Source organism: Chlamydia pecorum E58 (assembly GCF_000204135.1).
GTDB classification, from domain to species: domain Bacteria; phylum Chlamydiota; class Chlamydiia; order Chlamydiales; family Chlamydiaceae; genus Chlamydia; species Chlamydia pecorum.
In genome coordinates this window covers 57,672-115,342 of sequence record NC_015408.1, presented here as the reverse complement: position 1 = coordinate 115,342, position 57,671 = coordinate 57,672, and the positions used below count along the sequence as shown (strand labels likewise).

The following is a 57,671-nucleotide window of genomic DNA, read 5'->3' as shown; positions in this document are numbered from 1 at the left end:
TATAAGTTTAAAGTCCAAGGTTTAACCTCACTGCAGTTAGATCCCAAAAAGGGGAATTTATTTTTAGCAAACCATGTTGCAGAGATTGATCCTGTAATTTTGGAGTACTTTCTTTGGCCCAAATGCCACCTTCGGCCCATCGCTGTAGAATATTTATTCTGTAGCCCTATGGTGCGGTGGTTACTCAAATCTGTGCGAGCGGTGCCCATACCTCAAGTTGTCCCTGGAAAATCTAGTAAGGAAACTGTCAAACAGTTAAACGAATTGTATGATTACGTTACAGCCTGTATTGATCATGGAGAGAGTTTTCTACTTTACCCCTCAGGGAGACTGTCAAGAAATGGTCAAGAAGAAATCGGTAATCAGTATTCTGCCCATGTGTTATTGCAAAGAGTCAAGAGTTGCAATGTATTTTTAGTGAGGATCTCTGGTTTGTGGGGGAGTGTATTTTCTCGTTACAAGCGAAATTCAACTCCACAGTTGGGGCATGCATGTAAAAAGGCCTTTTTCTTCTTACTACGTCGAGCGTTCTTTTTTATGCCCAAGCGTTTGGTTAAAATTACTGTGCAACAATTTGATACCCAGATGCTTCAGAGCTTCACAGATAGGCGAGATCTCAATGCATTTCTTGCTTCTTGGTTTAACCAGGAGGACGAGATTCTCCCAGTAGAAGTGCCCTATACATAATATGAGAATCACGGGTATGCAAGAACGATGGAATACACAAAACAGAAATCGTGATTTGTGGTTGCGTCCAGGAGATTCTGTCTTGGAGGTTTTCCTAACGCTATGTGCTCAGTTAACTACACATACGGCATGTTTTGATGAGTTCCTTGGGGCACTGTCTTATACGGAAATGCATCAAGCTGTTATTGCTCTTGCGATCAAAATTTCCCAATATCCTGAGCAGTGTGTGGGGATTATGATGCCCTCATCTATAGGAGCATACATTGCATATTTCGCTGTGCTTTTATCAGGGAAAACTCCTGTGATGATTAATTGGAGTCAGGGGTTAAGAGAGATTCGTATTTGTGCAGAGATCACGAATGTGCAAAGGGTGCTTACCTCTGTACGGTTAATGGAGCACTTAAACCAAACCCATGGGATTTTGGATTATCCCTTTGATCTTGTGTATATTGAGGAGATGAGAAAAAAAATCTCTTGGTGGGAGAAGATCCGGATCAAGATGTATACTAAGCTTTCCCCGGCAAGATTAATGTGGGTATTTGGCGTTAAGGGGATGAGAAAACACGATATTGCAGTGATTTTGTTTACCTCAGGGACAGAGCAGTTTCCTAAGGGAGTCCCTCTTTCTCATGAGAACTTGATAGAAAACCAAAAAGCTTGTTTGAAGTTTTTCAACCCTAATGAGAAAGATGTCATGATGTCTTTCTTGCCTCCTTTCCATGCCTATGGATTTAACTCCTGTAGTCTCTTCCCCTTGCTTATAGGCCTCCCCATTGTATTTGCTTCGAACCCCTTAAATCCAAAAAAATCTGTAGAGTTGATAGATTCTATGGGGGTAACGTTGATGGGCTCCACGCCAATATTTTTTGACTACATTTTGAAAACAGCAAAAAAACAAGAAACTTCCTTAAGTTCTTTGCGCCTGGTTGTCTTGGGTGGAGATACATTGAAAGATAGCCTTCGAGTGGAAACACAACTGCAACATCCCCATATAACCTTGCATCAGGGCTATGGGGCGACAGAATGTTCTCCAGTCATTACGATTACTACAGAAACAAGTCCTAAGGTACAGGCATGTGTGGGGAAACAGATAGAGGGCATGGATATTTTGATTATCTCTAAGGAAACCCACGTGCCAGTTTCTTCAGGAGAGTCTGGGATGGTTGCTGTGCGAGGATCTTCGGTCTTTTCAGGATATTTGCAGGGAGATCCCCATCAAGGCTTTATTCTTCTTGGAGGGGAATATTGGTATTTGACTGGGGATATTGGTTATATAGGGGCTTCAGGAGATTTATTTCTTTTGGGGAGATTAAGCCGGTTTGTTAAGATTGGCGGGGAAATGGTGAGTTTGGAAGCTTTGGAGTGTATTTTGCGTGAAAGTTTGCCTGGAGCACTCATGCAAGAGCAAATTACCTTGGCAGTTTGTGAAGTCCCTGAAGATAAGGTCAAGCTTTGTCTGTTTACAACATTTCCTACGACTCTGCATGAAGTTAATGATGTGTTAAAAAACGCAGAAACAAGTAACATAGTAAAGATTTCTTACGTACATCAAGTTGAAAAGATTCCCTTGCTTGGTGTGGGTAAACCAGATTACGCGTCTTTACATGCTCTAGCAATCTCATTATTTGGGTAATTTTATTTAGGTTTTAAAGCAATCCTCATAAGAAGTTTAGAAGGAACACTTTGGTCGTAAAAGGTATAGATTTTATCTCTAATGATTTTTTAGGTTTTGCACGTTCTTCTAGGCTAAGCCAAGAGGTCTATCGTCGTTATCACGAAATGTCTAGCCAATCTCAACAGGAATGGTTAGGAGCTGGAGGATCTCGGCTTATGGTAGGAACCTCTTCTATAATGCAGAGATTAGAAGAGAAGATAGCAGCATATCACGGAGTTCAAGATGCGTTTGTAGTGCATAGTGGGTACATGGCGAATCTTGGGCTGTGTTATCATGTGGCCTCAGATCACGATGTGCTCCTCTGGGACGAGTATGTCCATATGTCTGTAAAGTATAGTCTATGCGCAGCAAAGGGGACTTGCCAAGCCTTCCGTCATAATGATGTGAACCACTTGGAAACTCTTTTAAGGCATTATCGTAATTGTACTTCTGGGAGAATTTTTGTTTTTGTTTGTTCCGTATATTCTTTTACCGGAACTCTCGCTCCCCTTAAAGAGATTCTCCCCCTTGTAGAGAAGTATAATGCGCGGCTAGTTGTTGATGAAGCACATGCCATAGGGATCTTCGGGAAAGGGGGCCGGGGGTTATGCTATGATTTGGGATATGAGAATATCTATGCATCGTTAGTGACCTTCGGAAAAGCTTTAGGAGGAATGGGAGCGGCGATACTTACCTCTACAGAGGTAAAAGAAGATCTTCTACACAACTCTCCTCCGTTAAGGTACTCTACAGGATTAGCACCTAGTGTTTTAGTTGCAATAGATGTTGCTTACGACTTTCTCTCTCCCTTAGGAGATGTTGCTCGGCAGCAGTTGGGTATTGTGCAGCAGCATTTTTTCCAGCGCTATCCTGATCATACTATGGGTTGTGTGCAGCCTATATATGTAGAGACATCTGTATTTGATTCTATGGTGGCTGCACTGCAGGAGCAAGACATTCATGTAGGAGTAGTGTCGTTTATGGGTACGGAGCCTTTCATACGTGTGAACCTGCATGCATATAATTCTATTGAAGAGGTAGATGCTCTTATAGATGCCCTAGAGCCCTATTTAGAAAAACGTTGTTGTGGGATCCACGTCAATCATGAACTTCACTTTTGGGGAGAGCTTAGCTAAAATTAACGCTTCCTGAAGCTTTTTATTTACGGGAAGAACGTGCGTGCTTTTAATGAGAAATTGGTAGCGGAAGGTGTCTTTGATTTTAAAGTGCCCACAAGGAGAGATTTGCATAAGATGAGCAATATCTTGAAGTCTTTCTTCTAGAAGAACATGTACCCGTTTTGTCTCTTGCCAGGTAAGCTGTGGGCAGTTCCCCATAAAAATACAGCGGATAAGCCGAATGAAAGGAGGATAATTGCATACCTTTCTTCCGGGAAGTTCCTGCTGGTAAAAAGAGGGGAAATCCTGGTTCATAGCGCAGCGGATTGTAGCGTTATCTGGGAGGAAGGTTTGAATAAGGATCTCCCCGGGGAGATAGCTGCGTCCGGATCTCCCTGCAACCTGTGTGATGAGTTGAAATACTTGTTCTGAAGCTCGGAAATCGGGGATGTATAGGCCTGAGTCTCCGTTTAAGACAATTGCAAGAGTTACAGAGGGAAAGTGCATACCTTTAGCGATCATTTGTGTCCCAATAAGGACGTCAGCTTTCCCTGTTGCAAATTGTTTCAGGAGGGTTTCATGACTTCCCTTAAACTTTGTCGTATCTGAATCTATGCGTATTGTGCGAATCTGCGGGAAGAATTGGTATAGGACTCTCTCAATTTTTTCTGTTCCCGAACCGCGATATTGTAAAGTCATAACTCCCTTGCACTTAGGGCAGGAGTGGGGTGGGCTCTTAGGGGAAGAATTGCAAAGATGACATAGAAGAACGTTAGCATACTTATGAAAGGTAAGGATCATGTCACAATGTGTGCATTTTAACGTGTGCTTACACGAGACGCAGGAGACGTTGGTATGGTAACCTCGACGATTGAAAAAGATAAGAGTTTGCTCTCCTAGGGCTAAGCGGTGATCAATTTTTTGTAACGCTGCTTGAGAAAACAAACTTTTGGTTTTTTCTTTCTCCAAGTTCATGTCTATTAGAGAGATTTTGGCAGGATGCGCTGCTGCAGCTTTTGAAGATAGTATTGAGAGAGTATACTTCCCAGAAAGTGCGTTTGTATAACTTTCTAAACTTGGCGTGGCACTGCCGAGAACCACAGTAGCATTGCAGAGCTTCCCTCGCATCACAGCCACATCTCGAGCATGGTAGCAGGGGGAACTTTCATTTTGTTTATAGGCTGGGTCATGCTCTTCATCTACAATGATGAGCCCAAGATTTTTTATAGGACAGAACAATGCAGATCGTGGTCCGATAATGATGTGAATGGAGCCCTCAGCAGCTTCTCTCCATACTTTGTTTTTGTCACTATCGCTAAGTTTATGATGAAGAATGCCAACTTCTTGATGGAAAAGGGCCTTGAATAGGGTTTCTGTCTGTATAGTGAGGGAAATTTCTGGGACTAAAAGGATAGCACTTTTCCCTAAAGCACGAGCTTCACGAATTGCTCGGATATAAACCTCTGTCTTTCCACTTCCTGTAATGCCATAGAGCAAATGCGTGCAAAACCGCGAAGTTTTTATAGAAGAGGTAATTTTAGAAAGGGCGTCCTGTTGCTCCGGATGAAGAGGTTTGGGCTCAGGAGGGAAAAAGAACAGATCTTTTTCCTGAATAGTGAGTGTAGAAGCATTGACAATTTCCAAGACACCCTGTTTCCTCAAAGAATTTATAGGAGACTGGGAAACTTTTGCTTGTTCCATAAGGGAAGATAGCCCTGGAGGAGAAGAACTATTTAACAACACTTTAAGGACAGCAGCTTGAGCTTGATGGTTCTTCTGAAGTTGCTGTAGGAGTTCTCGTATTTTGGCTTTACTTTTTTTTAAAACTACGCGGTAGTGCTGCTTAGGTTGGACGATTGTAGAAGCAATTGGGGGGAGAAATAAACGCAAGGTTTTTCCTAAAGGGGAGAAGTAGTATTGGTTCATCCAAAATAACAGCTCTAGAAGATCCTTTGAGAGCTTTATTTCTGAATTAATAACTCCTAGAATAGGAAGGATGCGTTTACAGCATGTAGTGGTTTTGACATGATGGACAATTCCGATCTTTTTTACCCCACGCAAAGAAACAGTTACACCAGTTCCTTCGGTAACATGTTCAAGGTGCGAAGGGATGCCATAATCAAGAACTTTATTAATGTTGGAACTTACAATGACTTCTGCGTATAGGCGAAAGGTTGCTGGTTCAGTATAGCCCATAGGTCACGTTTCAACTGTGTATCTTTTTCATACTGTAGACAAGAGTAAAGAGGGATAAAGGTACAGCCATTTTGTGTGAAGGATTTGTGATATTGTGCACAGGGAATCTTATAGCGAATCACATTTAAAGGGGCCAGACCTAAAACAAGACTTTTGCTGTTTGAGAAAATATTTGTCTGAGAGGTAAGGAGAGATAAACGCGTAGGGAAAAGTTGCTGCGTAAGGATTTTTGCAAGCCGATTAAAAAATAACACTTCTTCATCTTGCTCTTCATCTACAAATATGGCACAGGGAGGATGTTGTGGTTGTACAAGTTGATTGTTTTTTAATGAAGGGTAATGCTCTTTAAGAATGTCTTCTCTAGATAGATCTGGATGCAAGGGAACGCATTCCCAGGAGACAGAACGTAGCTTTTTAGGGGAGGGAATTTGAAGTGCAACCGGAGCAGGAAGAGCTTTAGGAGCTTCAGGTAGAGTTTTTTTGGCTGCCAGAGATTTTTTTAAGGATTGTGGTTTTGTTGGGACTAAATGTAGAGAAAGGTAATCAGCAAGTTTAGGATGAGGACATTCAAAGTAGCGATCAAGAATATGACTAAGCTTAAGAAGAAAAGATGAAGAGAAGGACATATTCATAGCTACTGCAGTGTTTTCTACCTTTACTATAAGGGTCTCATGTTTTTTTGCTCCATGAACATCGTACGTATGAGAAGAGATTTTTATTTTTGTTATTTTTAAATTAAGTTAGTATCAGTGTTTCAATAATAAATATATGTAATTAATTTATAATTAAAATATTACATATGTGCTTTTAAAGGATGGGTTAAAATGAAATATTTATTGCGGATGAATATTGTGAGAATGTTTTGGGTTTTGGTATTGCCATGTGTCTTCTTACAAAGTTCTCAAGCGATATCTGCGGAATCAAAGCATTATTTTTGTTCAAAAGATAATCAGTACTGTTTTAATTGGGAGTCCTATAAGGATGCCAAACATCAGTCTCAATTGGATGGGAAGCCTATATGTTTGTATTTTACAGGATCTGACTGGTGTGTTTGGTGCGAGAAGATGGAAGAAGAGATTCTTTCAAGTAGTGCTTTTGTTAATTTTGCTACCAAGCATCTTCATATGGTTAAAATAGATTTTCCTAAATCACCAAATCAGAAACACCTAGAACCAAATCGATATGAATTGAAGAAAAGTTACGACGTATTAGGATTCCCTACAATGGTGTTTATTAATGCAGATGGGGAAGAGCTTGCAAGATCAGGATTTGAATATGGTGGTGGGGAAGCTTTCGTAAAAAAACTCAAAGCTGCTCTGGGAATACATTCTTAAAGTCTTTTAAGATTTAGAGTACCCATGTTCATATTTTTTTAAAGAGGAATTTATTCCTCTTTTTTTTTGTTTCTGAGAAAATGGTTCAGGGTTCCTTAAATGGCATGTTTTTTGTGAGAGGAAAGGTAATGTCTGCAAAAGTAGAATGTGATCGTGAAGATTTTTTATTGAGAAGCCAAAAACTTCAGGAAATTCGTGAGTTAGGGATAGAGCCCTACCCTTATGAATTTTCGAATCGTTCTAGCGTAGAATCTCTTTTGCAAGAATTTTCAGATAAGCCCTTAGGAGACAGTGAAGCTGCTATGAATAAGACCACGCCTCGGGTGAAATTCGCAGGGCGTTTGGTGTTGTTTCGCTCTATGGGAAAAAATGCTTTTGGACAACTCCTTGATCACAGTCAGAAAATCCAGGTGATGTTTAATCGAGACTTTACCCATGTTGCAGGACTCTCCAAGGATGCTGGGATCTCTTCTATCAAATTTATAGAAAAAAAACTTGACCTAGGAGACATTTTAGGGATCGAAGGGTTTTTATTCTTTACTCATTCTGGAGAGCTTACCGTTCTTGTAGAAACAGTAACGCTACTATGCAAATCTTTAATTTCCTTGCCGGATAAGCATGCAGGCTTAAGTGATAAGGAAGTCCGTTATCGCAAGCGTTGGTTAGATTTAATTTGTTCTCAGGAAGTGAGCAATGTCTTCGTGCAGCGTAGTCGGATTATCAAGCTGATTCGTGAGTATATGGATTCTCAGGGGTATCTGGAGGTAGAGACTCCGATTTTACAAAGTATTTACGGAGGAGCAGAAGCTCGCCCTTTTACTACGGAGTTAGAAGCCTTACATACAGAAATGTTCTTAAGAATTTCCTTAGAGATTGCGTTAAAGAAAATTCTTGTTGGAGGCGCCCCAAAGATTTATGAGATTGGTAAGGTCTTTAGAAATGAGGGGATCGATAGAACACATAATCCTGAGTTTACTATGATTGAGGCGTATACGGCGTATATGGATTATCATGGGGTGATGGAATTCGTAGAGAATCTTGTAGAGTATGTAGTGCGCTCCTTAAATCATGGAAGTACAGTTATTACATACTCACATTGGAAAGAAGGCCCGCAGCAAGTAGATTTTAAGGCTCCTTGGAAACGCATGACAATGAAGGAGAGCATAAAGGAGTACGGAGGGGTAGATGTTGATCTTTATGGGGATGCTGAGCTTAGAGAAATCGTAAGAACCAAGACATCCCTTCCTGAAGAATCTTTTATTAAAGCAAGCAGAGGAGCTCTGGTGGCCTTATTATTTGATGAGTTAGTATCGGAGAATTTAATTGCTCCGCATCATATTACTGACCACCCCATTGAAACGACGCCTTTGTGTAAGTCCTTGCGTTCCGGAGATCCTACTTATGTTGAGCGCTTTGAAAGCTTCTGTTTAGGAAAAGAGCTCTGTAATGCCTATTCTGAACTTAACGATCCTATCGTGCAGAGGAAGTTATTAGAGGAGCAGCAATTAAGAAAGGAGCAAAATCCTGAGAGTGAGTGCCACCCTATTGATGAGGAGTTTTTGGAAGCTCTGTGTCAGGGAATGCCTCCTTCTGGAGGATTTGGGATCGGAATAGATCGCTTAGTGATGATTTTAACAGACAGCGCATCGATTCGTGACGTTCTATACTTCCCAGTGATGCGAAGACTTTCTTAGAGGGGTTTAACTTTAGGCCCAGATTTACTATCCTCCACGACAAAGCCTAAAGCGAGAATCTCATTGCGCAGGAAATCTGCCTCTTTCCAAGATTTGGAAGTTCTTGCTTTTTCGCGCTTCATAACGAGTTCCCAAACTCTATCAGGGATAGAGATAGAAGCTGAAATAGGGAGGACTTTAAGCACCTGATTGAGGTGTTTAAGGAGAGCCAAAATATGCTCAGCATCTGCTTTTGAGAAGCTCCCTGCATCTATAAGGCTATGGGTTTCATGGACAAAATCAAAAAGAGATGCAAGACCTACAGCAATATTGAGGTCATTTGTGAGTGCATCTGTAAAGTTAGTAAGGAGTGTCTTTGCAACGGTGCGAGTAGCCTCTGAAGGCTGTTCTCCATCAGGATAAGGTTCTTGAAGTCGAGATATAAAATCTCTGAGTCTTTTTAAGGCTTGGCGGCAGGAGAGCAACCCTTCTTCAGTAAAATTGAGTTGTGTGCGGTAATGACTTTGTAGGAGCATATAACGGAGTTCTTCTCCTGAAAAACCTCTATGTGTAAGATCCCGAAGGGTAAGGAAATTCCCTAAGCTTTTAGACATCTTCTTCCCATCCACAAGGAGATGTTCAGAATGGAGCCAGTAGCGAGCAAAAGGCTTCCCTGAAAGGGTCTCAGATTGTGCAATTTCATTCTCATGATGCGGAAAGATATTATCTACCCCACCAGCATGGATATCTATAGATTCTCCAAGAAGCTCCATAGCCATGATGGAGCATTCCAAATGCCACCCTGGGCGGCCTTTTCCAAAAGGACTTTCCCAATAGATTTTCCCATCCCTTTCAGAGTTGTAAGCTTTCCATAAAACAAAATCACATAAGTTTTCTTTGTCGTACTCGTCAGAAGTGTTCTGTGTACAACACTGTAAATCTTGAAGATGAAGGTGGGATAGCTTCCCATAGCTTGAGAAGCGCGAGATAGAAAAGTACACAGATGCATCATGACCAATATACGCAGCCCCCTGATCTAGAAGCTTTTCAATTGCCTGAATCATCTGAGGAATATAGTGCGTAGCGCGAGGGTAGGCATCTGCCCTGGAGATATGCAGAGTTTCTAAATCCTCGAAGAATGCTTGGATATAGGGCTGAGTATATTCCTGAAGAGAAATCCCTTGTTTACATGCCCCTGCTAGAGTTTTGTCATCTACATCAGTAATATTCATCACATGCGTAACAGAATAGCCCAAAAAGATTAGAGTTCTTTTTAAAAGATCCTCAAAAATATACGTCCTAAAGTTGCCAATATGGGCAAAATCATACACCGTCGGGCCACATGTATACAGCTTGACAGGACTAGCATAAGGAGAAAACGCCTCTTTCTGGCGAGAAGCTGTATTGTAAAGATAGAGAGGTTTCTGATGGAAAAGCTCGGGCACGATATTACTCCATAAAGATATTTATTCGATTGAAAAAACCACTTATAGCACTCTCAAAAAAAGGAGAACATAGCACAACATCGTTTGTGGTTCTATGCTTTTTCTTTTAGATGATCTTTAGAAAGCTTTTCTAGTTAGGTTTATTCTAAGAAATGAACGTAATATAACTTTTTTTAAAAGTATCATATTTAGCTAGGAATAAGCATAGTATTTTTTTTAGTTACTGGCTGAGAACAGCATTTTAAGTAGTATTTTTTATTTTGTTTTAATAAAAAAAAGACTATACAACAGGAGTTGTGAGAGCGGCGCTCTGGCGGCGTATCTGACTAAGCCTAGGCAAGACGCGATAGGCATGAGGAGAAAGAGAGGTAATCTGTGATCCTACAAAGTATAAGAAGATGTTCATTAAGACAGCTCAAAGTTTTAGCAGCTCTTTTTTTAGGCGCAAGTGCTCCAGCACTTGATGCGGCAATACACCAAGATTCATCTAATAAGCTTGTTTGGTATTCGGACTATCAGCAGGCACTGCAAAAAAGTCGTGAGACATCTCTCCCTATGATGATTTTCTTTGCGGGGTCAGATTGGAACGCTCTTTCCATGAAAATTCGTAAGGAAGTGTTAAGCTCCTCAGATTTTATAAAAAAGGTCATGGGGAAATTTATTTTCTTAGAGGCTGACTATCCAAAGCATTCTCTTCAAGATGAGAACATTTTTCAGCAGAACCTTATGTTAAAAGCTCTCTTTAAGGTTGAAGAGTTGCCCAGTATTGTCCTGGTCTCTCCTGAAGAGAGAGAGATCCGTAAGCTCCGTTCCTTCGGAAGCGAAACAGGCGCCAATTTAGGGAGCTGTCTCTGTCACATCGTAGAGAGTGATTCTCTGTTAAGAAATGCTGAACCTATTATGGCGAGCCTTCCTATGTCTGAGCTGCAGCATTTATACTGTCTTGCAGAAGAGCTCTCTAGGGAAGAATTCCTTGCTCAGGCTTTAGAAATCGGAGTGCGTAACGACGATTACTTCTTCCTCTCAGAAAAATTCCGCCTACTTGTAGAAAGCGGAAAAATGGATACCGAAGAGTGTCAGAGGATTAAGAAACATCTTCTTAGCAAAGATAGCAAAAATGAAAAACATACCCATTTCACTGTAGCGCTTATTGAATTTCAAGAGCTCGCAAAGAGATCTAGAGAAGGCGTACGTCAAGATGCTAGCCAAGTAATTGCTCCCTTAGAATCCTATCTATCCCAATTTAGACATCAAGATAAGGAAAGTGTTTGGCGCATCGAGATGATGATAGCACAATTTTATCTAGAGTCAGATCAGTGGTGCAATGCCCTACAACATGCTGAAGTGGCTTTTGATGCGGCTCCTAAAGAGGCCCGCTCACACATTTCTCGTTCCTTGGAGTATATTCGTCACCAATCGTAGCTTTGCTTCTTTTGCCTTTATCAAGACTTTCTGGAATGCATTTTAAAAAGTCTTGATAAAGGCAAGAAAATATAGGCTGCTGTTTGTGATTTCTAGGTAACACAACCACCTGACAAGAGGGAAGATTTGCTCGCACTTGACGAAACACTTCTCGAACTACCCGCTTAAAGTAATTCCTTTTATGAGCTTTTCCATATTTCTTGGAAACTGTAATTCCCAACTTGCAACCCATAGGGTACCGAGAGGGTAAAACATAAAAAACTACTTGAGAGCCCTGGCAATAAACTCCAGAACGCATGATAAAAGAAAACTGCTTTCTCTTAAGTACGCGAGCCTTCTTGGGAAAAGTTTGAGAATACACAAAAAATTATAAATCGATTAATACGTGCCTACCGTGACGACGACGGCGATTTAACAACTTTCTTCCATTTCTCGTAGCCATTCGTGCACGAAATCCGATAGAATTACGGCGCTTTCTTTTGCTAGGTTGATAAGTTCGCTTCACAATGCCTTCCTTGATTTTTAAGTCCAGACCCTCTTTTTCATAGATAGGACGAACCCTGCAAAAGTTTAAAAGATTTGCTGAAAAAGATCAATGGCAGAAGTGACTGAGATGTTTTAATTTAGAAAATCTCTCTGAATGTAGTCTAGTATTGCAAAAAAGGCCCTGAGAGATTAAATTTGTGGCTTCTGGGAGAAGCTTGTTTAAAAAAAGATTCCCTCTAGAGAGAAAAGAAAGGTTTTCATGAAAGTTAGTTCATCTATAAAAGCAGATCCTTCGAAAGGAGATAAGTTGGTTCGTCGTAAGGGACGTCTTTATGTTATTAACAAAAAAGATCCTAATCGTAAACAACGTCAGGCAGGACCTGCGCGCAAGAAATAATTTGAAATTTAGGTAAAGAACGTATGGCGAAAAAGTCATCAGTTGCTAGGGAAGCAAAGCGTCGTCGGTTAGTCAAAGTAAATTTTGATAGGCGTAGAGAGCTCCGAAACATTGTCAAAAGCTTAGTTGTTAGCGAAGAAGAAAAGGAAGCTGCTCGTATTGCCTTGAATAAGATGCGACGTGATGCTTCGCCTTCTCGCTTACATAACAGATGTCAGCTCACTGGAAGGCCAAGAAGTTATTTAAGAAAATTTGCGATTTCTAGGATTTGTTTTAGACAAATGGCTTCTATGGGAGAGATTCCTGGAGTCGTCAAAGCTAGTTGGTAACAAAACTCAGGCCCTTAATTTCTTTGCTAAAAAGTGTTGAAATTTCTTTACATAAGAATTTTCAACGCTTCTTTTAGTTCTTCGACGTTCTTTACTTTTTCCCAATTCTCCATTCCTTTTTTCCATACCCAAATTTCTTCTGGAGAAGTCTTGTCCTTTGCATGGCGTTCTTTATCTCTAAGAAAGTTTAATAAGTCTTCCAAGGTTATAGGACCGACATTTTGTCTCTCTTTATTGAGATAAAACCACTTTTCTGTGTCTTTGGGGCTTTGTGTAAGGTCTGTGGCGCTATTTTCAGAAGGTAAGGTCTGTGTTTTAGTTGGGGGCTCTTCATTTGCTATGAACCCGGAGTCGCTTTCTGCAGGATTCTCAGGAAGCTTTGGCAGGATCGCTAAGAAAATTAACCCAATAATGCCAAAAAACATCCCAGAAAAAAACCATCCAATAGGACTACGGTTTTTTTTCGTTGCTATGTATGCAGAGAAACCTCCTAGGAGTAGATAAAATAAGAAAAATGAGATTGGGAGCATTGAAGGTAGCATATTAACCGCTGGACTATTAAACTATCGCTAGCGCTTATTATTTTCCAAGAGATGCATTTCTCGCTATAGAAATAGGGCGAAAAGGAGAGAGAAGTATGGATAAGCAAAATTTAAAATTAGACGTTAAAGAAATTGAGTTTCCAGAGACTGTATTTAGCCGAGATATAGAAACTCGAGTCATTCAAGTGATAATTTTACATTGTTTAGCTAAAATTAGCGGAGTTTCCCTTTTAGGAGGAAACTTAATCGATACCCTATTTGGTCGTGATATTGAGCGAATGAAAGGCATCTATGTTGAACAAGACTCTAAAAATCACTTAGTGAAAGTTCGCGTAGAAGTTAATGTAGATTACGGTGTTTCTATTCCTGAGAAAACAGAGGAAATTCAAGGGTGCATTGTTTCTGAAATTTCCGAGTTTACGGGTCTTCATGTTGCTGCGGTCCATGTGATTATAAAAGGCCTTACCCAGCCTAAAGATCGCGTAGAAGAAGAAGAGACTGAAGAGATTGATGTTAGTGAATTACCTTCTCCTGAAGAATTTATTGCAGAGTCTAAAGATACAGAATAGCCAAGAGTTTTTAGTGTGATTGTTTAGCGAGTAAACGCTGAACATCTTTTTGAGTTAACCCAGGAATTGTTTCGAGCTCTTCCTGGGATGCTTTCATGACATTTTTCCAGCTTTTAAAGTGCTTTAAGAGTCTTTCGTATTTTACCTTTCCTATTCCGGGAATTTTTTCTTGAGTAAATAGTTCTTTGTTGCGTTTTTTCCTGTGCGTATGAATCGCAAAGCGATGAGCCTCATCACGAAGAAGTTGGAAAAATTGCAAGACTTTTGCTGTAGGTAGGAGCTGAACACCCTTAGGGAAGGTGTCCGTGTAGATCTTTTCTCTAGTTAGTGAAGCACTATGGTTGCTTGCCTCTTTAGCTAATGATACTATTTCGATTCCTGTCAAGTTTAGCGTTTCCAGGATCTTTTTTGCACAGATATAGTGGGAGCGTCCCCCATCAATTACGATCATATTCGGCAGGGGAGAGGTTAAGGAGCTAAATCGTCTCAATAAGACTTCTTCTAGGGCTCTGAGGTCATTTTTTGCCACGCTAGGGGTAAGAGAAAACGTACGATAATGTTGGGGAACTAAGCGATCATTTTCAAAAACTATATATACTCCGATTGCATGTGTTCCTTGGAGATGGGAGTTGTCATAGCATTCTATACGATAAGGACACTCTTTGATATTTAACATGGTTTTCATCTCCTCATAAGGAAGATGAACGGATTGCGAAGAGGTTTTGGCAAACTCTTCGGCGTTGTGTTTTGCAAGCATAACGAGTTCCCTACGATATCCAGTTTTAGGCGCACGTATATGAGGAGGGGAGCCCTTATGAAGTAAAGAACCAAGTTGTGGCGTGAGCGGTAAAGGAGAGAGAATCTCTTGAGGAAGACGCGTTTGGTCTGTGTAAAATTGTAAAATAAATGAAGTTAATACATCCTGATCTTCTTGAGCATTTTCAAAAAAGGTGTAATGTTTCGCCCCTAGGAGTTTCCCAGAGCGCACTGTAAGGATCGTAAGGACTGTCTGTTGCTGATTTCTATAAAGGCCTATAGCATCAATATTGTGCATATGGAATTTTTCTACATTTTGTTTTGTCATGGCCTGTTTGATTAGCGTCAGTGTGCGATAATATGCCGCAGCTTGTTCAAACTTTAACTGTTTTGAAGCTGTTTGTATGGCGCTCTCTAACTGGGAGATCACTTCGTCCATTTTCCCTTTCAGGAATAAAATTGCTTTTTCTAGAACAGCTTGGTATTCCTCATGGGAACAGAGGTTTACGCAAGGAGCAAGACAGCGTTTCATTTCATAGAGAACACAGGGACGCTTTCTTATAGCAAATTCTTTGTCAGAGCATGTTCTTAGGGGAAACCATAGCCCTAAGACATCTAAGAGAGCTCGACATGCCTCACTACTAACGTAAGGACCAAAGATAAGATGCTGTTTAGTGGAATGTACAGATCTACAACGAATCGCTTCTATTTTTGGCCAAGGATGCTGTAAGGAGATCGCTAGACAAAAAAAAGTTTTGTCGTCTTTGAGCAACACGTTGTATTTTGGGTGGTATTTCTTAATTAAATTATTCTCTAAAAGTAAAGCCTCAGTCTCGTTAGAAACTGTAATAGTTTCTAAAAAGGCTGTTTTTTGCATTAAGAAAGGGATACGCTCTCGCACATCGCCTTTTTTATGGAAATACATAGCGATGCGATTTCTAAGATTCTTCGCTTTCCCCACATAGAGCACCTTCCCTTGGGAATCTTTCATAAGGTAGACCCCAGGAGTTTTGGGGATAAGATCAAGGGAAAAATCTTCTATACGCATATATTTAGAACAACATAAGCTGCTGGTCTTTTTCTTGTGCTTTACGCGATATAGAATCGGGACCTTCCAGCTGTCGTAAAATTTGTTGAGCCCTAGAGATTACACATAAAGGAAACCCTGAAAGCCTTGCAACATGAATTCCGAAGCTTTTCTGTGAATACCCCTTGAGAATCTCATACAAGAAAATCGGTTGCCCGGAACTTTCCTTTACTCCAGCATGGAAATTCTCTACATGAGGGCTCTGCTCCTCAAGCTGGGCCAGCTCTTTATAGTGCGTAGCAAACAGAGCTTTTGCTTTACGTCCTTCCGTAAACAGGAGATACTCTACAACAGCTTGAGCTATGGCTAAGCCATCATATGTACTGGTGCCTCTGCCAATCTCATCCAAAATTACCAACGAGCGATTTGTCGCGTTATGCAAAATATTTGCGGTTTCTGTCATTTCCACCATGAAGGTAGACATTCCCTTAGCAAGGTTATCCCCAGCTCCTATCCTTGTGAAGATTTTGTCCACAATGCCAATATGTGCCGCTTTTGCAGGAATAAATGATCCCATTTGTGCCATGATAACAAGAAGAGCAATCTGGCGGATATAGGTAGATTTCCCCGCCATATTTGGACCTGTAAGTAAGATCACTCGAGTTTTTGAGCTATGCATCTCTATATCATTAGGGATAAACCTGCCGGTATCTAGTAAGGTTTGCGCTACAGGATGGCACCCCCGACAGATAGATAGAATTTCACTATTGTCTACAAGAGGACGGCAATAGCCATGGGTATCCGCAAGCTCCGCAAGGGATAGAATATAGTCTACATCTGCGATAGCCTGCGCTAATGCAGAAAGTGCTGCACGCTGTTGTAGAATCTGAGAGCAAAACTCTTTAAAGAGTTGGGTTTCTAGAGCTTGAAGCTTGTCCGAGAGATTGAACATGGTATCTTGGAACTGCTGTAACTCTTCTGTAGTGAATCTTTCTGCATGTAGACGGGACTGACGCCGGATAAAACTTGAGGACAACTGTGGAGCAAACTCACTACTTACTTCAATGTAGTATCCCAAAGCATGGGAAAAACAGACTTTGAGTTTTTTGATCCCCGTGTTCTGGCGGATCTTCTCTTGATATTGCAAAAGCCAATCCTGAGAGTGCTCTTGAGTATAGTGTAGGCGTTTTAACTCTGCATGGAAGTCTCGGGAGAATATATTTCCTTCAGAGAGTCTTAAGGGGAGATCCTCATTTAAGGCTTGAGAGAGCCTTTGGGTTAATGTGGATAACTCTGGAGTTAAGAAAAACCTATCTTTAAAAAATGCTGGCAAGGCGAAGGAAGATAACTGTGAACAAACGGAAGCACTCGCCGAGAGGGAATCTCGAAGCATGCCGAGATCCTTGGGACCTGCAAGCCCCGTAGCAAATTTTGTCATGAGGCGTTCTATATCCCGAATTTGACTTAAATAGGACCTTAAAGACTTTCTTAATTTAGTCTTTGGTAAGAAAAATTCTACAGCATCTTGGCGCAGCAAGATATCTTGGAGATTGTAGAAAGGACTAATGAGGATTTGATGTAGCAATCTTCCTCCCATAGGAGTACACGTTTTGTCCATAATGTGAAGGAGAGAGCTTCTTCCCATAGGGTCATTTAAAGGCGTCAATAACTCTAAGTTGGCTTGGGACGTCGTATCAAGTAATAATCTTTGTTGTTGCCCATGCATTCTTGGGATATCGATGTGGTTAATAGGTAAAAGAAGCTTATCTTGGATATAGGAAAGCAGCCCTCCAGCAGCATTTATAGAGGGCAAGAGTCCTTTCAATCCAAAGCCATCTAGGGAAGCCACGTGAAAATGAGAGGTAAGTTTTTGCGAAGCAAATTGATGCTCAAAGGCCCAATCTGGATACACTGATGAGGTGAACTTCAGATGTTGTTGTAGTTGCTGTATAATAGGAGTTTGCTTTTTATAGAATTTGTCATAGCTTAAGATTTCTTTAGGAGCTAAGCGGCAAATTTCATCAATAAGTTCTTTAGGGTTGTCGTACTCTCCAAGAAGAAAAGAACCTATAGAAAGATCAAGACAGGCAAAGCCAAAAAGTGAACCTACACGGCTGACCGCGAGGATGTAGTTGTTGGTCTTTTCGTAAAGTAGGGATGAGGATAACAATGTCCCTGGAGTAATGAACCTTTGGATATCTCGAGATAATGGCGCTCCTCGAGTTTCTTTGTTTTTGGCATCTTCAAGTTGCTCTGCAATGGCGACTTTAAATCCTTGGCTAATTAATCGATCTACATAGCTCTCTACAGAGGCAACAGGAATGCCACTCATAGGGATGCCTTGACGTTGTGTTAGGGTAAGACCTAAATTTTGTGAAAGGAATGAAGCATCATCGTAAAAAGCTTCATAGAAATCTCCCATGCGAAATAGGAGTATGGATTCTCCTGCCTTCTCTTTGCAACGATGCCACTGTTCCATCATGGGGGTAGGTTTTTTTGTTGTCATGATCTATTTGGAAAATTCTTTATTGTTTGGGTGTGAATAGCAGGATTGTATGCTATCTTGAGTTCTCATCGTTCTCTAGCGTTTAAAAATTTATTAGGCGTGAAATAGGCCTTTGAGTGCTTGCAGAAGTTGTACTGATTATCTCTGAAAGCTTACAATATTTGTTCTTCTGGATCAAGCGGTGACTAGGGATTTCTAGGGATTCTCTTTCTAAAATACCAAAGTGGCGTTTCCTTCCTTTAAAAACTCGGAGTATGGCATAACCAAAATGCACAAGAGAGATTTATGTATACAGAGCAAAGCTTAGAGAATCTCAGGCATGCTATAGATATTGTTGATGTTCTTTCTGAGCATGTCCACCTAAAGCGTAGCGGAGCAACTTACAAAGCATGTTGTCCCTTTCATACAGAAAAAACTCCTTCGTTTATTGTTAACCCTACGGGGGCTTATTACCATTGCTTTGGTTGCGGAGCCCATGGTGATGCCATCAGTTTTTTGATGCAATACTTGGGCTATTCATTTACTGAAGCTGTATTGGTTTTAGCAAAGAGATTCCATGTAGAGCTTGAAGTTGCTTCTAAGGAAGCAAGAGTTTCCAGTTCTTCAGGAGCAAAGGAAGAATTACGAAGGATTAATTATGAAGTAGAAAAATTTTTTCGTTACTGTTTGTTTCATCTTCCTGAAGGCCTACAGGCATTACGGTATTTATATCAACGTGGGATCTCACCAGATGTGATCGATCGTTTTCATTTAGGCTATGCTCCTGAGCAGCAGGTGTTTCTTCAGGGAATGCAAGATAAACACATCACACAAAAACAACTGCAAGAATCAGGTTTTTTTGGAGGCAACTGGTTTTTATTTTCTCGTAGAATTATTTTCCCCATACACGATGCTTTAGGGCATACCTTAGGGTTTTCCTCTAGGAAATTTTTAGAAGGCATGCAGGGAAGCAAGTATGTAAATACTCCCGAAACCCTACTATTTAAAAAATCCCGGATTCTTTATGGGCTACACTGTTCTCGGCGGAGAATTACTAAGGAAAAACGCGTCATTCTAGTAGAGGGGCAAGCAGATTGTTTGCAGATGATTGATTCAGGATTTAACTGCACTTTAGCTGTACAGGGAACGGCATTTACTGAAGATCATGTAAAAGAACTAGAGAAACTCGGGATTTTAAAAGTTTTTCTACTGTTTGATAACGATGCAGCAGGAAACAAAGCTGCCCTGCGTGTAGGTGATCTCTGTCAGGTTGCAGGTATGGCAGTTTCCGTTGCTAGGCTTCCTGATGGGGAAGATCCTGATACTTTTCTTATGCTTCGGGGACACTCTGCTTTGATTGAATTATTAGAGAAGAGTGAAAATTATCTTGCGTTTTTAATTGGGGAGAAAATTAAAGCCTATCCGAACTTCTCTCCCCAGGAAAAAGCTTTAGTTGTAGAAGAGATCGTAAGACAGATTAAGCGCTGGGGGAACCCTGTTCTTGTCTATGAGCATCTGAAGCAACTGGCCTCTTTGATGACCATTCCAGAAGATATGGTCTTTGCTTTAGCGCAACCTCAGGTGAAGGCTGGGACCTTTTCCCCTTCAGCACCACCATCTTCTTCAAAAACACAAATAATCCCAAGAATTCACTCTGATGTGATCATAGAGACAGATGTTTTGCGGTGTATGTTATTTTGTAAAGCCGAGGATCTTTATATCCCCTATACAGCACAGTATTACTTTTCCCCTAGTGATTTCAAGCATCCAGAATGTAAGAGACTCTTTGCTTTTCTAATCTCATATTATGAGACACAGAAGAAAAATGCCTCCTTAGAAGAAGCTCTTGCAGAACTTTCAGATCCTAAGATTATCGACTTATTAACGAAGCGGCGTATAAATACAGAGATTCTTAGTACAATCTTCCTAAACGCTCTAAGGAAACTATCAGATAGATTGTGGAGAGACAAAAACCTTTCTTCGGTGAAATCTATGGCCTTAGCTTCAGGAGAAAAACTTTCTGTTTTGGAGAATTATGTGCAGATTTGTAAAGATAAAGAAAAAATAGATCTCCTCTATCCTGACTCTGAAACCTCTTTGCAATAACTTAACTTTTATTAAAATTCTTATTAATTTTCTCAAGAATTGAATAATTAATAAAATTATTATAAAATACTTCTTGATTTTAGTTTTTAAGGATAGCTTTTATGAGGTTTTTAAAGTTTTTTGCGACTTTAGTAGTTTTGGCACTATGCTGTGGAAGCATGTTAAGTTCTCCTTCCCGCTCCCATGGATTTTTAGTCTCCGAAGTTATGGGAGTTTCAGCTTTAAAAACGCTGGCTCTATCTGAAAAAACACACACTGTTATTGAGGCTCTAGGGTACGGTTTCGGAGCTCCTTCTTTAGTGCATGGGTGGCAGGCTCAACAATGGCTGGAATTGGAGTATCTCCTTGCTCGCAACGATATTATTTAAATATCGTCTCTCAGATCTTCTTAAGAGAAGGCTGTAAGAACAATCGTCTCTTAGGTCTCTAGATTATCAAAGGTAGTAGAATTTTTTTGTCTTAATGGTTCTCACACCTTTCTAGTTCTATAAATAAAACTTTTTATACCAGCTTTAACTTTATCATTCGTTTTTTGAGAAATATAAAAACGAAAGTATCTTTTAAAGATTATCTTAGGTTATCCTTTACCGGTTTTTATAGAGGTTAAGGAGTTTTTATTATGCGTGCTATAAGGTGTATCTTTTTTGCATTGCTATTGATCTTTCCCAGTATGTCTCAAGCGAATGAGGTGTCTTCAGTCTCTTTAATAGAGAAGGATGCTTCAGTAAAAGCAACTCAGTTTTATCATAAGTATCAGGAGGGCTTGGAAGAAGCCAAATGTTTAGGGAAAGAGTTGATCTTCGTATTTCTAAGCGAAGGGGATGATCAAGAGAGGGTCGTGTATTGGTACGAGGTAGCAAGCTCTCTATATAATTTCTTCAAAGATGTGGCGACTATTGTGGTGATGATTCCAGAAAATAATGAGTCACTCAGTGAAGTTGTGAAAAACATTAAAGATTTTAAAAGCCTTTTTCCTGAAGTAGCCTTTCCTCCTTCGTGTTTAGTTAGTATAGAACTTCTGGAGAATGGTGAAGCAAGCGTTGTGGATATTCTTTCTTTAGAGGATTCTTGATAATTTCTTCTCTATCTCTTAGGTTTCCTTAAGGAAACCTAAAGGGTTCTTAGCACAGTTTTTTCTTTTAAAATTTTTGTGGCACATGCTTATGAGAATATTCTTATCATAACAATGCAGCTTTAGAAAGCCGTCTGTTAGAGATATACATTATAGTATAATAAACAAAGAATCCTTTTAGGAAGCTTTGACTACACGTGCAAAGCTTCCCATTGGTACCCTGAAAATTTCTCAAGGGCCTGTACAAGTAAGGAAATCCTAAAGCTCCTTAAAGTTTCGTCATCACAGGCTACATGCACCTCATTTAAGAAGTTCTGAATAGCTACAGAGAGCTGATCAAGAGAGAGCAAATATGCAAAGAGCTCTTTAGGCAAGGGATTTTTAGGAAGCTCTGGAAATTGATTTAAGATACTTTTAAAAATCTCGTCAGGTTGTTCTCCTATGATATGGGTTATAGCGATCGTGTTCAGTTGTAAGGAAGCGAGGATTTTTTTTAGGCGATTATGAGTTTCTATGATGTTTCTTAAAGCTTCTGGCTGGTCTTGTTTGAATTGTTGTATGGCTGTTGCAGCATGAATAATGGCAATAGGATTATGTAGCGAAGACTCTAAAAATACTGTCGCGATAATGTCTTTACTAAAACCTAAGGAAGTCAAGAACGTCCTTAGCCTACCTCCAATAAAGGAAATGATCTGCTCTATAATTGCTCGTTTGTCCCAAAGGCCTATAGGAAGTTCTTTAGGGAAGTTCTCAATCAATTTGTTAAATAGGGCAGATAAATCTATAGAAAACTCTAAAGAAGATAGCAAGGTTATAATCTCTAGGGATTGGCGCCGCAAAGCATAGGGATCATGAGAAGAGGTCGGTTTAAGGTTAAGAATAAAGCATGAGATGATGTTGTCAAATCGATCTAAAAGGGAAAGTAATGTTCCCGTAGGAGAGATCGTTTGGCCTAGAGTTATGTGGCGTAAATGTTCTCTGACAGCCTTCGCTGCAGTAACTGGAAGTTGCGCATGTTTCAGGTAATACTCTCCCATAATTCCCTGCAGCTCGGGGAATTCGAAGACTACAGAAGAAACTAAGTCAATTTTACAATAACGTATGGCGATATTTAAGTCTTCGGAGTCTCCTAAGGGTAATAGGGGGAAGAGTATCTCCTTATGAGCTTTTAAACGTTCTATTTTATCGTACAACGAGCCTAAGGCGTCAAAATACGTCACAGAATTCAGCTTATCCACAAATGTTTCCAATGGAGTCTGTAAATCTTGATTAAATAGAAACGCCCCATCTGTAAGTCTAGGCGTTAGTGCTTTTTCATTTCCTTCTATAATGACGTCGTTAGGAGAATTATCTGTGACAAAAACAAAGGAGTTAGTGATTGCTCCTGTAGTGTCTTGCGTAGGGAAATAGCGTTGGTGTTGGATCATCTCTGCAACAAGAAGCTCCTTAGGGACTGAACAGAAGGTAGAAGAGAATTTCCCGCAGGTAACAAAAGGATGCTCCGTAAGGAAAACAGTTTCTTCGATCAGCTGGGAATCCATTATGGGAGTAATCGTGGGAGAACTATGAGCTCGAAGACCATGTTCTATAATTTCTTGGCGTTCTTTTTGGGAAACAATAACACAAGCGCTTCTAAGTGTATCAAGATAGTCCTTAGGAGAAGAAATAGAAAGAGTCCTAGGATCAAGTTGCCGATGGCCCTGAGTGTTTCTAGAGGCAGAAATGCTTCCTATAGTTAAAGGAAGAATATCATTACCATAAAGTGCTACTAACCAGCGGATGGGGCGAGCATATTCTACTCCGCTCATATCCCAAATCATCTTTTTAGGGAATTTCATAGTATGAATTAGCTTGGGAAGCTCTTCTGTGAGAATCTTTGCAGTTTCTATCGAGGTCTCAGGAGTTAGGAAAAATAAGTACTCTACCTGGTTAATCACACGGATAGCAAATTGTGTGTGCTGTGAGAGCTCTTCGCGATGAGAGAGGACCACATGTTGTGCAGAAAAAAATTGTTGCCCTTGAGAGGAAACTTCACCACTTTCTGTAAATAAGGAGGCTATAGGTGGGCCTTTTTTTTCTGAGGCTTTCTGTGTAGTTATAGGAGTTAGCTTATGAATCAGTACTGCAAGTCTCCGTGGAGAGCCAAATACCTCGAGTTTTTCATATGGAATGCGATAACTTTCTAAAAGCTTAGTTATTAAAGACTCTAACTGTTGAATCCCTATGGGGACAAACTTCGCAGGAAGTTCCTCAGAGCCAATCTCCAACAAGAAATCTTCCGGGGAAGAGAGTTTTGGTAAAGAAGAAGAGCTTTTTTCTAAAGCTGGAGCTGAATAAGGCTTAAGGAGAGGATAGTTTAACGAGGCTCTCCATTCAACATAGCGATCAGCAACAGCGCGTGCTAATTGCCGGATGCGAGAAATATAACGCGTGCGTTCTGTAACGGAAATCACCCCACGAGCATCGAGAATATTAAATGCATGGGATGCTTTGATCACAAAGTCATACGCAGGAATAGGAAGACCCTTCTCTAAGGTTGCAAAAGCTTCTTCTGAAAAATCTTCGAAGTGCTTAAGCCACATCTGCACATTTGCTGTGTCAAAATTATACTGGCTCCAAGCTTTCTCTGACTCCTTGACAATCTGCCCATAGGTAAGCTCGTCATTCCATAAAATATCATAGACTGAGTCTTTCTTTTGCAGGTACATCGCAACTCTCTCAATCCCATAAGTTACCTCACCACTAATTGTATTTAGAGGTTTGCTGCCAATGGCTTGAAAGTAGGTAAGTTGGGTAATTTCCATGCCGTTTAACCATACTTCCCAACCTAAACCCCAAGCACCAATAGTGGGATTTTCCCAGTCATCATGGACAAAACGGATGTCATGTTCACAAAGATCTAGGCCAATAGCACGCAGGGATTCTGTATATAGAGTTAAAAAATTCTCTGGGACGGGCTTGAGGATCACTTGGAGTTGGTGATAGTTTTGCAAGCGATTTGGGTGTATTCCGTAGCGACCATCTTGGGGACGTCGTGAAGGCTCAACATAGGCTGTTTTATAAGGCTCGGGTCCTAGTGCACGAAGAAATGTCGCGGGGTTAAATGTCCCGGCTCCGACTTCAAGATCATAACCTTGGTGTATAACACATCCTTGTTCACTCCAAAATTGCAGGATTGTAGCAATCATAGATTGTAAAGTTAGAGGACAAGATGACATGTTATTGACTCCGAATCCAAATAGGTTTGTTTATTAGACATAGCGAAAGTAGCTTTAATTTTAAGGGAAACTTCACTATTGGAAACACGACAATATCATATGGGAAGAAAAACAAACAATACTTAGAGAAAGGTAGGGGAAAAGTCTTTAATGGGTAAGAGAGCTCTTAATTTTTAGTCTAAAGAAATTCCATACTTGCGATGTAATATTATTCCATTTAACGTTATCATTAGGGATCTTGGAAGACTCTATTAGAATAATTTGTGACCGTAGGGGCAAAGGGTGGGACTGCCTAATTATTTGACTGTTTCCCGGCTGTTTATATCACCAATTTTTATGATTTTATACTTAAAAGGGCTGTGGTTTGGGATTTCTCAAGTGGTGCTTCCTTATGTTCTTTTGTCTTTGCTCATTGTTTCTGAGCTTACAGACGCTGTAGATGGATACGTTGCAAGAAAGTTTTCACAGGTTACAGATTTAGGAAAGCTATTAGACCCCATGGCGGATGGAATTTATAGGACGTCCCTATATCTTACTTTCACCCAACCTCCAGTGAACCTTCCCCTGATTTTAGTATTTATTTTTCTCGCACGAGACTCTGTAATTAGTACGTTACGCACAGTATGTGCGTTTCGTGGTGTAGTGGTGGCTGCAAGAACAAGCGGGAAAATAAAAGCTATATTACAAGCGATAAGTTTTTTCCTTATTATCTTTGCTATGATTCCTCACTCTTTAGGGGCTCTTTCTGATAATGGATTGGAGTTATTCGCCTCTATTGTTGTCTCAATTGTCGCGATCTATTCTGTAGGCTCTGGAGTAGAATATTTTTGGATAAATAAAAATTTTTTGTTGCAAAGGCCAAAATCTTCCAGTGGCTTAGATCAAGAAAGTAAGGAGAGATAAAGCTCTTTATAATGCTTTGCCATAAGGTCGAGCCCAGAAAGACGCAACATTCCCTCTTCTATTAAATTTAACCATGTGTCTGGTTCATAGCGGTAGGTTGTAAGTGCTTCACTTAGCATCGCACGAAATTCATTGAAGTTATCCGTTTGGGTAAATGTAAATCCATTTACTCCGGGGAATACTGTGTCTGCCAGGCCTCCAGTCTTGCGTACTAAGGGAACGGTGCCATAGCGCATGGCAATAAGCTGGGTTAACCCGCAAGGCTCTGTATACGAAGGGATGCAGATCATATCGGAAGCAGCGTAGGTAAGACATGCAAGAGAAGGGTTGTAATCTAAAACAATTCTAATGTTGCAGGATGTTGCTAGAGATTCTTGTAAATTAGAAAATTGCTTGAAAATTTCTTCATTATAACAGGTGCCAATGATAATGAGAGCATACGCATTTTCCATAGCATGGAGAATGGCTTCTTTCATAAACTCAGGACCTTTTTGTTCAACAATCCGAGAAATAATACACATTAAAGGGGAATAGTTAAGCTCCAGCCCTAACCTTTCATATAAGGCTGCTTTATTTTTCTCCTTTTTCATAAATAGAAGGTCAGGCTCTCTAAGTAAGCTTTTATCGTAATTTTCAGAGAGGTGAGGATCCGTTTCTGGATTCCAGGTGCGGTCATCTATGCCATTAAGAATGCCGAAAAAGACGGAGCTTCTTGTAGATAGAGCATCGTGGATTTCTGGGTCAGAATACTCATTCATCATTTCTTGAGCATATGTTGGTGATACTGTCGTAATTGCATCTGAGCAGTAGAGCCCACCTTTCATCATAACCGAGGTTTGGGGATCGCGGAAGAGTTGATAATTGCTCAAATGAAAATTATCGATTTTGGTTTCAGAAAGCAGTTTAGTAGAGCAATAGCCTCGATAGCAGAAATTATGAATGGTAAAAACAATTTTAGGATAATAGGGACTGTCGGGATGTTTCAAAAGCCCGGGGAGAAGACCGAGATGCCAGTCATGGAAGTGTACAATATCTACAGGGGGGATGTCATGAATATAGGCAGCACAGGCAGCAGAAAGTGCTGTGAAGCGCATGGTATCGTCATGTGAGTAAATCTTAGGAGTAGAGAATAGTTCGATCTGTGAGTCTAACCTGATCACAGAGAGGGCTAGATTTTCATATTTGTAAGTAACTGTGGAGGCATGTTGTTTTCCAAGAAAAGTATAGAAAAAAGAGCGTTTGGAGAGAATAGGAAGATTAAGATCCCCAAAGATTAAAGGGTAGTCTGGAATAAGAACTTCAACTTCATGATATTTAGCTAGAGCTAAGGAGAGACTGGAGACCATATCTCCTAATCCTCCAGCTTTGGTTATAGGAGCAAATTCGACAGCAGTATGAAGGATTCTCATAAAGATTCTCCTGATAAATCTAAATCCCCCATATCAAGTGAAGACGTAAAAGCTCAAGATTAAAAAAAAAAGCGCTATTTTTGAGATTTTCTTATTTTCAAAAACACCGGTTTCGATAAACTGGGATCTTGTTCTTTTTTATTATTGGGGTGTGGCCAAGCGGTAAGGCAGCGGTTTTTGGTACCGCGCATCGGAGGTTCGAATCCTTCCACCCCAGGGTCTTTCTTTCACCTCTCAGTTTCTAATTTTAATCTGAAGTCTGCAGTTTGTTTTTTAGAGTGTCAGGAGGTAAGGGATTTTCTGGGAAAATATTGACTTTTTCCTGGATAGAGCTATAATTTCGCGTCTAAAACTTTCAGATGTCTTTGAAGAGACACAAGGCACGATCTTTGATTTCTTCTAAGTTTTAACGTAAACTTAGGGTTCATGCGGAGCAGAAGGCTCTTTTAGCTCAAATTTATGGAGAAAATAAACTATGGAGCTCGTAGTTACACGTCGGGAGACTGGTAAAAAATCATTTCTTAAGAAAATCCGTCAGACAGGGGGTATTCCTGCAGTGGTCTATTCTTCTGGGAAAAGTATTGCAAACATCACTGTAGATGCGCTTGTTTTTAAAAAATTTCTTTCTAGTTTGGAAAGCGGTGCACTATCTTCTACGGTTTTCTTTCTAGAATATGAAGGCCGTGTAATTAAAGCTTTAGTGAAAGATATCCAGTATCAGGTGACCACTTATGAAGTGAGTCACTTGGATTTCGAAGAGCTTGTAGAAAACCGCCCAGTAAAATTGAGTATCCCAGTGCGCTGTGTTAATACCGTAGATTGCATTGGAGTAAAACTTGGGGGATCCTTAAGGCAAGTGATCCGTGCGATTCGGGTGGTTTGTCTTCCTAAAGATATCGTTCCTTTTTTAGAGCTGGATGTCCAGTCTCTAGGGCTTTCTCAAACTCGAAAATTATCTGATATTGTGATTCCTGAAGGAATTAAGCCGATATCATCTCTTAGAGAAGTTGCCGTAACCGTATCTAGAAGATAACCTTATGATGGTTAGGCTTGTTGTTGCTATAGGGAATCCTGGGAAGGCCTATAACTTTTCTCGTCATAACGTAGGATTTTTATTGGCGGAATGGTTGGTCAGAGAGTTGGGAGGCCCGGCATTTAAGCCTTTTTCTAAGTGCGTTTCCTTAATGACGAAAGTAGATTCCCCTTCTACTTCTGAGAGCTTGGTATTTATTAAACCAGAGACTTATGTGAATCTTAGTGGCAAGGCTGTCTTGGCTGCTAAAAAATTTTTTAGTTTAAGTCCGGAGCATATTTTAGTTCTTGCTGATGACGTAAACCGTGACTTTGGAGATGTCCGATTGCGTTATCAAGCAGGAAGTGGAGGACATAAGGGAATTAAAAGCATTGTTGCTAGTCTAGGCTCAAATCTCTTCTGGCAATTGCGGTTGGGGGTTGGCAGGCCTGATAATAGAGCTGTAGGCTTATCAGACTTTGTTCTAGGAGATTTTTCTTGCGAAGAGAAAGAGCAATTGCCTGCTTGTTTTGCTCAAGCAGGCACTTTGTTTCAGCAATGGTGTGTAGGGGCTGAGTCAGCATAAGTATTTTTAGAGAATAATTTTAGTGGACTGAGATATCTCAGGAGAATAAACTACTCTACTTGTCTGTGTTTAGGAGTGTTTAATGGGAAAAAAGACAAAGCAACTTTATGAAGGAGCCTATGTATTTAGCGTAACTCTTAGTGAAGAAGCTCGACGTAAGGCTTTAGATAAGGTTATTTCAGGGATCACAAACTATGATGGTGAAATTAATAAAATTCATGATCAAGGACGTAAGAAATTAGCGTATACCATTCGTGGCGCTAGAGAAGGTTATTACTATTTTATTTATTTTACTGTTGTGCCTGAAGCTATAGCAGAGTTGTGGAGAGAATATCATCTCAACGAAGATCTCCTTCGTTTCATGATATTTAAAGCTGATTCTGTAAAAGAAGTTTTAGAATTCGCTTCTTTACCTGAGTAACTTGTTAAGGAGAAAACTATGAATAGACCTGTTCATGCTAATGAACAAAGAAGGAAACGTTTCAATAAGAAATGTCCTTTTGTTTCCGCAGGTTGGAAAACGATCGATTATAAAGACGTAGAAACTTTAAAAAAGTTTATCACGGAACGAGGAAAAATTTTGCCTAGAAGAATCACAGGAGTTTCTTCTCGTTTTCAAGGAATTCTTGCTCAAGCAATCAAAAGGGCTCGTCTTTTAGGACTATTGCCTTTCGTCGGGGAAGATTAATGTAGGCAAAGGAACAAAGAGAATGAAACAACAGTTACTTTTACTTGAAGACATTGAAGGATTAGGCCGTAGTGGAGATGTAGTTACTGCTCGTCCTGGTTATGTTCGTAATTTTCTTCTCCCCCAACAAAAAGCAGTTATTGCTGGAACAAGAACATTGCGTTTACAAGCCAAACTTAAAGAACAGCGCATGATTCAAGCTGCTGAAGACAAAGCCGAGTCTGAAAAGCTTGCAGAAATGCTTAAAGATATTGTCTTGGAATTCCAAGTTCGTGTTGACCCAGACAATAATATGTACGGTTCTGTAACTATTGCAGACATCATTGCGGCTGCAGAAGAAAAAAATATTTCTCTTTCTAGAAAGAGTTTCCCTGCGCATTTTGCAATTAAAAGCCTTGGAAGAAAGAACATCCCCTTAAAATTAAAGGAAGGTGTTTCTGCGACTCTTATAGTACATGTCGCTTCTGATAGCGAATACGTTGTTGTTTTAGAAGAGTCTGGAGCTTCGGAAAGCGCTGAAGGTATAGAATAGCTAATAGCCTTAGGCTTTTGCGATGTTTTAAGCTAAATCAGGTGAACCACATTAGGGCGTTTTTCTCTCCAGCGAAAGTAAATCTTTTTTTAAAGGTTTTGCATAAACGTCCTGATGGGTTTCATGAGTTGTGTACTCTGATGCAGAGTATAGATTTTGGTGATATTCTTACTTTAGAAAGTAGTCCTAAGGATTGTCTCTCATGCAATATTTTAAGTCTTGAGTCGTCAGAGAATTTCATTTGGAAGAGCTTAGAGCTATTCAGACGAGAAACCGGAATCCTGCAGCCTGTCAAGTGGAACTTAAAGAAAAGGATTCCTTTAAAGGCTGGTCTCGGGGGAGGAAGCAGCAACGCTGCTACAGCTCTATATGCATTAAATTTTTATTTTCAGGCGCAGCTACCTTTAAAAACATTGCAAGATCTTGCAGCGGAGATAGGTAGTGATGTTCCCTTTTTCTTTTCTTCTGGCACAGCTCTAGGATATGGACGGGGAGAGAGGGTAGCTTCTTGTGAAGGTATTGCGGAGAATGAAAGCTATGTATTGTATTTTTCTTCAGAAGGCGTAACTACTGAAGATGCGTATAAATCTCTTGTCCCTTCAGACTTTAGTACGGAACATAGTTTCAATAACTGCAAAGAAAATGATTTGGAGAAGGCGGTATTTCGGTTCCGCAAAGATCTCTTAGAGAAAAAATTGCAGTTACAAAAATTATGGAAGCCCTATGGAGGACATGTTCTTATGAGTGGCTCTGGAGGCACCCTGTTCGTCCGATATAATGCAACACCTCATAGGGAACAAGAAACCTCTAAACTTATAGAACATACCCGAGGGATCCCTGCAAGGAAGCTGAATAAAAAACTTACGCAGTGGTATTAAAGCAGCTTGTTAGCTAGCATGGGAAGCTAAAGAACCCTCAGCAACAGCCATAACCTTATTTGCCTCAATAGAAAGAGTCTCTTCAGCAAGGCAAATACCACAAGAATATTTCTTAGCGTTTTGATCCTGCTCAAGGGTTTCAGAGGCAATGATTCTTTTGAAAACTTGTTGAATCTTTTCTGTAGGCGTACATGCGGCACTTTCTATAGGAAGCATGATTCTATGTGACATATTTTCAACCCTCGTCTTCCTTCTCTTACTTATAGAAATAAATTTTTTTTTACAAATGCTTTTCTAAAAGTGTCAGGGCGTTTTAAGAAGGTAAAAAGGGAGGCGATTCCTTGGCAAACTTTTGAGGCTTTCTTTTTTTTAAAAGGTTGATTTATTTCTTTGTTAGTTAGGGGAAAGTTGCTTTAAAGGTCCTTTTATGATTTTAGCTCCGTATTCCTCATCTTTGAAATTAGGAGCCACAATAATTTTTGTATGCTCCATAATCCATATGTTTCTAACGCCACGGTTGCGTTCTCTTGCTCAGAAATATGAAAATAAAAAAGTGACTTTTCCAAGATTCTGTAGGCAATATCAGATATTTTCTGAACTGTACAAGTGCCTCGGTAGAATCGAAATCGTATTTATATTTTGGGCAGTGCCTTTATTTTTATGGTTTCTCCATACTGAAGGGTACAAAGTAACAATGTCCTATTTCAATAGCAGAAACTATAACTCTGCAATGTTTATTATTATTATGTTTCTGCTATTGGAGTCTCGGCCTATCGTGCACTTTTCAGAGAGATTCCTCTCTTTTATAGCGAAGGTCGGAAATACCTCCCCAACGTCATGGTGGTGGACACTCATGATTGCTACTCCCTTGCTTTCTTTCCTCCTTAAGGAAGGAGGAGCCATGATCATAGGAGCTACACTTCTTGTAAGACATTTTTTCATCTTTTCTCCTTCACAACGTCTGGCATATGCAACTTTGGGGTTATTATTTTCTAATATTTCTATTGGGGGATTATCGAGCTCTATATCCTCTCGGGCACTCTTGGCTATTTTACCCTCACTTAAATGGGGCTCTGGGTTTGTCTTTAAATACTTCGCATGGAAAGCTGTCATTACGATTTTGATCTCTACAACACTATGCTATCTGGTATTTCGTAAGGAGTTCTGTTCTTTTCCCAAGCTTTCTAATCAAGGAGATATAAAAGGAGAGCGAGTCCCCTGGTGGATCATAGGAATACATATTATATTAATCGCACTAGCGATTCATGCGAGGTTCGCAACTCTATTTATGATGGCGATCCTGTTATTCTATATTGGTTTTCAAAGATTCACAATTTTCTACCAAACCCCACCGAACTTTTCTAAGGCTTGCTTAGTAGGATTGTTTTATGTAGGCATGGTCATTTTTGGAGACCTTCAGGAATGGTGGGTGCTGGAGCTTATGCATGGGATGTCAGACTTCGGCTATATGATGACCTCATATACACTATCAATATTCCTAGATAACGCCTTGGTAAATTACCTCGTCCATAACCTCTCCGTAGCTACAGATTGCTATCTTTACTTGGTCATTATCGGAAGCATGTCTGCTGGAGGCCTTACCCTCCTTGCAAACATGCCTAACATCATTGGCTACCTTATTATAAGACCTGCTTTTCAGAATTCTTCTATCTCCCAGGGAAAATTATTTTTAGCGGCTTTAGGCCCTTCATTGATCTCCCTAAGTGTGTTTTGGATCCTTAAAGATGTCCCTACATTTCTCTTTTGCTTCTTTAGGTAGCAGGAGCTCCTTGAATATATACGGGGATCCTCTTCCCAAGCTCTTCAGCGAGAAAGATCTGACTATAGGACAGGAACTCTTCATAGCTTAATGCTTTGGCCGCAGCAATCTTTTCATTAGGGATAGAGAGTTGTTCCGAGGGAAACTCAAAAGCTAAGGAAAATAGTATGGAATTTGCTGTTTCTAAAGAGTACTCAGGTTCTCGGAGCCTGCTAATATAGGCCTCTTTCATGCTGTTGAAGTACTTGGAAGACATTTCAAATTTTTCAGGGCACTTAGCGACATTGCTGATAAACTCCTGAGTTTTCGAAATTAGTGCTTCAGGAGAATACGCATTCGAGCGAATATAAAAGAACCCAAAAGGTTGTGATGCAAGTTCTCGATAACGGGCTCCAACCATATAACCTAACTGTTGTTGCGTACGCAGTTCTTCAAAAGTAATGTGGTGTAGCCAATCAAATAATATCTCCGTAGCAACCAGGCTTTGAATAGAAGGAGTCTGCGGGTTTTGTAGCCAGAGTAGCATACCATTTGTCGTCAGGGGATAGGTATACTCAATAGAAGCAGGCGTGTTTTTCTGCAATTGATAGTAAAAAGGTTGAGCAGAGTATGCTGAGATATGGGAAGTAAACTCTTGGATTTTTGTAATAAAATCTTCCTGTTGCTTGTCTGAGAGATTCCCTAGCAACATTGCTTCAACATGTACTTGATTTAGCAGTTGCGAAGAGAAGACCTGGAACTGCTCGAATGTGAGTTTTTGAAGAAGAGAAAGTTTTTCCCTATGAGAATATACGTTCTCAATGGTTTGAGAAAAGAGCTCATCCAGGCCCGCACGTAAAGGACAGGCCCGTAAGGACTTTTCATAACTCTCTAAGAGCTTTTGTTTGTATATCACAAATTTAGATTCGCTAATAGAAAATGCAGGTAAAGAGCCAAGGATAGAATTTAAAAGCTTTGGAGCTGTCGCAGTGTACCCTGAAATTTTGATATCAATACCCTCTCCCCCTAAGTACGACGCAAAGGAAAGGCCTGCTAGCGTTGCAGGATAATATAGCTCAAGGAGATTTTCATTTAAAGCAAGGCAATAAAGCTCCGCATTTACTAAAGATTGTGGGTCCTTACGTGAGATTTGAGGCGTGCGAATACGTAGCTGAGAAGAGATTTTCGGAGAAGCAAAATAGTGATCTTCGCAGTAATATACGGTGAGTTTCTCATCCTTATGTTTAAGAGTAGGAGTAAAGGGGAAACGTGTTTTATCAGAAGTTGTTAATGGAGGAGTCTCTATATCCTTGGGAATGAAAACGTTGGGCTTGGGGAATTCCATCGTAGACTCTAACGCTAGGTCCTTGCACTGTGCGACCTCTTCTTTGAGAGATTTTACGTAGTAAGTCATGTCAAAGATGTCATCATAATGCTCCTGGAGGCCTTCCCAAGTGGAGGGATCCTTAGCAGAGATCACATAACGAGCTTGTTTTGGATCTGCAAGAACTTGTAACAAAGAGGATTCTTCCTCAGGAGTATGTTGAGGATACACTAGGGTATGGTAGGGATAGGTAGCAAGGTCTTCATCAGCAAGCTCCATAACTTGTTTGGTAAGGAGATCGAATAGCTCGCTTTTTGATGCGTAGCTATATTCTAAGGTATTCATAGTAGATAGCTCTTGCACACAATAGCTAGGGATGCCCTGTTTTTGAATCTTTTGAAGGTATTGGAAGGTATACTGAAGTACTTGAGCATAGTTCTGCTCACCTTTCTGTGTCAGTTCATAGCAGATAAAAAAGTCCTTAGTATTAAAAGAACTTTTCCCTATATCCACGTCGATTTTTGTAATGAGTTGCTCCTCTTTTAATTTCGATGCTAGGCTATATTCTCCTTCATGTTTAAGCATCTGTGCAAGAGCCGCATAACACCCTTGGGAAATTTTTGACAGAGGATGGTATAGATGCCAATACACTTCTAAACATGATGTGGATTGCACAGCTTTGTTAATATAGAGATGACACAAAGAAGATGTATCTTCAGAGGGAAGGAAGTCCTCTTGCTTTTGGTATTGTTTAGAAACCGGAATCTGAGAGAAGAGCTTAGATAGAGACTTGATCGCTTTAGAAATAGGTTCTGGTGTGTAGACAATAGCACACATATTTTCTGGGGAATAGTGCTTTTTAAACCACGAGGTCATGGCCTCCTGAGTTACAGGAGCTAAAGTAGAGGCGTTGCCACAGCCAAAGCGGTGCATAGGATGCCCCTCTGGAGAGATAAGTTGTTGGATACGATGTACGCGCCTGCTATCAGAAAGAGGATGACTAGAGAACTCCTGATGCACAGCATGTTTTTCTCTATCGAGATCTTCCTGACGAAATAGAGGAGGGATAAACAGGTGTACAAATTGATCTATAGCCTGTTTAAATGCAGAGCGCTCTACAGAAAAGATGTAGGTTGTTGTTGCTGATGAAGTGAAGGCATTGTATGTGCCGTTATGGCTACTTAGGAAATTTGAAAAGCCATTCACACTAGGGTACTTTTTATTCCCCAAGAAGACGCTATGTTCTGTAAAGTGCGCCATCCCGGGGAATTCTTCAGGATCAGCATTATTTCCTGTTTTTACTAGTAAGGCCGCTCCAGAGGTAGGAAGATGGGGCGCAGAAATAATTAGTAGTGGTAAACCATTACGACAGATAACTTTAGCAACTTGTCGGTGTGCGATTGCTGAAGTTAATACTTTTAAAGGACATTTGTCTTTAATAACTTGTGAGTGCTTGTTGCATGACGTTACTAGCAAAGAGAGACATAGCAGGGACATGCGAACTTTTAACCATTTCATTCTACAAGTTCTCATACAACTTCTTTACTATGGAAAATATTCTGTTAGTTCTTAAGGTTCTTTGAGCAAACTTATCTAAAGATTCTAGCTCTTTTTTACAGCACAACTGATCTAAAAAGATCTCTTCTCCAAAATTAAAAAATATGGGAGCGAAAAAAATTGCCCGATACTCCCCTATGGAACTTTCAATAGTCGGAGGGGGAGGAAGAATATCGTAAGTTTTTAATGCAAAAGGATAAAAATGCGTGGGTTTTTCTGAAGATCTAGCCAGAAGACGAAACATTTCTATACTCTCTGGCTGAAATTCTGAGGGAGATAATTCCCCAAGGGAATTTTTCCTATCGCGTCCTCCTGCTGGAGCGACATAAATAAACTTCCCTCCTTCATGCAATAGCGTTCTTAGTGTTCGCATGCTTTTTTGGTTGTGGTGGAGCTTTTCCTCTCGTTGCTCTGGAGGGGAGGCAATATGGCGCTTAGAATAAATACACAGCAAATCACAGCCCATGCTAAAGGGCCGCGCTAAGGGATCAGAAGTTACGCGATCCCCAGCAACAAAAATCATGTTTTCAATCAATTTGGGATGTTTTTTTCTTAAAGCATAATACATCAGCTGAGGGTCACATTCCGTTTGATGATTCGCTAACAAAATTACATTATCTCCACGAGAAATGTACTCCTGAATGACATTGAGCTGATCGATATTTAAAACACGAGAGTTTTCGTCATCTATGAGTAAGGAGAAAAATTCTATACCAAAATGAAAAAGATCTACAGGAGAGCGGATTTTTCTATGATAAGGAGGGAAAATAAACGGATTTTTTAGATCCTCTATGACAACTTTAAGCCACTGGAGACAGAGAGCTTCTGCAGTTTCTAAGGAGCTTTTTTTTAGTGCTGCTTCAACGTAGTTATGATGAAAGATGGAAAATTTTTGATAAAGAGGTTCCGGAAGACATTGGCTTTCAAAGGTTTGCTGTAGATAAGTAGAAAAGTTCATGACTATCCTATAAATCTATACTTTCCCCTGTGATCAATGAAAAGAACTGGTAGTGATTTAAATGTAGAGAGTCTGAAGTGGTAATTTGCAATTTCGCTTTTAGCTGCTTTGCTGAGGTAATGAGTTCCTTATCATCTCCCTCTAGCTTCATATAACTCGCAATTTCTGGGTGCACCACTAAACAAAGATTGAGATGTTCCCGATGGTTAATTGCCTTTTTTAAACTTCTCTCAATTTCAATAACGACACTTTCTGGAGTTTTAATCGATGCACTTCCATTACAGTATGGGCAGGTTGTAAATAGAGTTTGCATTAAAGATTCTCGATTTCTTTGCCTCGTCATCTCTACTAAACCAAATTCGCTCATGCTTAAAATTGTACAACGGGCTCCGTCGTATTTCATATGTTCTTTAAGTCTCTCTAAAACCCGGCGTTGATTTTTTCGAGATTTCATATCAATAAAATCAATAATAACTAAACCACCAACATTACGAAGACGAAGTTGCCTTGCGATTTCTTCAGTAGCCTCAAGATTAATTTGTACTAAAGTTTCTTCAACACCACTTTCTAATTGTGTACTCCTTCCAGAGTTCACGTCTATTGTGTGCATGGCTTCTGTTTTATCAAAGAATAAGTAGCCCCCACTAGAGAGCCAGATTTTTCTTTTCGTCGCCTTATCGATCTCTTTTTCGATATTAAACCGTTCAAACATAGGAATAGAATCTCTGTAGTACTCAATTTTTACAGTGGATTCTGGAGCATATTTTTTTAACATACGCTTGCATTTTTGGTAGGTAGCATAATCATCAATAAGTAAACGCTTGTAATTCTGGTCTATGCAGGTAATCACAGCCTTCTTGAGAATATCAGTTTCTTCATAAAGGAGACAGGAGTCATCTGTGGAGTGATATTTCTCTAAAATATTTTTCCAAGTAAGAAGGAGATCATGGGCTTCATTAATAAGAGCTTCTGTAGAAGCTGTCGTACTGGCAGTACGACAAATTAACCCCATATTTTGAGGCATTTCAAAAGAACGTATCAATTGCTTAAGATGTTCCCGCATTTGCAAATCTTCAATTTTTCTTGAGACTCCACGATGAGGGGAGTTTGGCAACAGCACCAAGTAACGTCCAGGAATAGAAATATTAGAAGTCAGCCGAGCTCCTTTATTCCCAATGGGCTCTTTAACTACCTGTACTAGCACAGGACTATCCAACTTTAATAACTCTTCAATGGGGGCTTCTTCCTGTTGTTCTTGTGCAAGGGTTTCAGGATCGGCATCGAACATCTGCTCGAATTTTTTTGAGTTTTCTAAAATATCAGAAATGTGGATGAAGCCGTTTTCTCTTTCATCAATGTTGATAAATGCAGATTGAATATTTTTTAAAATATTCGTTACACGCCCTCTATAAATATTTCCTTTTAATTGGCGGATTTTTTTTCTTTCAATAATCAAGTCAAAAAGTTGACCATTTTTTAAGTGAGCGTAGCGGATTTCTTTGGATTCTATGTTAAGTAAAATATCATTTTCCATGGCCTTCCTTATGTCTGTCCTACCATTCCTAGGTCCTTTTCTTTCTAAAGGGGGTGGTTCTTAAGAAGAAGTGGGAGTTGATTTACTTATGCTTAAGTAAGTTATGAGAAGGATTCTATAGAAATTAGGTAAAAAAATTCTACAGAAATAGCTAGTTGATTTTTAAAAAGAAAAATTAAAAGATCAATATTTTAATATTGTTTTTCTATTTAAATATGTCTTTGTTTTCTATAAATCTTTAACTTTGGTAAGCTGTTTTCCTTCTAACCTAACGCTTTTGGGTTTTTGAGAAAAGCTTTTCCATGAAGTATTCTGACAACTTAAAATTATATGTTCGTCGTTTGAAGTCTCCAGGAATTCAAGAAAAAATTTGTTATGTTTTAGATCCCAGAGAGATTCGTGAAGCTGGAGAAGAGAAGCTTTTTTATCATGAAATAGATGTTCAGGGTAGCTTAGAACGTTTAGATGGTAATCAGTGGGTCCTTTTATTGAATTTGAAAACTTTATTAGGGTTAACCTGTCCCGTATGTAATCAAGAATTTTCTCATGCGGTGCAGTTGACAGAGCTTTATCATTTGATACATCTCGAAGAAGTGCAATCAGGGGTGTTTGATTGTGGGCCGTTGATTCGGCAGGAGCTCCTTTTAGAAAGTAATGGCTTTCAAGAATGTGTTAAAGAGGGATGCCCAGAAAGAAAAAATATCGTACAATTTTTAGAAGATAGAAAAAAAATAGAGGGAGAGAACCCCTTTAAGCTTTTATAAGGTAAGGTAAAGAATCATGGCAGTACCACGTAATCGACATAGTAATGCAAGAAAAAATATTCGAAGAAGTCATCTCGCTAAAAAACCTCGTCATGCAGCGATATGTAGCAATTGTAAACACGCGGTTTTACCTCATACGATATGCTCTTCCTGTGGGTTTTATGATGGGAGATCGGTTCTCTCTATAGAGAAAAAATAATTACTTTGTGTTTTATGAAAGTGCGAATTGGCGTAGATCTTATGGGAGGAGACCATTCTCCTCTTGTAATTTGGGAAGTCTTGGTTGATGTACTAAATTCTTGTAAGGTATCTCCGACATTTACTTTCATTGCATTTGCTTCTTCAGAGGTGCATGAGGAGATTTTAAAGGATGGGACGTTATCAGATGGCTATCCTGAAATTATCGTCTCAGAAAGCGTTATTGCTATGGAGGATTCTCCTTTAACGGCGATTCGCAAAAAATCATCTTCCATGGCATTAGGGTTAGATTGTCTATCTGAAGGACAGTTGGATGCTTTCATATCCTCTGGAAATACAGGAGCTCTGATTACCCTATCCAGAGCAAAAATTCCCGCGTTCCCAAAAGTAACACGTCCTGCACTACTTGTTCATGTCCCTACGATGCGGGGAAAAGCTGCTATTTTAGATGTGGGGGCGAATATTCATGTAAAACCCGAGGAGATGATAGATTTTGCTCGTATGGGGATTGCCTATCGGCAATGTTTAGGTAAAATTGAACAGCCTAAAGTGGGGTTGTTAAATATTGGCTCAGAAGAGCGTAAGGGAACAGAATCGCATCGCCAGACCTTTCGTATGCTTAGGGAGGTATTTCAGGATGCTTTTGTAGGGAATATCGAAAGTGGGGATATCTTTAACGGCGTTGTAGACGTTGTCGTTACAGATGGATTTACAGGAAACGTCTTTCTCAAAACTGCAGAGGGCGTATTTGATTTTTTGCGTCATCTTTCAGGAAATAAAATAGAAACCATGATAAAGGATCAACTAGGGGATATAATTTATCCTGGATCCATGGTATGTGGGCTTTCCAAACTTGTGATTAAGTGTCATGGGAAAGCAAGCACTTCATCTTTGTTTCATTGTATTTTAGGATCTATTGATCTGGCTCAAGCACGCGTGTGCAGTCAAATTTTGTCTAGTCTTGTGTAACTCCTTTAGTATAGTAAATCTTTTCTTTCTTTATTGACGGGATCTTGTTGATAGTGATACATATCTTGCAAAAAAAAAGAAGTTATAAGCATTGCTAGGGGTTGATTGACCATGAGAGTAAAAAGGGCTAGAGGATATCAAAGAACCTCATTATTTTCTCGTTCTGTAGCTATGGTAGTGTTCGCAGCAGGAGGAATGATCAGTCATATACGGACTGCATGTGTGTTTGCTGATGAGAATACCATAGATGCCGCTCTTTTATGCTCTGTAGAACTTTTAGAAGGAGTTTCTGGAAAAGGTCTTGATCTTTCTTCTTTATTGCAGTTGCAGCGTATCGTTCATGAAAGTACGCTATATTCTGTAGGTCTGCCTCTTTCTTGGGAGGACCTTTTTGCCCCCAAGGAATCTTCTGAAGAGGGAAAAGCTGTTCCACAAACTCAAGGATTGGGATTTCTTTTTCGAAAAGATCCTCAATTGGAAATCAAGCCTCTTATAGGACTCCCTTATAGGGGATTGATGTTTTATGGTTCTGAAGAGTCTTCACGTATGAGCTTTGAAAACATCTCTGCGTCTAAATCTGGTTCTGCCTTGTATTCTGATGAAGACCTCATTTTTAAGAACCTTACTGGGGGCGTAAACTTGTCTAATTGTGAATCTTTAGAAGATGGAGGCGCAATTTTTGCTCAAGGACAGGTGCTCTTCCAAAATCTTGGAGTGGTGGAGTTACGTAAAAATATCTCGTCATCCGAAGCTTCAGCAGGATTGGAATTCTCTGGAGGAGGAGCCTTAGCTTCTCGTGGATCGGTTTTATTATCTGGGAACCGAGGAGTCCAATGTATAGAAAATGTCTCCAAAGCTTCTGGAGGAGCGATTCTTTCGGAGAGTACTTTGCTAAATGAAACTACAGGAGATGTTGTCTTTAAGAAAAACTTTGCTGAGAGAGCTGGAGGAGCAATTTTAGCAAAGCAACATGTTCAAGTGCAGGGAAATTTAGGAAATATCCAATTTGAAGGAAACTCTGCTCAATATGCAGGGGGAGCGATTCTCTGCGGCTCTTTGGATTCTGGAATGTTGGGTCATATTGACATTACAGATAATTTAGGAAGTGTGTGTTTTACCAAGAACCTTAGCGCATCTAAAATTCGAGTGATGAACTCAGGAGAAGACTATGCTGGAGGAGGCGCATTATGGGGAAAGGATATCTCAATTTCTTCGAATTTAGGGGACATTTCCTTTTCTGAAAATCAGGGAGGAAGCGTTTCTGCAATTGGTCGCTATGTAGGAGGAGGAGCGATTTTCTCTACGGAAAACACACGAATTTTGGAGAATTCTGGAACTATAAGTTTTATTAGAAATCGTGGACAAGGTCTTGCAAATGCTCCCATTCCTTCTCCTGAAGAAAGTAAAGATGAAGAGAAGAAAGAATCAGACGAAACTAATACTGAAAACCTAAAAATAGATACTGTAACAGCATCTATTCTTTGTGCTTCTCATGGATCCCAGGAGGGTATAGAGAATTTGAAGGAGGATGTCCGTGGGGGCGGAGCAATCTTTTCAAGTTGTGTAGATATCCAAAACAATAAGGGTCATATAGGTTTTGGATATAATTCTGGAGGAGGAGCGGAGAACTCTATAGCACAGCATCACGACTTAGCCATTATAGGAGGAGGTGCTATTCTCGGGACTTCTAAGGTAGTGGTTCGGGGGAATCAATCTGTAGCCTTTTTAGAAAACTTTACTTCTGGAGCTAAGGATTGTGGAGGGGCGATTCTCTCTCGTGATGTGTGCCTGGAGGGTAATGCTAAGTTAGAATTCAATACGAATGGTTCCAGCTTTTTAGGCGGCGCAGTCTGTGCTTTAAGTGGAGAGGTACACATTCAAGATCATCTTGGGAAAGTTTCGTTTGTAGAGAATAGAACCCGTTATGGAGGAGGAGCGATTTCTGCAGCTAAAGAGAGCGTAATCATTTCTGGAAATCGTGACAGTGTAGAATTTAAAGAGAATGTGGTTTTTGGTCATCCTGCGTCTGAGAATCCCGAAGAAAATCTTTTCGGACGTTATAGTGGAGGAGGAGCAATTCTTGCAAAAAAGTTTGTTGAGATCAAAGATAATGCAGACACTGTATTATTTACAGGGAATAGAGCTGGAGCATTTGGAGGTGCTATTCTTGTTGGGTCTTTAGAGTCTTCATCAGGAGGAAAATTTGGAGATCAGGTTGAAGATGAAGGCGCAGTTTTATCGATCACAGGAAACTCTGGAGACGTTGTTTTTTGTGGGAATAGCACATCTGTAGCAGTTTCTGCTACGGAAAAGCAGTTTGGCGGAGGAGCGATTCATACTAAGGAATTAAAGATTTCAGAGAACCAAGGAGCTGTGTCGTTCTTGAGCAATCGCTCTGCAACTGGAGCGGCAGTAAGAATCTCTGATTCGGGTTCTGTAGTGCTGCGAGCTTTAGGTGGTGACATTACCTTTGATGGAAATCTTACATTTGATGGGAACTATGAAGCGATCTATTTCGCAGGGCCAAGTTCAAGAATTCAGGAGTTATCCGCATCTTCTGGAAAAAGTATTATTTTCCGAGATGCGTTAACGTTTGAGGATATGACGCTTCGTCGTGCTTCTGGAAATAACCCAAACTCTCCTACTCTCGTGTTGAATTCTCTAGAAGAAGGGAAAGAGCATACCGGAACAATACTTTTTTCTAGAGAAACGTCGAAGATACCCCAAGTGGCGGTTTTGCAGGGAGGAACTCTTGCGTTAACGTGTCAAGCACAGTTATGGCTAGGAGGGTTAAAGCAAGAACCTAAAAGTGATATTTTGATGGAAGCAGGAACTGTGTTAAGAGTTTGCGAGCAGTTCCTAAAGAATGAGCAAAAATCAGAAGGTCGTGAGCACCCAGAAACTCCTCCCTTTGTAGAGGCAGCAGTATTATTTCCAAAAGCTTCTGTAGAGACTACAGAAGCAGCTTCGAGTTCCGAGAGTATAGTTTTGTCTAACCTTTCTATAGATATTTCTTCTTTTGCTTCAGAAATTAACAGTGAAGCTCTGCCCCCTAAGTTAATACTTCCCGAAGGTTCGATAGACCAGCTTAAAAATTTGCGTCTTAAAGTTGTAGATGTTGAAGGGCTGGGATATGAGAATCATTCGCTATTAAGTCATTCCAGAAACATTTCTTTAGTAGAGTTTTCCAAGATTTCACAGGATTCGACAACTCCAGTGAATGATGAGCTTTTGTCTCACATTGATGTGGATATTACATTACCAGAGATGAGCGCAAAAACCTATGGGCATACGGGCATGTGGTCTTCAACGAGAGTTGAAGAAGGAAAGCTTGTTGTTGATTGGATGCCTACGGGTTACAACCTAAATCCTGAAAAACAAGGATCTTTAGTATTGAACACATTATGGGGAGTAAGTGAGGATCTCCGTGCTGTGAAGTTGCAACAGCTCTCCCATAACATGTCTATACAGAGAATGGAGTTAGATTTTTCCACAAATATATGGGCAGCAGGAATTGGAACCTTTTCCCAGTGCTCTAGTGAGACTAAGATCGATGGGTTTGCACATCGTGTTGGAGGCAGTATTATTGGAATGGATACGCAGTTGATAGAAGATTTTCTCCTTGGAGGAAGTTTTTCTCAATGTTTAGGGTATACAGGTAGTAACTCCTACGATGCTAGAAACGATCACAAAAGCTATATAGGCTCAGGGTATATCAGTATCCTTGCGGGCTCGTGGTTGTTAAAGGGGACATTTGTTTATGGGCACATTGCTAATGAGCTTAAAACAAATTACTCTAGTTTGGGCTGTTCATCAGCGAGCTGGAATTCTAAAGGCTTTTTAGCTGATGCGAAGGTGGATTATCGTTACATTATTAACCCACGCAGGTTGATTTCTGCATTCGTGTCTGCGTACGTTCCCTTTGTGGAGGTAGAGTATGTCCGCGTGGATCTTCCAGAGGTTCAGGAATTTGGTTATGAAGCAAGGACTTTCCAGCCTAGCCGTTTGGAAAATGTTGCGATTCCTTTTGGCATTACCTTAGAACAGGGATATGCTCGAGGATCTCGTTCGGAAGTCAATGGATTTAGCGTGGCATATGTCCTTGATGTGTACCGAAAGCAGCCAGAAACAATGATATCTTTGCCTGAAGCGCAATTCTCCTGGAAGGGAGAAGGGGCTGATGTTTTCCGCAAGGCTTTAAGAGCACAGATTAATAATGACACAGAGTGGTGTTCATATTTCAGTACCCACTTTGGCGTGAATTATGAGTGGCGGGAGCATATGTCCACAGTAGATGTAAATGCTGGCGTACGCGTGATTTTCTAAGCATTAAGAGGGAGCTTTTTAGTCTCCCTCTTTCTTTGCATATGGAAGTAGAGCGTGGATTCTATCCAAAAGAAACCGAATGCCGAGTTGGTTAAGCTCTCTTTTCAATTTGTAACTATAAAATAGGTTATACATTACAAGAACGCGTTCTTGAGGATTAAAACCTAAAGCTTCTAGCTGAGAAAAAAGGTATTTTGCTATAGCCTTTTTTATTGCAGGGCTACTGTTGTAAATACACAGTTCTATATGGTTGATTAGCTTGGAAGCTGAGGATGTATAGATTTTGCAAAACTGCTGAAACAGCTTTTCAAAAGGCTTTTCTTGAGGAGTGAATATAAGCTTTTTAAAAAATTGGAAATTCAGCCCTAGTAGGTCACTGTATTGTTGCTTAAATCTGAAAATGTCTTCGCTATTGAGGGAGTGTTCTATAGCTAGGCTAAGGAGCAGGCATTCCTTAAATTCTAATATCCAAAGTAGCAGTAGGTTCTCTACAGAATTTTCATGTTTATAGAAATCTAAGAGTTTAGAATAGGCTGCAAATGCTGTTGCTAAGGAGTCCTCAGCATGTAATGCAATATACGCTGCTGAGGCACGTTTTTCTATAAAGGAGAGATGGTGATCTTGTAACGCTTTGTTATATTGCGTCATGATACGTGCAAGAATTTTCCCGTTTGGATGAGATTTGTATGTACAGAGATTTGTCAAAATGGCCTTCCAAGGAGGTGTAAGAATTTGCAAGGCGTGAAGAGTTTTAGAGAGATTAAAATAACATAACTTTGTATTGTCTTCGGGATCAGAGAAGGCCTGCTTTAAAGAAGGTGGTAGTTGAGGTTCTAACTGGGGATTGATAGTTATTACAGGTTGCAGTAAGGATTGCTTGAGATTTTCTATCCGGATAGCTAGTGGTTTTTGGGAATTTTTACAACATAGCTGATGAAGAAAACCGAAACCTAACAGTAGAAATTTTATAGGGTATAGGAGAATACATAGGATTGCAGATAGCGTGAGTGAAATAAGAATTTTCGTAATAGAAATGCGTTCAGGACGTAGGGGAGTATGTTGGCAGGTATTTGTTAGCAATCTTGCTACTAAAGAATAGATAAATCGAAAATCTAAGTTTTTAACAAAATATCGGATATTTGCAGCTGTATATGTCCCCAGAAGGCCGTGTATGGGAATTAAATTATGTAGATTTTCCAGGTAAAAAATCTTCATGGCACATCTGATTTTTTATAATAGAGAAGCATTGGAATAATTTTTATACCTCTTGAATAAGATCTAAAGTTAGTAATAGGTATGCGATAGCTTCTATCTTAAGCTCATAATTTTCATCGCATAAGCTTTCCAAGAGGTCAACGTGTGCTGTTGTATTGGGGAGGTTAAGGAGGTTTTGAAGTAGAGAAAGGGTATAATCATGAACGGTAGCTTGTGTTGTTGGATCAGCAGATTTGTAAGCTTTGAAGACTTTTATTATAAGTGTTTCCCCATACTTTGCATAGGCTTCTTTAAAGTCATTGAAAAGTTCGATATATGGTGTTTTTAAGTCTCCGCTCGTTTGCCTTAGAGTGAGTTTTGATAGGTTCTCTTGAAGATGGAAGGTGGCAAGCCCGAGTTCTTTTCCATAATGGTGCTTTACGCCGTTAATGATGTGCCACTCTTCATCATCGAATTGTTGATCGTGAATATTGATTGTTTCGAAACGTGCTTCTTTGAGAACAGCTCTATGTTCATGAAGTTCTAGAAGGAGAGCTTCTTTAGCCTCTTGAACCCACATAAGAAGTTGATTTTCCCCAAGGCTAGATTTGCTATAGAGCTGCATAAGGGCGCGTATAATAACCTCCCCCCATGTAGGCTTGCATGCAGAAGCCGAGAGGCTAATAAATAAAGCTGCTTTACGTTTCTTATCTTTAGGGATAAGAGGATCGTTAAGTGCAAGCAGAAAGAAATGCATAAGAATCGGAAAAGTCTCTCCATCCGGGTGTCCTCGCTCATTTTTTAAAGAGCGTACATAGGGAAGGATAATGTTTTTCCAACTGTTATCGTAAGCATTATAACGCTTCAGGGCTGCTTCTAGATGATCATAGTTACAAGTGACTCCCTGAGCACGCTCTAGATCTTTGAAGAAAGGCAAGAGCTCAGGAGCTTTACTTAGAGCTTCTGGAGACGTATTAGTATTAAAGCTCCGAAGCTTCCCTGTTTCATCCAAAAGGATCAGTTTTAACGAAGTTATGAGATTATCGACTTCTTTTTTTTCATTTTCAGTTAAGCTTCTTAAAGAAAGAGGAGGGACACCCCCAGGGATCTTTTTAGGTGAAAGAATATTGAAACTTTTCCGATACCAATGAAAGCAACAAGAGGAAAAAGAGAGTAAAAGGCGGATAGGCAAAAGTAAAAGATATAGGAGAATTGTTGTAATTAGTGCGGGAACACATATAGCAACAGCAGAAAAGCACGAACAGCTTTTTGGCCATTTTCTAGGAGAACAGATCGCTTGAAACGCATGTGCTGTAGATATAAGAAGATCAATAAACTGAGTGTTCTTTAACCATGTTTGAATGCACGAAACTTCTCTAGGGGATGGATGGCTACTTACTGCTGTATGGGGAGCTTTTTCAACGAAGGAATATCCTGCAATATCCATAAAAACATAAAAGAAAAAGTTTTGCTTGCATTTTATAGAAATTGAGATTTTATCAATACGATAACTTTCAAGATTCTGGTTTGTTGTGTTTATTTTTGTTTTTTCTATCACTTATTAAATAATAGTTGAAATATTACAAATTACTTTTAAATTAAAAATTTTTTAACTTTAAAGGGAAAAATGTGATGTTGGGATGTCATAAAAAGAACAAAGAAATTCTTGAGGGGAGACGACATTTGTTGTCATAATGTGTCGAAGTTTCTCGCAAGCTACTTTTTGTTCTTCTCGATGTTTCCCTTGCATAACGAGCTCTAGAGCTGAAGCAACCTCTTCGGGATGGAAATCTGTTCTGTCTCCTATGAATTCTGGGAAGATAATAGATTTCATGATGATATTAGGAAGAGAGTAGGCTGGGAGGAAAATTTTAAATACGTACTTAGCCAAAAAGGAGTCCAGGGCTCGTAATTGACATGTCACAATTGTAGGAGTTTGGGTAAGGGCTGTTTCTAAAACTATAGTTCCACACTTTGCTAGGGCGCAATCGCTCTCATGCATAAGTTCATAACGTAGTGTTGCTGGGATAATTACTGCATGCTCGCAATGCTCTTCCTTAAGAACTGCTTGGATAATCTCATCATTTTGCGGAGAGGATGAGGAGATGAGGAGTTGGTGGGTGTTTTTTAAAGAAGAGGAAAGAAATGCGCGGACTTGGACTTTTAAGTTTCTTTTAATATCTCCACGACGGCTTCCAGGAAATGCTGCGATAATGGGACGAGAGGAAATTGGGAAGTTGTCTTTCCAGGAGGAGTCATACTGATGATTAGCAATTGCATCAACCAAAGGGTGACCCAAGTATACCGTGTTTAGAGAAGAATCTGAGAACAGCTCTTTTTCAAAAGGAAAGATAACAAGAAGCGCATCAAGATATTTTTCCAAAAATCGCTTTCTTTTTGATCTCCAAGCCCAAATAGTCGGACAAACATATTGAATGATTTTTCCCTTATAACCGCGTTTTCTTAGTCCTTGAATCAGATAAGAATGGAAATCAGGGAAGTCAATACAAACAACAGTTTCTGGTTTTTCTTTGAGAATAGTTTTTAGGGTTTTCCTGTACTTTTTAAATAGAGAAAATAAAGTCGTAAAAACTTCAGAAAATCCAGAAACATGGAATTCTTCGCTGTTGATAATAGGGGTAAGCCCTTGCGCGCGCATGCAAGGTCCTCCGATTCCAGAGAAGATTTTCTTGGGGTGTAGGGATTTGATAACGCGGATCAGGTTCCCCCCAAGAATATCCCCACTAGTCTCCCCCGCGGAAAGAAAACAATGATTTGTTGCATACTGCTGAGTGTCTTTTCTTTTGTAAAGAAGGTAGAAATTTGCCAAAGGGGGAAATAACCCACAGCTATAGCTTAAAATATTTACAGGATCCTTCAAGCGGATGAAGTAAATAAGAGAGAGAGAACCTCCTACAAGGCTCATTTTCCAAAAAATCTTTGGAATTTCAGATTTGTGACCTTGCTCAACAAAATACCACTGAAAGAGAAACCTTGCAGAAAAGATAAGAAGTCCAAAATTCCCCAAAACATGCCAATATATGTTTATAGAAACACGGGGAATATGAGGGAGATTTGGTGCTGCAATCCATTGTGTACTGGGATCAAAGTACACAGAGATGAAAAACGAAAGAAGAACCAGCGCTGGAGCCAAAATGATCGCTGTTAGAGTTTTTTGAAAAGAAATAGGATGGGCAGACAAGATGTTTAAGTTCCTAAAATAAATCATTAGATTTATCGTATAAAGCATTGCAATGGGGTATTGATTTTGAATGAACCCATGAAGAATCATGAGAATTGCCCCTAAGGAGGAGATTTTCCAAAAGAACTTGGGAACTTGGGAAGTTTTATATGCTTTGTTTTGCCACCACTGGAGGGTAAATGCACTTCCAAAACAGAGATTTGCAAGGAGCCCCAAAGGATACAAAACTTGTTTTAGGATTTGGGACAGCATACTTACCCATTGGTTAAGAGGAAGATTCCTTTTTTTTCTGGAGTGCATGGTAATGGTGCATCCAAGCTGAATATATCTTAGCGAGTTTCGGATAAACTAAACTACGAATTTCTAATAAGGAAACTGCTTCCAAAAAACGTGTATGGTTTAAAAGCTTACGATTAAAAAAATGGGTTTTCTTCGTAGGAGTTAAGGGTGTAAGACGGTATTGCATTTGAAGAATGAGTGCTGTCAAAATGAAATTCTTCTTTGAGCAACTCGTAAAAGAGTCTGCAAAAAATTTCTCAAGGAAGTTTTTAATGAAATCAAAAATTGCTGATAAAGATAGGTTGGGATACTTACTATACTTATAACGCACATTGAAATTTACAGTAGGGTATAAAAAGACCGCAAACACTTGATGACGATCATAAACCATACTTTTACTTTGAATTTTGTAATCTAGAACCTCAAGATATTGGTAGGTTTGTTCTTCTAGTACTTTGTTAAGACGAAACGCCTTGTCCATGTAGGGAAACAGAATTTCAAGCAGGTGATTTTCCTTAAGTAAACGGAAAAAGCGCGCGGAAACTCCCGAGTTGAGCATTTTTATTAGCTCTTCAAACACACGAGCTTGAGAACTTTTCGTTAATTCGCGATGACAAGCAAGCAATGCTTCTTGAGTTTGGGGCGCAACAGTAAACTGAAAACGGGAAAGGATTTTTAATAACCGTAACATACGTACAGGATCTTGTTTAAAGCGCATAAAAGGATCCCCTATAGTACGTAAATAGTGGTTGCTTAGATCACTCATGCCTCCTGTATAGTCAATAATGGCTTCCTCTGCAGGATCATAAAATAGACCATTAATGGTAAAATCCCTTCTTAAAACATCTTCCTCTGGAGTTCCCCATAAATTATCTTTAGTAATAAGGGCATCCGTCTCAGTATCCCCAGAGCGGAATGTGGAGACCTCAATAATTTGGTTGGCAAAACGGATATGGGCGAGACGGAAACGCTTTCCTACAAGAATACAGTTTTTAAATAGTGCTTTGATTTCTTCAGGCTTTGCAGATGTAGAGATATCAAAATCTTTGGGCGTTGTACCAAGCAAAAGGTCGCGAATGCAGCCTCCAACAATATAGGCAGTATACCCTGCTTTACGTAGAGCCTTTACCACAGACAAGGCTTGGGGAGAAAAATCATTAAGTCTTACGTTATAGTCTGTAGCTGAATAAATTTTTGGTATGAGGGGGGATGGGGATTTTTTTTTTAACAAGTTCGAGCCTCTGTGGAAGAGGATGTTAGTTTTGCAAGCCATTTATTATAGTTATTAATGGTTAAAAGTCTTGGAAGAAAAAAAGAATTGACATGTTAAGAGTCCTTCCTTATCGAAGATGTCAACATAGCAAAAATATAGAAGTTTTCAAGAGAAAAATCTTCTGAAATAAGAATTTATTAAAGGATTCTTGTTTTCTTTTTTCGTTTAACGAATTCTTTATATGATAGTGAGAAATTATGAACTGAAGGATGCATATGGTTCAGGAAACAAAGCAACTTTTCGGAACGGATGGAGTTCGCGGAAGAGCAAACTTTGAGCCTATGACTATAGAAACCATAGTATTGCTAGGCAAAGCTGTAGCTGGTGTTTTGCTAGAAGAAAGACCAGGAAAGCATCGCGTTGTTATAGGGAAGGATACGCGTCTTTCGGGATATATGTTCGAAAGTGCTTTGATTGCAGGATTGACTTCTATGGGCGTGGAAACTCTCGTATTAGGCCCGATTCCCACTCCAGGAGTTGCTTTTATTACTCGTGCGTATCGTGCGGATGCAGGGATTATGATCTCAGCTTCCCACAATCCCTATTGGGATAATGGGATTAAAATTTTTTCTTCTGAGGGGTTCAAGATTTCCGATGCAGTAGAAACAAGAATTGAAGCAATGGTAAGAGAGTTTACATTTGGAAATTTGCCAGAAGATCATGCTGTTGGCAAGAACAAACGCGTTGTAGATGCGATGGGAAGGTATATAGAGTTCGCAAAGGCAACGTTCCCGAAAGGGAAAACCCTAAAGGGATTGAAAATCGTTTTAGACTGTGCTCATGGAGCAGCGTATAAGGTGGCTCCTTCAGTTTTTGAAGAACTCGATGCTGAAGTGCTCTGTTATGGCTGTGAACCTACAGGAGTCAATATTAATGAGAACTGTGGGGCTCTGTTCCCTTCAGTCATTCAAAAGGCCGTGATAGAACACCAAGCGCATCTTGGGATTGCTTTAGATGGGGATGGGGATCGCATTATTATGGTTGATGAAAAAGGACATATTGTCGATGGAGATATGATCCTTAGTATTTGTGCACATGATTTGAAAAGAAAGTCTCAGTTACGTAGGAATCGAGTTGTTGCTACAGTAATGACAAATTTTGGTGTATTGAAATATTTAGAGAGTCAAGATATCGATGTGCTCATTTCTCCCGTTGGGGATCGTCATGTTTTGCAAAGTATGCTAGAAAATGAGGCCTCTTTAGGAGGAGAACAAAGCGGCCATATGATCTTTTTAGATTATAATACCACAGGAGACGGCATTGTTTCGGCTTTGCAGGTATTGCGTATTATGATTGAAAGTGAATCTACATTGTCAGACTTAACATCTGCAATTGTAAAGAGCCCTCAGGCTTTAATTAACGTATCTGTTCGAGAAAAACTCCCTCTAGATAACTTTCCTTCAATACAAGAAGCTTTAAGAGATATTCAAAGTACTTTAGGATCTTCAGGAAGGATATTGTTAAGATATTCTGGAACGGAAAATATTTGTAGAGTTATGGTTGAGGGATTAAAGAAACATCAGGTGGATTGTCTTGCAAAGACATTAGCAGACATTATTACGTTAGAATTGGGTTCTAGAGTTATCGAATAGGGAAACTATGTGCGGAATATTTGGATATCTGGGTAGTAAAAAGGCTGTTCCTCTTGTTTTAGAAGGCTTAATTCATCTGGAATATCGTGGATATGATTCTGCTGGGATTGCTGCTATTGAACCTCAAAAATTGCTTGTTAAAAAGACTATAGGCCGTGTTTCTGAATTAGCGAGTTCTTTGAAGAATGAAGGGATTTCTGCCTCCTTAGCAATAGGACATACCCGATGGGCGACTCATGGAGTGCCCACAGAAATAAACGCGCATCCTCACATTGATACACTGAACTCCTGTGCTGTTGTTCATAACGGCATAGTTGAAAACTTTAAAGAATTGAGAGCCTTATTAGAGGATGAAGGAATTCGTTTCTCTTCAGAAACAGATTCAGAAGTTATTGCTCAGCTGTTTTCTTGGCATTATCAATCTAGTAAGGACTTGTTACGAAGTTTTTCATGGACTTTGTCGCAGCTTCAAGGAAGCATAGCTTGTGTTATAATTCATAAAGAATATCCGGATGTAATGCTTTGTGCATCGCAAGAAAGTCCTTTGATCTTAGGGCTAGGTGAAGATGAAGAAACCTTTGTAGCTTCAGATTCTCGAGCTTTTTGTAAGTATGCGAAACGTGTACAATCTTTAGCTTCAGGAGAGCTTGCTGTTATTCAGAAAAGAGCACCCATTGAGTTTTATAATTTTGAATTAAAAAAAATTACGAAAGAGTTTCGTCAAATTGCTTACAGTGAGGATACCACGGATAAATGTGGATATAGCTATTACATGCTTAAAGAGATTTATGAACAACCAGATGTTTTGGAACATTTGATTGATAAATACCTTGAACCTCAGGGAGGGCTGAAAAACAATTTTTTATCTGAATTACCTATAGAGGATTTTGATTTAATTTCTATTGTTGCATGTGGGTCTTCGTATCACGCTGGATATCTAGCTAAATATATTATAGAAGCTACTACGACTCTTCCTGTGCATATCGAGGTTGCTTCAGAATTTCGCTATCGTCATCCCTATATTGGGGGAAAAACTTTAGCAATTTTAATAAGTCAATCAGGAGAAACGGCAGATACTTTAGCAGCCTTTAAGGAATTACGTTTAAGAAATGTTGCAGCTACGTTAGGTATATGCAATGTCCCAGAATCGACATTGGCTATGGGTGTAGATTATTGCTTATTTTTAGAAGCAGGAGTAGAAATTGGTGTTGCTTCAACCAAAGCTTTTACTTCTCAGCTCTTATTACTTATGTTTGTGGGATTAAAGTTGGCTACCTTTAAAGGGAAGCTATCTAGTCAAGATTTGCATAGTTACATTCAAGGATTAAAAAAGCTTCCTAGTTTATGTCGTCAGCTTCTTACTAACGACCTTTTATTTTCTTGGGCTCAGGCTTATCATAAAGAAGATAAGTTTCTGTTTTTAGGACGGAGATTTATGTATCCTATTGTCATGGAAGCCGCTTTGAAACTTAAGGAAATCGCTTATGTTGAAGCGAATGCTTATCCCGCGGGAGAAATGAAGCATGGCCCTATTGCCTTAATCTTTCAGAAATCTCCTGTGATCGTGTTTTGTGGTGATTCTGTCGTTTATGAAAAAATGATTGGCAATATCATGGAGGTTAAAGCACGTCGTGCTCATGTAATTGCAATTGCCTCCGAAAATCACCAAGATATTGCGGCTGTTTCTGATAAACAGCTTTATGTTCCTGAAAGTCATAATTTAGTGGCTCCTGTTTTATACGCAATAGTAGGCCAAGTTATGGCTTATGCTATGGCTCTTGACAGAGGAAACGAAATAGATTACCCTAGAAACCTCGCAAAATCTGTTACTGTAGAATAGCTTTAGAATAGTTTCCTAAAGGTTCCCCATTTTAATTTTTGTAAAAAATAAACTAAAAAAGAGATTGTTGTGTCAAGTAAAGTCGTTGGAGGCTCCTTGCTTATAGCTGGTACTGCTATTGGTGCTGGAGTTTTAGCTGTCCCCGTATTAACTGCTGAAGGTGGATTCTTTCCTACAACATGTCTTTATATACTTTCTTGGCTTTTTTCTATAGCTTCAGGACTATGTCTTCTTGAGGTAATGACTTGGATGAAAGATAAGCAGCAAGTGAATATGCTTTCTATGGCTGAGAATACTCTAGGACAAGTAGGTAAAATATTAATGTGTCTTGCTTACTTATTCCTTTTTTACTCTCTCTTAATAGCATACTTTTGTGAAGGAGGAAACATATTAATCCGTGTTTTTGGGTGCGGAGGCTTGAATGCTCCTTGGTTACGTAATTACGGGCCGATGGCTTTTGCATGCATAATGTGTCCTATTCTTTTATCGAAAACTGTAGTTGCAGATTACTGCAACCGTATTTTCACATTAGGACTCGTGGTCGCCTTTGGAGCTTTTTGTATTCTAGGGTGTACTAAAATGCACATGGGGTTGTTGTATCGCTGTTCTTGGGTATCTTCCTTAAATGGTTTACCTATCCTTTTCTTAGCCTTTGGGTTTCAAAGTGTGATCCCTACTCTATACTACTACATGGAACAAAACATTAGAGATATTCGTCGTGCAATTTTTTTAGGAAGCCTACTTCCTTTAGTGCTTTATGTTGTTTGGGAAGCCATAGTGCTTGGCGGTGTGCCTTTAGGGGTTTTGAGAGCGACGAAACTACAAGGCTGTACTGCTGTAGAGGCTTTAAAACAAGCGTTACAATGCTCCGGGGTTTATATTGCAGGAGAATTTTTTGGCTTTTTCGCTCTTGTTTCCTCATTTATCGGTGTGGCCTTAGGAGTAATGGATTTTCTTATAGATGGTTTGAAATGGAAAAAAAAGACCAGTAAATTTTCTATTTTCTTCCTAGCATTTATTATTCCCCTTGCCTGGTCAATGTGTTATCCTGAAATTGTTTTGAAATGTCTTAACTATGCAGGAGGTTTAGGTGCAGCTTTGATGACTGGAGTATTTCCTGTATGGATGGTCTGGGAAGGGCGCTATATTAGGAAATATCATTCAGCAAAACAATTATTGCCTGGGGGAAAAATTACTTTGGCACTTATGTTGTTTGTAATAATAATTAATGTTGTTAGCCTTTACTATAAGTTTTAAGTTGGATTGTTAAGTTCATTTAATTAAAAAATAGATTTTATAAATCTAGGGAGGGTTATATGGGACTATATGATCGTGACTATATACAAGAATCTCGTCTTCCAGGGACTTTTGCTTCTAGGGTGTATAGTTGGATGACTGCAGGACTTGCAGTTACAACCTTTGTAAGTTTAGGTCTCTATTATTCGGGATTATATAGAAGTTTATTTGCTTTTTGGTGGATCTGGTGTTTAGGGACTCTAGGGGTTTCCTTCTTTATTAATGCGAGACTACAAACATTATCTTTACCTACTGTAATGTCATTATTTTTAGTCTATTCTGTGTTAGAAGGGATGTTTTTTGGGACAGTGCTTCCTATTTATGCTGCTCAATATGGGGGAGGCGTAGTATGGGCTGCTTTTGGATCTGCAGCACTCGTATTTGGAATGGCAGCTCTTTATGGAGCTTTGACAAAAAATGATCTTACTCAGATGAGTAAAATTTTGACAGTAGCAGTAATGGGACTACTAGCAATCACAGTTGTTTTTGCTATAGTTTCTTTATTTGTGTTTATGCCGTTGTTTTATCTTTTAATTTGTTACTTGGGATTAGTCATTTTTGTTGGATTAACTGCTGCAGATGCTCAAGCAATACGACGTGTTGCTGCAAACGTTGGAAATGATAGTGTCGTTAGCTATAAGCTTTCTTTAGTAATGGCTTTAAAAATGTATTGTAATGTAATTATGGTATTCTGGTATCTGTTACAGATATTTTCTTCTTCTGGAAATCGGGATTAAACTTTATAGGTTGGGTGAAAATAGGTTTTCTAAGAAAAGTTCTAACTGAAACTCTTGAAAATCTTCCATAGATTCCCCATAGCCAATAAAATTTGTCGGGATTTTTAAACATTTTGCAATTCGGAAAAGTGTTCCTCCTTTTGCTGAACCATCTGCTTTTGTAAGAATTATTCCAGAAACGGGAGCAATAGATAAGAAAGCTTGTGTTTGTTCTAAAGTATTGCCTCCCAAAGTAGCATCTAATGTCATTAGAATTTCATGGGGAGCTCCAGGAAGAGCCTTATTACATACCGTTACGATTTTAGAAAGCTCTTTCATGAGATTGGTATGGGTATGCAAACGGCCTGAAGTATCTATAATGACTTTATCACAATCTCGAGCTATGGCAGCTTGAATCCCATCATAGGCAATGGCAGCAGGATCCCCTCCGGACTTGCCAGAAACAAACCCACAGTTAAGCTTCTCTGCCCAGCAGCGCATTTGATCTATTCCCGCAGCGCGAAAAGTATCTGTAGCAACAATAAGGACCTTCTGAGATTGCTTTTGATAGAAATGTGCGAGTTTTGCCACTGTGGTAGTTTTCCCCGAGCCGTTAGAGCCTAAGATTAAAAATACTTGAGGAGACGAAGAGACAGGGCGAGATAATGGAAGCTGTTGCAGGGTCTCACGGAGAAGGGCAATAATGAGCTCTTTAATCGTAGCTTTATCTGGATTTTTAGCTTTGCGTAAACGAGAACAAAGCTCTTCAGTAAGTTCGGAACCAAAGTCGGCTTCGTAGAAAAGTTTCTCAGCATATTCTAGAAGATCTACAGAGAGGTTTTTTTTTAATAAAGAACAAATCTTATTGCTGAAGAACTTGAACATTGCTTAAAGCAAAGTTAGTTGAAGTAAAAGAAATGATACAAGATAAGAAGGAAAATGCAAAGGGGATTTTATGCACCTTCATGAATATCAGGCTAAAGATCTTTTAACCTCTTATGAAGTGCCAATCCCTCCTTATCGTGTGGTTTTTTCAATTTCAGAAGTCCCACAAGTTTTACAAGATTTAGGGATGGATTCTGGTGTAGTAAAAGTACAAGTCCATGCTGGAGGAAGAGGAAAACATGGTGGCGTCGTAGTCGCAAAGTCTACGGAGGAAATCTTACAGGCAGTAACTAAACTAATAGGTATGCGCTTCATAAGCAACCAAACTTCCGGGGAAGCTCTTCCTGTAGAAAAGGTTCTAATCTCTCCTTTAGTAGGAATTGCTAAAGAGTATTATGTTGCTGTTATCATGGATAGAAAACATCGCTGCCCGACTTTAATGCTTTCTAAGTCTGGGGGCATGGATATCGAAGAGATTGCACAGAAATTTCCAGAGCTACTCTTGTTTCTTCCTTTAACTGTCTTTGGAAAGATTTATACGTATCAGCTCCGACAGGCGTGTTCCTTTATGGAGTGGAGCGGGGATATTGCAAACCAAGGCGTCAAGCTTATCAAAAAACTTATTCAGTGTTTTTATGATAACGACGCTTCCTTATTAGAGGTTAACCCTCTAGTATTAACAGATGCTGATGAGCTTGTAGCCTTAGATGCGAAAGTCACTCTCGATGATAATGCCCTCTATCGACATCCTCACCTAGAAGCATGCTATGATCCTTCTCAGGAAAACATCAGAGATGTTTTAGCAAAGCAAGTAGGGTTATCTTACATTGCTCTTGATGGGGATATTGGCTGTATTGTCAATGGCGCAGGGCTAGCTATGAGTACGCTAGATATCCTAAAGTTTTATGGAGGAGCTGCTGCGAATTTTCTTGATGTTGGGGGAAGTGCTTCTGCGCAACAAATTAAAGAAGCAGTATCTTTGGTGCTCTCTGATGAGCGCGTAAAGGTGCTCTTTATCAATATTTTCGGAGGTATTATGGATTGTTCCCTAGTCTCTTCAGGGCTTGTTTCTGTCATGGGAACACGGAAAGATACGCTTCCTATAGTCTTGCGCTTGGAGGGAACAAATGTCGATTTGGGGAAAACTATCGTTCAACAGTCCGGGATCTCTTGTCATTTTGTTTCGTCTATGCAAGAAGGCGCTCAGCTTTCTGTCACTTTGAGTCGTACGTAGGAGGCTTATGTTTCAGTTGTTAAGTAGGGATCTTCCTATCATTACTCAAGGGATTACAGGAAAAGCAGGATCTTTCCATACGGAACAATGTCTTGCTTATGGCTCTAATTTTGTTGGGGGAGTCACTCCAGGAAAAGGAGGATCTACACATCTCAATCTTCCTGTATATGATTCTGTTCTAGAGGCAAGAAAAGAAACAGGTTGTCAAGCAACGATGATCTTTGTCCCACCTCCATTTGCTGCAGAA

At 39.7% G+C, this 57,671-nt stretch carries 49 protein-coding genes and 1 tRNA gene (2 of these 50 cut by a window edge); 31 read left to right on the top strand and 19 right to left on the bottom strand.

Features of this window, described 5'->3' with window-relative positions:
* The 3 genes in view from G5S_RS00505 to G5S_RS00495 are tightly spaced (at most 50 nt apart) and all read left to right on the top strand, a layout consistent with a single transcriptional unit that may run on beyond the window.
* A protein-coding gene (locus G5S_RS00505; RefSeq protein WP_013712216.1) for a lysophospholipid acyltransferase family protein crosses the window boundary here: on the top strand, positions 1-687 show its 3' portion. Its footprint begins 75 nt before the window's first position; 687 of the gene's 762 nt are visible here — the last part of the coding sequence; its start codon lies beyond the left edge, outside the window; its stop codon occupies positions 685-687.
* Between the two features lie 16 nt (positions 688-703).
* Positions 704-2,320, top strand: coding sequence for an AMP-binding protein (locus G5S_RS00500; protein ID WP_021757505.1), 1,617 nt, complete (start codon positions 704-706; stop codon positions 2,318-2,320).
* Positions 2,321-2,370: 50 nt separating this feature from the next.
* A complete protein-coding gene (locus tag G5S_RS00495) occupies positions 2,371-3,477 on the top strand; it encodes an aminotransferase class I/II-fold pyridoxal phosphate-dependent enzyme (protein ID WP_013712214.1) in 1,107 nt (368 codons plus the stop codon).
* Here G5S_RS00495 and priA read toward each other — a convergent pair.
* Positions 3,412-5,655: a primosomal protein N' gene (priA, locus tag G5S_RS00490; protein WP_013712213.1), complete on the bottom strand. Its 2,244-nt coding sequence runs from the start codon at positions 5,653-5,655 to the stop codon at positions 3,412-3,414. The genes G5S_RS00495 and priA overlap by 66 nt on opposite strands.
* A complete protein-coding gene (locus tag G5S_RS00485; RefSeq protein ID WP_013712212.1) occupies positions 5,604-6,281 on the bottom strand; it encodes a hypothetical protein in 678 nt (225 codons plus the stop codon). The genes priA and G5S_RS00485 overlap by 52 nt, the downstream gene beginning before the upstream one ends.
* A 198-nt stretch (positions 6,282-6,479) precedes the next feature.
* On the opposite strand from G5S_RS00485, the gene dsbH reads away from it, so the two are divergent.
* Positions 6,480-6,989 carry a disulfide reductase DsbH gene (gene dsbH, locus G5S_RS00480; protein WP_013712211.1) on the top strand — a complete coding sequence of 170 codons (510 nt, stop codon included), beginning with the start codon at positions 6,480-6,482 and terminating at the stop codon, positions 6,987-6,989.
* Between the two features lie 128 nt (positions 6,990-7,117).
* Positions 7,118-8,683, top strand: coding sequence for a lysine--tRNA ligase (lysS, locus tag G5S_RS00475; protein ID WP_013712210.1), 1,566 nt, complete (start codon positions 7,118-7,120; stop codon positions 8,681-8,683).
* Here lysS and cysS read toward each other — a convergent pair.
* Positions 8,680-10,107, bottom strand: coding sequence for a cysteine--tRNA ligase (cysS, locus tag G5S_RS00470; protein WP_013712209.1), 1,428 nt, complete (start codon positions 10,105-10,107; stop codon positions 8,680-8,682). The two genes, lysS and cysS, sit on opposite strands and share 4 nt — an antisense overlap.
* 375 nt (positions 10,108-10,482) lie before the next feature.
* Here cysS and G5S_RS00465 point away from each other — a divergent pair, with 375 nt between their 5' ends.
* Positions 10,483-11,529 (top strand): thioredoxin family protein, encoded by a 1,047-nt coding sequence (locus tag G5S_RS00465; RefSeq protein WP_013712208.1) that lies wholly within the window; start codon positions 10,483-10,485, stop codon positions 11,527-11,529.
* Here G5S_RS00465 and rnpA read toward each other — a convergent pair.
* Together rnpA and rpmH are read right to left on the bottom strand one after the other, a co-directional pair.
* Positions 11,471-11,890, bottom strand: coding sequence for a ribonuclease P protein component (gene rnpA, locus G5S_RS00460; RefSeq protein ID WP_021757497.1), 420 nt, complete (start codon positions 11,888-11,890; stop codon positions 11,471-11,473). The genes G5S_RS00465 and rnpA overlap by 59 nt on opposite strands.
* A gap of 6 nt (positions 11,891-11,896) precedes the next feature.
* Positions 11,897-12,034: a 50S ribosomal protein L34 gene (gene rpmH, locus G5S_RS04955; protein WP_024010173.1), complete on the bottom strand. Its 138-nt coding sequence runs from the start codon at positions 12,032-12,034 to the stop codon at positions 11,897-11,899.
* A 240-nt stretch (positions 12,035-12,274) separates the two neighbouring features.
* Here rpmH and rpmJ point away from each other — a divergent pair, with 240 nt between their 5' ends.
* Entirely contained in the window at positions 12,275-12,412 is a 138-nt protein-coding gene (gene rpmJ, locus G5S_RS00455; RefSeq protein WP_011006789.1) for a 50S ribosomal protein L36, read from the top strand.
* A 23-nt stretch (positions 12,413-12,435) separates the two neighbouring features.
* Complete coding sequence (rpsN, locus tag G5S_RS00450) at positions 12,436-12,741, top strand: 30S ribosomal protein S14 (RefSeq protein WP_013712207.1); 306 nt, start codon at positions 12,436-12,438, stop codon at positions 12,739-12,741.
* A gap of 47 nt (positions 12,742-12,788) precedes the next feature.
* On the opposite strand, the gene G5S_RS00445 is transcribed toward rpsN, so the two are convergent.
* Complete coding sequence (locus tag G5S_RS00445; protein WP_013712206.1) at positions 12,789-13,283, bottom strand: DUF4339 domain-containing protein; 495 nt, start codon at positions 13,281-13,283, stop codon at positions 12,789-12,791.
* A gap of 95 nt (positions 13,284-13,378) precedes the next feature.
* On the opposite strand from G5S_RS00445, the gene G5S_RS00440 reads away from it, so the two are divergent.
* Positions 13,379-13,852, top strand: a complete 474-nt coding sequence (locus G5S_RS00440) for an Asp23/Gls24 family envelope stress response protein (protein WP_013712205.1) — start codon at positions 13,379-13,381, stop codon at positions 13,850-13,852.
* 10 nt (positions 13,853-13,862) lie between these two features.
* On the opposite strand, the gene uvrC is transcribed toward G5S_RS00440, so the two are convergent.
* Positions 13,863-15,656 carry an excinuclease ABC subunit UvrC gene (gene uvrC, locus G5S_RS00435; RefSeq protein WP_013712204.1) on the bottom strand — a complete coding sequence of 598 codons (1,794 nt, stop codon included), beginning with the start codon at positions 15,654-15,656 and terminating at the stop codon, positions 13,863-13,865.
* 4 nt (positions 15,657-15,660) lie between these two features.
* Complete coding sequence (gene mutS, locus G5S_RS00430; RefSeq protein ID WP_013712203.1) at positions 15,661-18,141, bottom strand: DNA mismatch repair protein MutS; 2,481 nt, start codon at positions 18,139-18,141, stop codon at positions 15,661-15,663.
* 285 nt (positions 18,142-18,426) lie between these two features.
* On the opposite strand from mutS, the gene dnaG reads away from it, so the two are divergent.
* The 3 genes from dnaG (at position 18,427) to G5S_RS00415 (ending at position 21,298) form a co-directional block, all read left to right on the top strand.
* Positions 18,427-20,226 (top strand): DNA primase, encoded by a 1,800-nt coding sequence (dnaG, locus tag G5S_RS00425; protein ID WP_013712202.1) that lies wholly within the window; start codon positions 18,427-18,429, stop codon positions 20,224-20,226.
* 101 nt (positions 20,227-20,327) lie between these two features.
* Complete coding sequence (locus tag G5S_RS00420) at positions 20,328-20,594, top strand: hypothetical protein (RefSeq protein WP_013712201.1); 267 nt, start codon at positions 20,328-20,330, stop codon at positions 20,592-20,594.
* 251 nt (positions 20,595-20,845) lie between these two features.
* A complete protein-coding gene (locus G5S_RS00415; RefSeq protein WP_013712200.1) occupies positions 20,846-21,298 on the top strand; it encodes a CT795 family Sec-dependent secreted effector in 453 nt (150 codons plus the stop codon).
* A gap of 191 nt (positions 21,299-21,489) precedes the next feature.
* On the opposite strand, the gene G5S_RS00410 is transcribed toward G5S_RS00415, so the two are convergent.
* On the bottom strand, positions 21,490-24,516 hold the full coding sequence (locus G5S_RS00410; RefSeq protein WP_013712199.1) for a glycine--tRNA ligase: 3,027 nt from the start codon (positions 24,514-24,516) through the stop codon (positions 21,490-21,492).
* Between the two features lie 282 nt (positions 24,517-24,798).
* Here G5S_RS00410 and pgsA point away from each other — a divergent pair, with 282 nt between their 5' ends.
* Entirely contained in the window at positions 24,799-25,419 is a 621-nt protein-coding gene (pgsA, locus tag G5S_RS00405; RefSeq protein ID WP_013712198.1) for a CDP-diacylglycerol--glycerol-3-phosphate 3-phosphatidyltransferase, read from the top strand.
* Here pgsA and glgA read toward each other — a convergent pair.
* Positions 25,398-26,828, bottom strand: coding sequence for a glycogen synthase GlgA (glgA, locus tag G5S_RS00400; protein WP_013712197.1), 1,431 nt, complete (start codon positions 26,826-26,828; stop codon positions 25,398-25,400). The two genes, pgsA and glgA, sit on opposite strands and share 22 nt — an antisense overlap.
* Before the next feature lie 145 nt (positions 26,829-26,973).
* Between glgA and G5S_RS00395 the strand changes: the two genes are divergently transcribed.
* The 7 genes from G5S_RS00395 (at position 26,974) to ispE (ending at position 30,524) form a co-directional block, all read left to right on the top strand.
* Positions 26,974-27,045 (top strand) — tRNA-Gln (locus G5S_RS00395).
* Between the two features lie 258 nt (positions 27,046-27,303).
* The gene (locus G5S_RS00390; RefSeq protein WP_013712196.1) at positions 27,304-27,861 is read left to right on the top strand and encodes a 50S ribosomal protein L25; all 558 of its coding nucleotides are present in this window, start codon (positions 27,304-27,306) and stop codon (positions 27,859-27,861) included.
* 7 nt (positions 27,862-27,868) lie between these two features.
* Complete coding sequence (gene pth, locus G5S_RS00385; protein ID WP_021756854.1) at positions 27,869-28,426, top strand: aminoacyl-tRNA hydrolase; 558 nt, start codon at positions 27,869-27,871, stop codon at positions 28,424-28,426.
* Between the two features lie 82 nt (positions 28,427-28,508).
* The gene (rpsF, locus tag G5S_RS00380) at positions 28,509-28,847 is read left to right on the top strand and encodes a 30S ribosomal protein S6 (RefSeq protein ID WP_013712194.1); all 339 of its coding nucleotides are present in this window, start codon (positions 28,509-28,511) and stop codon (positions 28,845-28,847) included.
* Between the two features lie 18 nt (positions 28,848-28,865).
* Positions 28,866-29,114, top strand: coding sequence for a 30S ribosomal protein S18 (gene rpsR, locus G5S_RS00375; RefSeq protein WP_013712193.1), 249 nt, complete (start codon positions 28,866-28,868; stop codon positions 29,112-29,114).
* A gap of 22 nt (positions 29,115-29,136) precedes the next feature.
* Complete coding sequence (gene rplI / locus G5S_RS00370; protein WP_013712192.1) at positions 29,137-29,646, top strand: 50S ribosomal protein L9; 510 nt, start codon at positions 29,137-29,139, stop codon at positions 29,644-29,646.
* A 98-nt stretch (positions 29,647-29,744) separates the two neighbouring features.
* Positions 29,745-30,524, top strand: a complete 780-nt coding sequence (gene ispE / locus G5S_RS00365) for a 4-(cytidine 5'-diphospho)-2-C-methyl-D-erythritol kinase (protein ID WP_157858684.1) — start codon at positions 29,745-29,747, stop codon at positions 30,522-30,524.
* A gap of 9 nt (positions 30,525-30,533) precedes the next feature.
* Here ispE and rbp7 read toward each other — a convergent pair whose 3' ends face one another.
* Positions 30,534-30,755 carry a reticulate body protein Rbp-7 gene (gene rbp7 / locus G5S_RS00360; protein ID WP_021756852.1) on the bottom strand — a complete coding sequence of 74 codons (222 nt, stop codon included), beginning with the start codon at positions 30,753-30,755 and terminating at the stop codon, positions 30,534-30,536.
* Positions 30,756-30,951: 196 nt separating this feature from the next.
* On the opposite strand from rbp7, the gene G5S_RS00355 reads away from it, so the two are divergent.
* Entirely contained in the window at positions 30,952-32,304 is a 1,353-nt protein-coding gene (locus G5S_RS00355; protein WP_013712188.1) for a putative Na+/H+ antiporter, read from the top strand.
* Here the strand turns inward: G5S_RS00355 and G5S_RS00350 are convergent.
* The 3 genes from G5S_RS00350 to G5S_RS00340 are packed head-to-tail and all read right to left on the bottom strand — an operon-like array spanning position 32,297 to position 37,656.
* The gene (locus G5S_RS00350; protein ID WP_041466990.1) at positions 32,297-35,125 is read right to left on the bottom strand and encodes an insulinase family protein; all 2,829 of its coding nucleotides are present in this window, start codon (positions 35,123-35,125) and stop codon (positions 32,297-32,299) included. The genes G5S_RS00355 and G5S_RS00350 overlap by 8 nt on opposite strands.
* A gap of 1 nt (position 35,126) precedes the next feature.
* Positions 35,127-36,122, bottom strand: coding sequence for a 1-acyl-sn-glycerol-3-phosphate acyltransferase (locus tag G5S_RS00345; protein WP_013712186.1), 996 nt, complete (start codon positions 36,120-36,122; stop codon positions 35,127-35,129).
* Positions 36,123-36,129: 7 nt separating this feature from the next.
* Complete coding sequence (locus G5S_RS00340) at positions 36,130-37,656, bottom strand: Rne/Rng family ribonuclease (RefSeq protein WP_013712185.1); 1,527 nt, start codon at positions 37,654-37,656, stop codon at positions 36,130-36,132.
* Between the two features lie 302 nt (positions 37,657-37,958).
* On the opposite strand from G5S_RS00340, the gene G5S_RS00335 reads away from it, so the two are divergent.
* The 4 genes from G5S_RS00335 to G5S_RS00325 all read left to right on the top strand — a co-directional run bounded on the left by G5S_RS00335 (position 37,959) and on the right by G5S_RS00325 (position 43,913).
* A complete protein-coding gene (locus G5S_RS00335) occupies positions 37,959-38,420 on the top strand; it encodes a hypothetical protein (protein ID WP_013712184.1) in 462 nt (153 codons plus the stop codon).
* Between the two features lie 16 nt (positions 38,421-38,436).
* On the top strand, positions 38,437-38,619 hold the full coding sequence (rpmF, locus tag G5S_RS04950) for a 50S ribosomal protein L32 (RefSeq protein WP_080556994.1): 183 nt from the start codon (positions 38,437-38,439) through the stop codon (positions 38,617-38,619).
* Between the two features lie 14 nt (positions 38,620-38,633).
* The gene (plsX, locus tag G5S_RS00330) at positions 38,634-39,587 is read left to right on the top strand and encodes a phosphate acyltransferase PlsX (protein ID WP_013712183.1); all 954 of its coding nucleotides are present in this window, start codon (positions 38,634-38,636) and stop codon (positions 39,585-39,587) included.
* A gap of 111 nt (positions 39,588-39,698) precedes the next feature.
* On the top strand, positions 39,699-43,913 hold the full coding sequence (locus tag G5S_RS00325; RefSeq protein WP_049770592.1) for an autotransporter domain-containing protein: 4,215 nt from the start codon (positions 39,699-39,701) through the stop codon (positions 43,911-43,913).
* 18 nt (positions 43,914-43,931) lie between these two features.
* On the opposite strand, the gene G5S_RS00320 is transcribed toward G5S_RS00325, so the two are convergent.
* Genes G5S_RS00320 through pcnB form a run of 4 tightly spaced genes read right to left on the bottom strand, consistent with a single transcriptional unit; the run spans position 43,932 to position 49,861 of the window.
* On the bottom strand, positions 43,932-45,128 hold the full coding sequence (locus G5S_RS00320; protein ID WP_024010163.1) for a DUF1548 domain-containing protein: 1,197 nt from the start codon (positions 45,126-45,128) through the stop codon (positions 43,932-43,934).
* 43 nt (positions 45,129-45,171) lie between these two features.
* The gene (locus G5S_RS00315) at positions 45,172-46,665 is read right to left on the bottom strand and encodes a DUF1548 domain-containing protein (RefSeq protein WP_013712180.1); all 1,494 of its coding nucleotides are present in this window, start codon (positions 46,663-46,665) and stop codon (positions 45,172-45,174) included.
* Between the two features lie 57 nt (positions 46,666-46,722).
* Positions 46,723-48,561 (bottom strand): lipid-A-disaccharide synthase, encoded by a 1,839-nt coding sequence (gene lpxB, locus G5S_RS00310; RefSeq protein ID WP_041467054.1) that lies wholly within the window; start codon positions 48,559-48,561, stop codon positions 46,723-46,725.
* A 13-nt stretch (positions 48,562-48,574) separates the two neighbouring features.
* Positions 48,575-49,861, bottom strand: a complete 1,287-nt coding sequence (gene pcnB / locus G5S_RS00305; RefSeq protein ID WP_041466989.1) for a polynucleotide adenylyltransferase PcnB — start codon at positions 49,859-49,861, stop codon at positions 48,575-48,577.
* Positions 49,862-50,076: 215 nt separating this feature from the next.
* On the opposite strand from pcnB, the gene glmM reads away from it, so the two are divergent.
* From glmM to G5S_RS00285, 4 genes are all read left to right on the top strand, one after another.
* Complete coding sequence (glmM, locus tag G5S_RS00300; protein WP_013712177.1) at positions 50,077-51,453, top strand: phosphoglucosamine mutase; 1,377 nt, start codon at positions 50,077-50,079, stop codon at positions 51,451-51,453.
* A gap of 7 nt (positions 51,454-51,460) precedes the next feature.
* Positions 51,461-53,293, top strand: a complete 1,833-nt coding sequence (gene glmS / locus G5S_RS00295) for a glutamine--fructose-6-phosphate transaminase (isomerizing) (protein WP_013712176.1) — start codon at positions 51,461-51,463, stop codon at positions 53,291-53,293.
* A 69-nt stretch (positions 53,294-53,362) separates the two neighbouring features.
* Entirely contained in the window at positions 53,363-54,550 is a 1,188-nt protein-coding gene (locus G5S_RS00290; RefSeq protein WP_013712175.1) for an aromatic amino acid transport family protein, read from the top strand.
* Positions 54,551-54,609: 59 nt separating this feature from the next.
* The gene (locus G5S_RS00285) at positions 54,610-55,326 is read left to right on the top strand and encodes a Bax inhibitor-1/YccA family protein (protein WP_013712174.1); all 717 of its coding nucleotides are present in this window, start codon (positions 54,610-54,612) and stop codon (positions 55,324-55,326) included.
* Positions 55,327-55,329: 3 nt separating this feature from the next.
* Here G5S_RS00285 and ftsY read toward each other — a convergent pair whose 3' ends face one another.
* Positions 55,330-56,190, bottom strand: coding sequence for a signal recognition particle-docking protein FtsY (gene ftsY / locus G5S_RS00280; protein WP_013712173.1), 861 nt, complete (start codon positions 56,188-56,190; stop codon positions 55,330-55,332).
* A 70-nt stretch (positions 56,191-56,260) separates the two neighbouring features.
* Between ftsY and sucC the strand changes: the two genes are divergently transcribed.
* Together sucC and sucD are read left to right on the top strand one after the other, a co-directional pair.
* Complete coding sequence (gene sucC, locus G5S_RS00275) at positions 56,261-57,424, top strand: ADP-forming succinate--CoA ligase subunit beta (RefSeq protein WP_013712171.1); 1,164 nt, start codon at positions 56,261-56,263, stop codon at positions 57,422-57,424.
* A gap of 7 nt (positions 57,425-57,431) precedes the next feature.
* Positions 57,432-57,671: the beginning of a succinate--CoA ligase subunit alpha gene (sucD, locus tag G5S_RS00270; RefSeq protein ID WP_013712170.1), read on the top strand. Its footprint extends 636 nt past the window's final position; the window shows 240 of its 876 coding nt (coding positions 1-240); its start codon is at positions 57,432-57,434; the stop codon falls past the right edge of the window.

What these genes read in the sequence shown, in the direction of transcription:
- G5S_RS00410 (WP_013712199.1), bottom strand. Translation starts at nt 24,516, where the DNA reads ATGTCATCTTGTCCTCTAACTTTACAATCTATGATTGCTACAATCCTG.
- G5S_RS00350 (WP_041466990.1), bottom strand. Translation starts at nt 35,125, where the DNA reads ATGAAATGGTTAAAAGTTCGCATGTCCCTGCTATGTCTCTCTTTGCTA.
- lysS (WP_013712210.1), top strand. Translation starts at nt 7,118, where the DNA reads ATGTCTGCAAAAGTAGAATGTGATCGTGAAGATTTTTTATTGAGAAGC.
- dnaG (WP_013712202.1), top strand. Translation starts at nt 18,427, where the DNA reads ATGTATACAGAGCAAAGCTTAGAGAATCTCAGGCATGCTATAGATATT.
- dsbH (WP_013712211.1), top strand. Translation starts at nt 6,480, where the DNA reads ATGAAATATTTATTGCGGATGAATATTGTGAGAATGTTTTGGGTTTTG.
- lpxB (WP_041467054.1), bottom strand. Translation starts at nt 48,561, where the DNA reads ATGCTGTCCCAAATCCTAAAACAAGTTTTGTATCCTTTGGGGCTCCTT.
- G5S_RS00415 (WP_013712200.1), top strand. Translation starts at nt 20,846, where the DNA reads ATGCGTGCTATAAGGTGTATCTTTTTTGCATTGCTATTGATCTTTCCC.
- G5S_RS00320 (WP_024010163.1), bottom strand. Translation starts at nt 45,128, where the DNA reads ATGAAGATTTTTTACCTGGAAAATCTACATAATTTAATTCCCATACAC.
- G5S_RS00445 (WP_013712206.1), bottom strand. Translation starts at nt 13,283, where the DNA reads ATGCTACCTTCAATGCTCCCAATCTCATTTTTCTTATTTTATCTACTC.
- pcnB (WP_041466989.1), bottom strand. Translation starts at nt 49,861, where the DNA reads ATGGCTTGCAAAACTAACATCCTCTTCCACAGAGGCTCGAACTTGTTA.
- rpsN (WP_013712207.1), top strand. Translation starts at nt 12,436, where the DNA reads ATGGCGAAAAAGTCATCAGTTGCTAGGGAAGCAAAGCGTCGTCGGTTA.
- glgA (WP_013712197.1), bottom strand. Translation starts at nt 26,828, where the DNA reads ATGAGAATCCTTCATACTGCTGTCGAATTTGCTCCTATAACCAAAGCT.
- rplI (WP_013712192.1), top strand. Translation starts at nt 29,137, where the DNA reads ATGAAACAACAGTTACTTTTACTTGAAGACATTGAAGGATTAGGCCGT.
- G5S_RS00340 (WP_013712185.1), bottom strand. Translation starts at nt 37,656, where the DNA reads ATGGAAAATGATATTTTACTTAACATAGAATCCAAAGAAATCCGCTAC.
- mutS (WP_013712203.1), bottom strand. Translation starts at nt 18,141, where the DNA reads ATGACAACAAAAAAACCTACCCCCATGATGGAACAGTGGCATCGTTGC.
- rpsR (WP_013712193.1), top strand. Translation starts at nt 28,866, where the DNA reads ATGAATAGACCTGTTCATGCTAATGAACAAAGAAGGAAACGTTTCAAT.
- ftsY (WP_013712173.1), bottom strand. Translation starts at nt 56,190, where the DNA reads ATGTTCAAGTTCTTCAGCAATAAGATTTGTTCTTTATTAAAAAAAAAC.
- G5S_RS00325 (WP_049770592.1), top strand. Translation starts at nt 39,699, where the DNA reads ATGAGAGTAAAAAGGGCTAGAGGATATCAAAGAACCTCATTATTTTCT.
- G5S_RS00485 (WP_013712212.1), bottom strand. Translation starts at nt 6,281, where the DNA reads ATGTCCTTCTCTTCATCTTTTCTTCTTAAGCTTAGTCATATTCTTGAT.
- priA (WP_013712213.1), bottom strand. Translation starts at nt 5,655, where the DNA reads ATGGGCTATACTGAACCAGCAACCTTTCGCCTATACGCAGAAGTCATT.
- glmM (WP_013712177.1), top strand. Translation starts at nt 50,077, where the DNA reads ATGGTTCAGGAAACAAAGCAACTTTTCGGAACGGATGGAGTTCGCGGA.
- glmS (WP_013712176.1), top strand. Translation starts at nt 51,461, where the DNA reads ATGTGCGGAATATTTGGATATCTGGGTAGTAAAAAGGCTGTTCCTCTT.
- G5S_RS00420 (WP_013712201.1), top strand. Translation starts at nt 20,328, where the DNA reads ATGAGGTTTTTAAAGTTTTTTGCGACTTTAGTAGTTTTGGCACTATGC.
- G5S_RS00335 (WP_013712184.1), top strand. Translation starts at nt 37,959, where the DNA reads ATGAAGTATTCTGACAACTTAAAATTATATGTTCGTCGTTTGAAGTCT.
- pth (WP_021756854.1), top strand. Translation starts at nt 27,869, where the DNA reads ATGGTTAGGCTTGTTGTTGCTATAGGGAATCCTGGGAAGGCCTATAAC.
- uvrC (WP_013712204.1), bottom strand. Translation starts at nt 15,656, where the DNA reads ATGCGTATAGAAGATTTTTCCCTTGATCTTATCCCCAAAACTCCTGGG.
- rpsF (WP_013712194.1), top strand. Translation starts at nt 28,509, where the DNA reads ATGGGAAAAAAGACAAAGCAACTTTATGAAGGAGCCTATGTATTTAGC.
- rbp7 (WP_021756852.1), bottom strand. Translation starts at nt 30,755, where the DNA reads ATGTCACATAGAATCATGCTTCCTATAGAAAGTGCCGCATGTACGCCT.
- rpmF (WP_080556994.1), top strand. Translation starts at nt 38,437, where the DNA reads ATGGCAGTACCACGTAATCGACATAGTAATGCAAGAAAAAATATTCGA.
- G5S_RS00390 (WP_013712196.1), top strand. Translation starts at nt 27,304, where the DNA reads ATGGAGCTCGTAGTTACACGTCGGGAGACTGGTAAAAAATCATTTCTT.
- G5S_RS00285 (WP_013712174.1), top strand. Translation starts at nt 54,610, where the DNA reads ATGGGACTATATGATCGTGACTATATACAAGAATCTCGTCTTCCAGGG.
- G5S_RS00345 (WP_013712186.1), bottom strand. Translation starts at nt 36,122, where the DNA reads ATGAACTTTTCTACTTATCTACAGCAAACCTTTGAAAGCCAATGTCTT.
- rpmJ (WP_011006789.1), top strand. Translation starts at nt 12,275, where the DNA reads ATGAAAGTTAGTTCATCTATAAAAGCAGATCCTTCGAAAGGAGATAAG.
- plsX (WP_013712183.1), top strand. Translation starts at nt 38,634, where the DNA reads ATGAAAGTGCGAATTGGCGTAGATCTTATGGGAGGAGACCATTCTCCT.
- G5S_RS00440 (WP_013712205.1), top strand. Translation starts at nt 13,379, where the DNA reads ATGGATAAGCAAAATTTAAAATTAGACGTTAAAGAAATTGAGTTTCCA.
- sucC (WP_013712171.1), top strand. Translation starts at nt 56,261, where the DNA reads ATGCACCTTCATGAATATCAGGCTAAAGATCTTTTAACCTCTTATGAA.
- G5S_RS00500 (WP_021757505.1), top strand. Translation starts at nt 704, where the DNA reads ATGCAAGAACGATGGAATACACAAAACAGAAATCGTGATTTGTGGTTG.
- G5S_RS00355 (WP_013712188.1), top strand. Translation starts at nt 30,952, where the DNA reads ATGATTTTAGCTCCGTATTCCTCATCTTTGAAATTAGGAGCCACAATA.